This window comes from Streptomyces sp. NPDC058812 (genome assembly GCF_042744565.1).
Taxonomy (GTDB): Bacteria; Actinomycetota; Actinomycetes; order Streptomycetales; family Streptomycetaceae; genus Streptomyces; species Streptomyces thinghirensis.
This window is the reverse complement of sequence record NZ_JBHYOB010000024.1, coordinates 1-57,335: the sequence shown is the minus strand read 5'-3', so window position 1 is coordinate 57,335 and position 57,335 is coordinate 1. Positions and strand designations below refer to the sequence as shown.

At 71.0% G+C, this 57,335-nt stretch carries 48 protein-coding genes and 3 pseudogenes (1 of these 51 running past the window's edge); 22 read left to right on the top strand and 29 right to left on the bottom strand.

Annotation, left to right across the window (positions count from 1 at the left end; genetic code table 11):
• The 3 genes and pseudogenes from ACFW48_RS34140 to ACFW48_RS34130 form a co-directional block, all read left to right on the top strand.
• Positions 1–306: the 3' portion of an SRPBCC domain-containing protein gene (locus ACFW48_RS34140; protein WP_386321839.1), read on the top strand. The gene continues 192 nt to the left of window position 1, outside the view; only the last 306 of its 498 coding nucleotides appear in the window; its start codon lies off the left edge, out of view; its stop codon occupies positions 304–306.
• A complete protein-coding gene (locus ACFW48_RS34135) occupies positions 303–638 on the top strand; it encodes an ArsR/SmtB family transcription factor (protein ID WP_386321838.1) in 336 nt (111 codons plus the stop codon). The genes ACFW48_RS34140 and ACFW48_RS34135 overlap by 4 nt, the downstream gene beginning before the upstream one ends.
• A 30-nt stretch (positions 639–668) precedes the next feature.
• Positions 669–983: pseudogene (locus ACFW48_RS34130) on the top strand (DUF899 family protein); the annotation flags it as partial.
• On the opposite strand, the gene ACFW48_RS34125 reads toward ACFW48_RS34130, so the two are convergent.
• The 3 genes from ACFW48_RS34125 to ACFW48_RS34115 all read right to left on the bottom strand — a co-directional run bounded on the left by ACFW48_RS34125 (position 922) and on the right by ACFW48_RS34115 (position 3,265).
• The gene (locus ACFW48_RS34125; protein ID WP_386321836.1) at positions 922–1,254 is read right to left on the bottom strand and encodes a putative quinol monooxygenase; all 333 of its coding nucleotides are present in this window, start codon (positions 1,252–1,254) and stop codon (positions 922–924) included. The pseudogene ACFW48_RS34130 and the gene ACFW48_RS34125 overlap by 62 nt on opposite strands.
• A gap of 133 nt (positions 1,255–1,387) precedes the next feature.
• Positions 1,388–2,191: a VOC family protein gene (locus ACFW48_RS34120; RefSeq protein WP_386321834.1), complete on the bottom strand. Its 804-nt coding sequence runs from the start codon at positions 2,189–2,191 to the stop codon at positions 1,388–1,390.
• 108 nt (positions 2,192–2,299) lie between these two features.
• Positions 2,300–3,265 (bottom strand): DUF3500 domain-containing protein, encoded by a 966-nt coding sequence (locus ACFW48_RS34115; protein ID WP_386321832.1) that lies wholly within the window; start codon positions 3,263–3,265, stop codon positions 2,300–2,302.
• Between the two features lie 407 nt (positions 3,266–3,672).
• Here ACFW48_RS34115 and ACFW48_RS34110 point away from each other — a divergent pair, with 407 nt between their 5' ends.
• A complete protein-coding gene (locus ACFW48_RS34110; protein ID WP_386321830.1) occupies positions 3,673–6,333 on the top strand; it encodes a hypothetical protein in 2,661 nt (886 codons plus the stop codon).
• A 4-nt stretch (positions 6,334–6,337) separates the two neighbouring features.
• On the opposite strand, the gene ACFW48_RS34105 is transcribed toward ACFW48_RS34110, so the two are convergent.
• Positions 6,338–7,705, bottom strand: coding sequence for an APC family permease (locus tag ACFW48_RS34105; protein ID WP_386321828.1), 1,368 nt, complete (start codon positions 7,703–7,705; stop codon positions 6,338–6,340).
• A 109-nt stretch (positions 7,706–7,814) separates the two neighbouring features.
• Complete coding sequence (locus ACFW48_RS34100; protein ID WP_386321826.1) at positions 7,815–8,678, bottom strand: endonuclease/exonuclease/phosphatase family protein; 864 nt, start codon at positions 8,676–8,678, stop codon at positions 7,815–7,817.
• A gap of 80 nt (positions 8,679–8,758) precedes the next feature.
• Between ACFW48_RS34100 and ACFW48_RS34095 the strand changes: the two genes are divergently transcribed.
• Positions 8,759–9,637: an aldo/keto reductase gene (locus ACFW48_RS34095; protein ID WP_386321824.1), complete on the top strand. Its 879-nt coding sequence runs from the start codon at positions 8,759–8,761 to the stop codon at positions 9,635–9,637.
• A gap of 26 nt (positions 9,638–9,663) precedes the next feature.
• Here ACFW48_RS34095 and ACFW48_RS34090 read toward each other — a convergent pair whose 3' ends face one another.
• From ACFW48_RS34090 to aztB, 6 genes are all read right to left on the bottom strand, one after another.
• A complete protein-coding gene (locus tag ACFW48_RS34090) occupies positions 9,664–10,275 on the bottom strand; it encodes a DUF998 domain-containing protein (protein WP_386321822.1) in 612 nt (203 codons plus the stop codon).
• Positions 10,276–10,602: 327 nt separating this feature from the next.
• The gene (locus tag ACFW48_RS34085) at positions 10,603–11,127 is read right to left on the bottom strand and encodes a GtrA family protein (protein ID WP_386321820.1); all 525 of its coding nucleotides are present in this window, start codon (positions 11,125–11,127) and stop codon (positions 10,603–10,605) included.
• 319 nt (positions 11,128–11,446) lie between these two features.
• Positions 11,447–12,652, bottom strand: a complete 1,206-nt coding sequence (gene aztD / locus ACFW48_RS34080) for a zinc metallochaperone AztD (protein WP_386321818.1) — start codon at positions 12,650–12,652, stop codon at positions 11,447–11,449.
• A gap of 85 nt (positions 12,653–12,737) precedes the next feature.
• On the bottom strand, positions 12,738–13,697 hold the full coding sequence (gene aztC, locus ACFW48_RS34075; protein WP_386321816.1) for a zinc ABC transporter substrate-binding protein AztC: 960 nt from the start codon (positions 13,695–13,697) through the stop codon (positions 12,738–12,740).
• The gene (locus ACFW48_RS34070; RefSeq protein WP_386321814.1) at positions 13,694–14,944 is read right to left on the bottom strand and encodes a hypothetical protein; all 1,251 of its coding nucleotides are present in this window, start codon (positions 14,942–14,944) and stop codon (positions 13,694–13,696) included. Before ACFW48_RS34070 ends, aztC begins: the two co-directional genes overlap by 4 nt.
• Before the next feature lie 7 nt (positions 14,945–14,951).
• Positions 14,952–15,821, bottom strand: coding sequence for a zinc ABC transporter permease AztB (gene aztB, locus ACFW48_RS34065; protein ID WP_386321812.1), 870 nt, complete (start codon positions 15,819–15,821; stop codon positions 14,952–14,954).
• A 14-nt stretch (positions 15,822–15,835) separates the two neighbouring features.
• Here aztB and aztA point away from each other — a divergent pair, with 14 nt between their 5' ends.
• The gene (gene aztA, locus ACFW48_RS34060; protein WP_386321810.1) at positions 15,836–16,618 is read left to right on the top strand and encodes a zinc ABC transporter ATP-binding protein AztA; all 783 of its coding nucleotides are present in this window, start codon (positions 15,836–15,838) and stop codon (positions 16,616–16,618) included.
• An 83-nt stretch (positions 16,619–16,701) separates the two neighbouring features.
• Positions 16,702–16,872 carry a 50S ribosomal protein L32 gene (rpmF, locus tag ACFW48_RS34055; RefSeq protein ID WP_320783408.1) on the top strand — a complete coding sequence of 57 codons (171 nt, stop codon included), beginning with the start codon at positions 16,702–16,704 and terminating at the stop codon, positions 16,870–16,872.
• Positions 16,873–16,962: 90 nt separating this feature from the next.
• Here the strand turns inward: rpmF and ACFW48_RS34050 are convergent, their stop codons facing one another.
• The 4 genes from ACFW48_RS34050 to ACFW48_RS34035 form a co-directional block, all read right to left on the bottom strand.
• Positions 16,963–17,445: a hypothetical protein gene (locus tag ACFW48_RS34050; RefSeq protein ID WP_386321808.1), complete on the bottom strand. Its 483-nt coding sequence runs from the start codon at positions 17,443–17,445 to the stop codon at positions 16,963–16,965.
• A gap of 68 nt (positions 17,446–17,513) precedes the next feature.
• Complete coding sequence (locus ACFW48_RS34045; RefSeq protein WP_386321807.1) at positions 17,514–18,626, bottom strand: ABC transporter substrate-binding protein; 1,113 nt, start codon at positions 18,624–18,626, stop codon at positions 17,514–17,516.
• Between the two features lie 86 nt (positions 18,627–18,712).
• Positions 18,713–18,865, bottom strand: coding sequence for an SDR family NAD(P)-dependent oxidoreductase (locus ACFW48_RS34040; RefSeq protein ID WP_386321805.1), 153 nt, complete (start codon positions 18,863–18,865; stop codon positions 18,713–18,715).
• Positions 18,820–18,948 (bottom strand): hypothetical protein, encoded by a 129-nt coding sequence (locus ACFW48_RS34035; RefSeq protein WP_386321918.1) that lies wholly within the window; start codon positions 18,946–18,948, stop codon positions 18,820–18,822. Before ACFW48_RS34035 ends, ACFW48_RS34040 begins: the two co-directional genes overlap by 46 nt.
• Positions 18,949–19,045: 97 nt before the next feature.
• Between ACFW48_RS34035 and ACFW48_RS34030 the strand changes: the two genes are divergently transcribed.
• Entirely contained in the window at positions 19,046–19,639 is a 594-nt protein-coding gene (locus ACFW48_RS34030; RefSeq protein ID WP_386321803.1) for a VOC family protein, read from the top strand.
• Positions 19,640–20,002: 363 nt separating this feature from the next.
• Here ACFW48_RS34030 and ACFW48_RS34025 read toward each other — a convergent pair whose 3' ends face one another.
• From ACFW48_RS34025 to rhaI, 6 genes are all read right to left on the bottom strand, one after another.
• On the bottom strand, positions 20,003–20,644 hold the full coding sequence (locus ACFW48_RS34025) for a lactate utilization protein C (RefSeq protein WP_386321801.1): 642 nt from the start codon (positions 20,642–20,644) through the stop codon (positions 20,003–20,005).
• A complete protein-coding gene (locus ACFW48_RS34020; protein ID WP_386321799.1) occupies positions 20,641–22,065 on the bottom strand; it encodes a LutB/LldF family L-lactate oxidation iron-sulfur protein in 1,425 nt (474 codons plus the stop codon). The genes ACFW48_RS34025 and ACFW48_RS34020 overlap by 4 nt, the downstream gene beginning before the upstream one ends.
• On the bottom strand, positions 22,062–22,817 hold the full coding sequence (locus ACFW48_RS34015; RefSeq protein WP_386321797.1) for a (Fe-S)-binding protein: 756 nt from the start codon (positions 22,815–22,817) through the stop codon (positions 22,062–22,064). Before ACFW48_RS34015 ends, ACFW48_RS34020 begins: the two co-directional genes overlap by 4 nt.
• Positions 22,817–24,316, bottom strand: a complete 1,500-nt coding sequence (locus tag ACFW48_RS34010) for a rhamnulokinase family protein (protein WP_386321795.1) — start codon at positions 24,314–24,316, stop codon at positions 22,817–22,819. Before ACFW48_RS34010 ends, ACFW48_RS34015 begins: the two co-directional genes overlap by 1 nt.
• A 315-nt stretch (positions 24,317–24,631) precedes the next feature.
• Positions 24,632–26,677 (bottom strand): bifunctional aldolase/short-chain dehydrogenase, encoded by a 2,046-nt coding sequence (locus ACFW48_RS34005; protein ID WP_386321793.1) that lies wholly within the window; start codon positions 26,675–26,677, stop codon positions 24,632–24,634.
• An 82-nt stretch (positions 26,678–26,759) separates the two neighbouring features.
• A complete protein-coding gene (rhaI, locus tag ACFW48_RS34000) occupies positions 26,760–27,926 on the bottom strand; it encodes an L-rhamnose isomerase (RefSeq protein ID WP_386321791.1) in 1,167 nt (388 codons plus the stop codon).
• A gap of 281 nt (positions 27,927–28,207) precedes the next feature.
• On the opposite strand from rhaI, the gene ACFW48_RS33995 reads away from it, so the two are divergent.
• The 7 genes from ACFW48_RS33995 (at position 28,208) to ACFW48_RS33965 (ending at position 37,716) form a co-directional block, all read left to right on the top strand.
• On the top strand, positions 28,208–29,737 hold the full coding sequence (locus tag ACFW48_RS33995) for a sugar ABC transporter ATP-binding protein (RefSeq protein ID WP_386321789.1): 1,530 nt from the start codon (positions 28,208–28,210) through the stop codon (positions 29,735–29,737).
• The gene (locus tag ACFW48_RS33990) at positions 29,734–30,789 is read left to right on the top strand and encodes an ABC transporter permease (protein WP_386321787.1); all 1,056 of its coding nucleotides are present in this window, start codon (positions 29,734–29,736) and stop codon (positions 30,787–30,789) included. Before ACFW48_RS33995 ends, ACFW48_RS33990 begins: the two co-directional genes overlap by 4 nt.
• The gene (locus ACFW48_RS33985; RefSeq protein WP_386321785.1) at positions 30,782–31,813 is read left to right on the top strand and encodes an ABC transporter permease; all 1,032 of its coding nucleotides are present in this window, start codon (positions 30,782–30,784) and stop codon (positions 31,811–31,813) included. The genes ACFW48_RS33990 and ACFW48_RS33985 overlap by 8 nt, the downstream gene beginning before the upstream one ends.
• A 57-nt stretch (positions 31,814–31,870) precedes the next feature.
• Positions 31,871–32,956, top strand: a complete 1,086-nt coding sequence (rhaS, locus tag ACFW48_RS33980) for a rhamnose ABC transporter substrate-binding protein (RefSeq protein WP_386321783.1) — start codon at positions 31,871–31,873, stop codon at positions 32,954–32,956.
• A 62-nt stretch (positions 32,957–33,018) separates the two neighbouring features.
• The gene (locus ACFW48_RS33975; protein ID WP_386321782.1) at positions 33,019–33,339 is read left to right on the top strand and encodes an L-rhamnose mutarotase; all 321 of its coding nucleotides are present in this window, start codon (positions 33,019–33,021) and stop codon (positions 33,337–33,339) included.
• Between the two features lie 78 nt (positions 33,340–33,417).
• Positions 33,418–34,446 (top strand): LacI family DNA-binding transcriptional regulator, encoded by a 1,029-nt coding sequence (locus tag ACFW48_RS33970; RefSeq protein WP_386321781.1) that lies wholly within the window; start codon positions 33,418–33,420, stop codon positions 34,444–34,446.
• A gap of 276 nt (positions 34,447–34,722) precedes the next feature.
• Positions 34,723–37,716: a family 16 glycoside hydrolase gene (locus tag ACFW48_RS33965; RefSeq protein ID WP_386321779.1), complete on the top strand. Its 2,994-nt coding sequence runs from the start codon at positions 34,723–34,725 to the stop codon at positions 37,714–37,716.
• 58 nt (positions 37,717–37,774) lie between these two features.
• Here the strand turns inward: ACFW48_RS33965 and ACFW48_RS33960 are convergent, their stop codons facing one another.
• Together ACFW48_RS33960 and ACFW48_RS33955 are read right to left on the bottom strand one after the other, a co-directional pair.
• Positions 37,775–40,525 carry a SpoIIE family protein phosphatase gene (locus ACFW48_RS33960; RefSeq protein ID WP_386321777.1) on the bottom strand — a complete coding sequence of 917 codons (2,751 nt, stop codon included), beginning with the start codon at positions 40,523–40,525 and terminating at the stop codon, positions 37,775–37,777.
• Between the two features lie 8 nt (positions 40,526–40,533).
• The gene (locus ACFW48_RS33955; protein ID WP_386321775.1) at positions 40,534–40,926 is read right to left on the bottom strand and encodes a DUF2809 domain-containing protein; all 393 of its coding nucleotides are present in this window, start codon (positions 40,924–40,926) and stop codon (positions 40,534–40,536) included.
• Positions 40,927–40,997: 71 nt separating this feature from the next.
• On the opposite strand from ACFW48_RS33955, the pseudogene ACFW48_RS33950 reads away from it, so the two are divergent.
• Positions 40,998–41,684, top strand: a pseudogene (locus ACFW48_RS33950) (transposase); the annotation flags it as partial.
• 42 nt (positions 41,685–41,726) lie between these two features.
• Here ACFW48_RS33950 and ACFW48_RS33945 read toward each other — a convergent pair.
• The 3 genes and pseudogenes from ACFW48_RS33945 to ACFW48_RS33935 form a co-directional block, all read right to left on the bottom strand.
• Entirely contained in the window at positions 41,727–42,539 is an 813-nt protein-coding gene (locus tag ACFW48_RS33945) for a MerR family transcriptional regulator (protein WP_386321916.1), read from the bottom strand.
• 656 nt (positions 42,540–43,195) lie between these two features.
• Positions 43,196–43,315, bottom strand: a pseudogene (locus ACFW48_RS33940) (DUF1330 domain-containing protein); the annotation flags it as partial.
• Between the two features lie 15 nt (positions 43,316–43,330).
• Complete coding sequence (locus ACFW48_RS33935; protein WP_386321773.1) at positions 43,331–43,648, bottom strand: hypothetical protein; 318 nt, start codon at positions 43,646–43,648, stop codon at positions 43,331–43,333.
• Between the two features lie 379 nt (positions 43,649–44,027).
• Between ACFW48_RS33935 and ACFW48_RS33930 the strand changes: the two genes are divergently transcribed.
• Entirely contained in the window at positions 44,028–44,795 is a 768-nt protein-coding gene (locus ACFW48_RS33930; RefSeq protein ID WP_386321771.1) for a dienelactone hydrolase family protein, read from the top strand.
• 672 nt (positions 44,796–45,467) lie between these two features.
• Here ACFW48_RS33930 and ACFW48_RS33925 read toward each other — a convergent pair.
• Both ACFW48_RS33925 and ACFW48_RS33920 read right to left on the bottom strand, forming a co-directional pair.
• Entirely contained in the window at positions 45,468–46,760 is a 1,293-nt protein-coding gene (locus ACFW48_RS33925) for a hypothetical protein (protein WP_386321769.1), read from the bottom strand.
• On the bottom strand, positions 46,754–46,933 hold the full coding sequence (locus ACFW48_RS33920; RefSeq protein ID WP_386321768.1) for a hypothetical protein: 180 nt from the start codon (positions 46,931–46,933) through the stop codon (positions 46,754–46,756). The genes ACFW48_RS33925 and ACFW48_RS33920 overlap by 7 nt, the downstream gene beginning before the upstream one ends.
• A 301-nt stretch (positions 46,934–47,234) precedes the next feature.
• On the opposite strand from ACFW48_RS33920, the gene ACFW48_RS33915 reads away from it, so the two are divergent.
• Together ACFW48_RS33915 and ACFW48_RS33910 are read left to right on the top strand one after the other, a co-directional pair.
• On the top strand, positions 47,235–48,125 hold the full coding sequence (locus ACFW48_RS33915) for an SDR family oxidoreductase (RefSeq protein ID WP_386321766.1): 891 nt from the start codon (positions 47,235–47,237) through the stop codon (positions 48,123–48,125).
• Positions 48,126–48,291: 166 nt separating this feature from the next.
• The gene (locus ACFW48_RS33910) at positions 48,292–49,209 is read left to right on the top strand and encodes an NAD-dependent protein deacetylase (RefSeq protein WP_386321764.1); all 918 of its coding nucleotides are present in this window, start codon (positions 48,292–48,294) and stop codon (positions 49,207–49,209) included.
• A gap of 22 nt (positions 49,210–49,231) precedes the next feature.
• Here ACFW48_RS33910 and ACFW48_RS33905 read toward each other — a convergent pair whose 3' ends face one another.
• Positions 49,232–52,207, bottom strand: coding sequence for an ATP-binding protein (locus ACFW48_RS33905; protein ID WP_386321762.1), 2,976 nt, complete (start codon positions 52,205–52,207; stop codon positions 49,232–49,234).
• A gap of 438 nt (positions 52,208–52,645) precedes the next feature.
• Between ACFW48_RS33905 and ACFW48_RS33900 the strand changes: the two genes are divergently transcribed.
• From ACFW48_RS33900 to ACFW48_RS33890, 3 genes are all read left to right on the top strand, one after another.
• Entirely contained in the window at positions 52,646–54,241 is a 1,596-nt protein-coding gene (locus ACFW48_RS33900; protein WP_386321760.1) for a S8 family peptidase, read from the top strand.
• A 249-nt stretch (positions 54,242–54,490) separates the two neighbouring features.
• Positions 54,491–57,109 (top strand): class III lanthionine synthetase LanKC, encoded by a 2,619-nt coding sequence (lanKC, locus tag ACFW48_RS33895; RefSeq protein WP_386321914.1) that lies wholly within the window; start codon positions 54,491–54,493, stop codon positions 57,107–57,109.
• Between the two features lie 34 nt (positions 57,110–57,143).
• Positions 57,144–57,272 (top strand): SapB/AmfS family lanthipeptide, encoded by a 129-nt coding sequence (locus ACFW48_RS33890; protein WP_121750866.1) that lies wholly within the window; start codon positions 57,144–57,146, stop codon positions 57,270–57,272.
• Positions 57,273–57,335: the final 63 nt, after the last annotated feature.

Genomic DNA, 57,335 nt, shown 5'->3' with positions numbered 1-57,335 from the left:
TCGATGGGCGAGTTCCGGTTCCGGACGGTGGAGCTGGACAAGCCGCGCTACGCGGCCTTCCGCTGGATCGGGACGCCGTCCCGGGACGAGTCGACGCCCTCGACCCTGGTCGAGTTCTGGATCGACGAGCGGGACGGCGGCGGAGTGACCCTGCGCGTCGTGGAGAGCGGGTTCTCCGGCCTCGCCGACGATCCGGCGGCGTGGCTGAAGGAGCGCGAGGGCAACGACAAGGGCTGGCTCACCGAGCTGGCGGCCGCGAAGGCGTTCGTCGAGAAGAGCGCGCCGGCCCCGACGGGGCACTCGTGACCACCCCCGCCCTTCCCGTCGTGTGTGCCGCGCTCGGCGACCCGACGCGCTGGGAGATCCTCACCCGGCTCGGTGAGGGCCCCATGTCGGCGTCCGCGCTGGCCAGGGTCCTGCCGGTGAGCCGACAGGCGATCGGCAAGCACCTGGAGGTGCTGCGCGAGGTCGGGTTGGTCGAGTCCGAGCAGCGCGGGCGCGAGGTCGTCCACGTCGCCGCCGGGGCCCGACTCGGCGCACTGGCCCACGAACTCGACCGGATAGGCCGCTCCTGGGAGACCCGCCTGTCGCGGATCAAGGAACTGGCGGAGCGCCCCCACCCGGACGTCACGGGCTGACGGATCGCGACTCGACGCACCTCGTGTGCTAGGGACGGCGACCGCGTCTTCGAGACGTACTGGACGGCCCTGCGCGGCGTGGAGGCGATGGACCACAGCTACGCGCTCATGGACCTCACCGTGTACGGACGCCAGGAGTCGTGGGAGGACTCGCCGGACGGCCCATGTCCCAGTGGTCGCGCCTCGCGGCCGGCCGCTCCGACGCTCTCGGCCCCCACCCCAGACGCTCGGCGACGACGCGGGGCCCGGTGGTCGGCGATCACGGCGAAGCCGCGAGAAGGTCTTATTCGTCTCCCGGGACCGCCATCTCCCCGAGCAGGGACCAGTCCTCCTGCGGGACCGTGACGTTGACGATCCGGGGCGTCTCCACCAGGTGGGGCGGCAACGTCTTCCGGGCTTCGGCGAAGTGGCCGGAACCGACGTGCGCGGCACCGGCCTCTTCGTCGCGGAACGCTTCGAGCAGCACGTACTCGGTCGGGTCGTCGACGCTGCGGGACCAGTCGAACCACAGGCACCCGGGTTCGCCGCGGGTTGCCTCGGTGAAGGCGCGGGTGATGTCGGGCCAGGCGTCGGCGTGCTCGGGCCGGACGCGGAACCTGGCGGTGATGAAGATCATGAGTGGCCTCTCGGACGTTCGGTGAATGGCCGTTCCGACGGTCAGAGGAGGGCGATCGCCCGCCCGTCCTCGGACGCGCCGGACCTACGTGAGCCACCGCCGGGCCGGCGCACCGTCCCGGCTAGTGGTTCGGTCATCCTTGGGCCGGGGCGAGCACCACGAAGTCCGCGTTCGACGGATCCACGCATACGGCCAGCCGGCCGACGCCCTCCGCGTCCTCGGGGCCCATTTGCACCCTGCCGCCGTTCTCGGTGACCGCGGCGACCGCTGCGTCGCAGTCGGTGACGGCGAAGACCGGGTGCCAGTACGGTCGGCCGTTCGCCAGGGCGAGATCCTGTTCGCGGACCTCCATGACGCCGCCGTGCATACGCTCCTCGGGAAGGCCGGCCGGAGTGATGAGAGAGTACGTGCCCCCACCGCCCGGCAGCTCCATGTCACCGAACTGCCAGCCGAAGACACCGCCGTAGAACTCCTTGGCCGCCGCTGCGTCGCTCGTGTACAGCTCGGTCCAGGACAGTGAGCCGGGCTGGTCCACCAGTTCGACGCCCTTGTCCTTCCCCGGCTGCCATACGGCGAACTGGCCACCCGAAGGGTCGCTGTACTGGGCCATCCGGCCCCAGTCGTCGAGGTCCATCGGCGCCACCCGCACCGTACCGCCCGCGCTTCGCACGGTCTGCGTCGTGGCGTCCGCGTCGGTGACGCAGTAGTAGATCATCCAGGCGGAGCGCGCGCCCTCTTCGGTGAGCTTGCCGAGCCCGGCGACGATCTTGCCGTCCTTGCGGAACATGCCCCCTTCCATGTCCCCTTCCATGCCCTCTCCCATGGACTCGTAGTCCCAGCCGAACACGGCGCCGTAGAAGGCCGCGGCACCGCGGACGTCGGGGGTGCCGAGGTCGAGCCAGCAGGGGGAGCCGGGGACGAAGTCGTTGGTGATCACGGCGATTCCCTTTCGCAGATCCTGTGTGGACTCAGCGTGACACCCCGCACTGACACACGCCCGTCGTGCTGGTCCGGTCCGCACGGGCTCCAACGACGTGTACTCCCATTACCTGTGCTGCTCCGTGTAGTGCGCGCGCAGCAGGTCGGCGCCCCAGTCGTGGCGGACATGCCGCCAGACCGAGTGGGCGTGATTGCCGTCGTCCTGGGTGTTGTCGTATTCGATGAGCAGGTCCGGGGCGCGTACGCAGTAATAGTGCCGGTCCCCGGGTGCGCGGCCACCGGCCCAGGCGAACGAGAGGGCGTCCAGTCCACGCGCCACCATGTCGGACCAGCACTCCTGCGCGTACTCCGCGGGCGCGCGGTCGAGGTAGCGGCGCACCAGGTGTTCGAGCAGCCGCTGCTGGCCGGGCGTCATGTCGCCGTACGGCAGGCCGGCCGGCAGCAGGTCCGGATCGACGAACGGGTCGGCGCGGGTCAGGATGTCGTCCGGCGGCGCAGCGGCGAAGACCGCCCTCGCCGCTCGGCCGACGTCCAGGTCCGTGACCAGGCCCCGGGCCAGATCCTCCTCCGGCCCCAGCAGCCGGCGTCCGGCCTGCGGACCGTCCGTGATTCGCGCCGGCTCCGCACCGATGAAGTGCGGCGTCACCCGAATCCCGGCCGCCGTGATCAGTACGTGTACGGCGAGGTGGTGGCCGTTCATCCGCCAGCCCCAAGGACCGTCACCGTCCGGGTCGCCCAGCAGTCGCACCCAGTAGCGGTCGGCCCCCGTGACGCCGACCATGGCGCGGCGGTGCCGCTCCACCTCGATCGCCCCGCGCGCCAGCTCCGCGCCCGGTGCACTGTGCGCCGCGGCCAGCAGCGCACCGACGGCCTCGCGCTGCCGGCCGCCGAGACCCTCGGTGGGCAGACCGGGGCGCGGGCCCGGGAGATAGGTCCACTCCCGCAGTTCGGGCGCGTCCAGCCTGGCGGGCCCCGCCCGCAGCTCGCTCACCTGCTCCGGCTCCAGCACGGACAGCAGCGCACACACCGCCTCCCGCATCCGCGCCGCCGCCTCCGACCGATGCCCGTCCACCGTTTCCCCTCCGCCTCGGCGCCCGACGCGGCGCGTCCTCGGGGCGCTGTCATCCCTTGTGACACATGGTGCGCCACCCCGCAGCGAGGGGACACCGTATCCCCGGGTTCACCGGACCCGGCCGCCTGCCGGACGTGCGCTCCGGCCCACATCGGCGGACAGGCGGAAATCCTCCCCCGACCGGAGGGCCGCCGCCACACGTGCACCTTGCACGTTCTGGCGCAAATCGCGCATCGGACGTGACGGACGCGGGTAGCCTGCCAGATATGCCAGAGACGGGGGCCCCTTTCACCGGCGCGAGCGAACTGCTGTCCACAATCAGGGAGTTGGCTCAGCGACCCCGGTTTCTGGCCAGGACCTCGGACGACGAAGTTCGAGGCGAACGGCCACTACCGCTGGTCTGTCTCGTGCGCGACCAAGGTCCGGACGATTTCCTCGCCGCACTCAATGAGCGGCTGGAGGCGTCCGACCACCGGTCCTCGGTACCCCACGCCTATATCGACGCCCACTCGGTGGACGACTCGGTGACGGACCGCTGGCAAGACGTCCAGGATCGGTCGCTTCCGCTGATCCCGTTGCTTGACGAGCTGAGGACCAAACTCGCCGGCGACCGCTTCGGCCCCGGGCGCCCCTTCCGCTTCGACTACTACCGGCTGGCCGACTGGCTGACCGGACAGCGGCTGTCGCCCACACCGGGACGCCACGAGCAACAATTGGCCGACCTGCTGCGCCATTGGAGTGGCCGGGCGCACCGGTCGGACCCTGGCGCTCTCACCACCTCCACGGCCGCCGCCCCCTCAGCCTTCAGCCTCATCGGGTCCACCCTGTATGTACTCGTGGAGGCCGGCCGCCGTATGGGGCTGCGCTGGCTGGGGCGGCGCAGCCCCGGCCTGGGGCGGGAGGCACGCTGGTTCATGCGGCGACAGCCATTCATGGTGCCCCGCCACTCGACCAGCTTCCGCGGGTTCGCCGAGCGGCTCACGGAACGCGGCCGGGAAGCGGAGAACCCCGAGCAGATCAAGAAGTTGCTGGTGCACGCGTTCCTGGAAGATCTGCGCCGGGCATACCGCCGTCGACGCTGGGTCGTCTTCCCCAAGCGCTCCGGATGGCGCCGTACGACCTACACGACCGTCCTGCTCGACAACCTCACCGACGACAATGGCGGTTGGGACCTGCTGCGGCTCATCAGCGAGGTCCGCAACGAGACCGGAGAACTCGACCCCCTCCTCGTCGTCGCGGCCACCGACGAACGCCCGGCCGCGCTCGCGGCAGGGGACTCCGGTGTCCTTCGGAGCCCCCAGGATGCCCCTGCCGCGCTGACGGCGTGGCTGGCCAACCTGCCCAGCAAACGGCAACGCCTGGTGGAGAACGCCCGTTACCTGTGGATCGCGCTGCCGCCCGCGCAAGTGAGCCGGCCAGACCGCCGGGAAGCCTGGGTCGGATCAGGGGACTTCCGTCCGCCCTCGCCTCCCTTGCTCTCCCGACGGGGCGTCGGCGAAACCCTGCTGGCGCTCGCCATGGTCCTGGTACTGCTTCCAGTGACCCGGAACGTCATCGACTCGTGGGCCGCCGAGTGCGTCTACTTCCGCTCCGGCTTCCACGACGGCGTATCGGTCAAGACTGTCGAGATCGGCCCGGACGACCGCCAGTGCATCGGCTACAGCGACGACGCCGTGCAGATATTCGGCACCAACAAGCGTCTGCGCAAGGCCCAGCAGGCCATCTTCGCGCAGAACGAGGCGGCGAAGAAGCTGCACCGCCAGCAGCCCGGTCGCCCCTATCTCAGCATCGTGCACTTCGTAGGGCTGACCCACCGAGAGGCCGCACCCGACACCGATCACGCCGCCGCGGAGGAACTCGAAGGGCTCCTCCTGCGCCAGCGGGCACAGAACGTCAAGTCCAAGACGCAGCCGTTACTGCGCGTCATCGTGGCGAACGGCGGAGACGGTATGCGCAAGGCGCCCGAGGTGGCGCGGGAGATGCTCCGACCGCTGTTCGACGAGGATCCTTCGGTGGTTGCCGTGGTCGGGCTGGACCGCACGGTCACGGAAACCGAGCAGGCGATCACCGAGATCGGCCTCGCCGGCGTTCCGGCCATCGGCACCACTCTGACCGGTTCGGGGCTGGGCGACAGATCGCCGCTGTACTTCCAGATGGTCCCGGACAACACGGTGCAAGCTCAGCTGATCGCCGGCTACGCGCAGCTACTCGAGGTGCAGAAGGTCACTCTGTACCATCCTGAAAGAACGGACAGTTACATCGACACTCTGGCCAAGGCAGCCGACGCGGAGCTGGGCGAGCGGAACGTGCCTGTGGCAGAGGCGACATGGGACGAATCAGCCGGCGAGGTGGCTTCCCTGTGCGCGGACGACGTCGACCGGAGCGATGAGATCGTCTACTACATAGGACGCGAGGACGACTTCGGGGACTTCATCCGATCCGCGACCAACGGCTGTACCAGCCAGCGGAAGCTGCCCCTCGTCGTCGCCGCCGACGCGGTCTCCCGGTTCGTCGCACAGGGGGAGAACCGCAAGCAGAGTGCGCTGGCGAACCGGTCGATGTCGTACGTCGGGATGGGCAGCCTCGTCACGCTGGCGGGTGCGTCATGCTCCCAGGAGGGGCGTCCCGCGCCCCTGATGGGAATCGGAACCCCCTTGGACGCGTTCTGCGCGGGCTACGGAAAACTCCGCACGGAACTCGGGAAGGCGCTGCCTGAGAAGGAGTCACCGCAGACGCCGTGGCCGGCGGAACGAACCGGCACGGCGTACGACGTGGCGGGACTGCTCGTCGAGGCCACTTCCACACTGCACCAGCAGCTGGACACAGAGAGGAAGGGAGTGGCGCCGCACCGGGCGGCGATCGCCCAGGAGCTGCGGGAGAACACCTACCAGGGTGCGACCGGGAAGATCGACTTTCGAGCCTCACGCATCGGCAACGAGCGCAATCTCGCGATCCTGCGGATCTCCAATATCCACGACATGAGCTCCGCACCCACCTGCCTGTACATGAAGGGCGACCTGTTCGACGCGCAGCAGCTGCGCGCCCCGGACACCGGTTGTCCCAAGTAGCGGTTCACGCCTCGCCGCGTGCCTTCATCACCGTCCTGTTCAGCACCCACAGCCCGATGCCGATGACCAGCAGCACGCCCGCCCGGATGTAGACGTGCGCGGGCCGGTCGGACAGAGGGCTGGCCAGAATGAGGGAGGTGACCGCGCCCAGCACCGGCAGAGCGGTCGGCGTACGGAAGTGCTTGTGCTCGACTCGGTCGCGGCGCAGGACCAGTACGGCGACGTTGACGACGGCGAAGACGCACAGGAGCAGGAAGGCCGTGGTGTCGCCGAGGCCCGCGATCTCCCCGGTGGAGACCAGTCCGATGGCGAGTACGGAGACGAAGACGATGCCGACGACCGGCGTACGTCGCCGGGGAAGAACGCGGCCCAGGGCGCGCGGCAGGATGCGTTCGTTGGCCATGCCGTAGCAGAGCCGGGAGGCCATCATGATGTTGATCAGTGCCGAGTTCGTGACCGCGAACAGGGCGATCAGCGCGAACAGCTTTGGCGGAAAGTCCAGCCCGCCTGCCTTGACGACTTCCAGCAGCGGGCCGCTGGAGCCTTCCAGCACGCGGTAGTCGACGAGCAGCGAGGAGACCAGGGCGACGAGGACGTAGATGGTCCCGGTGACGGCGACGCCGATGAAGATGGCGCGCGGAAACGTACGCACCGGATCCTGGGTCTCCTCCGCCATGTTGACGGAGTCCTCGAAGCCCACGAAGGCGAAGAAGCCGAGGGCCGTCGCCCCGAGCACGCTGGTGATCAGTGCGTAGCCGGTGCCGCCGGCCTGGAACTCGCCGAGTCGGGAGGGTTCACCGTCACCGGTGAGGACCGCCCAGGCACCGACGGCGAGGATGACGAACAGACCGGTCAGTTCGACCAGGGTGAGAACCACATTGGTCTTCACCGACTCGGACACGCCGCGCAGATTGAGGGCCGCGAGGGCGAGGATGAACAGGATCGCGATGAGAGTGGGCGGGAAGAAGTCCGTGAACTCGCCGAGGTAGTCGCCACTGAAGGCGCGCGCTGCCGCGCTCGCCGAGGACAGACCCGAGCACATGACCATGAAGGCGACGATGAAGGTGAGGAACGGTACCTGGAACGCCTTCTGGGTGTACAGCGCGGCCCCGGCCGCCTTCGGATACTTGCCGACGAGTTCGACGTACGAGGCCGCTGTCAGGATCGCCACGACGAACCCGATGACGAACGGCAGCCACAGCGCCCCGCCGACCTTGCCCGCGACCTGACCGGTGGTCGCGTAGATGCCGGTACCGAGGATGTCGCCGATCACGAACAGGATCAGCAGTTTCGGCCCGATGGCCCGCCGCAAGGGAGTGTCGTCGCCCGCTCCCTCCGGCGAAGCAGTGGCGTCTCGTCCGCCTGTGGACACGGAGACTCCCCCCTGAAGCGCCTGGTACTGAACAACGTCTCCCTGCCCGGAGGCCGGTGGATCATGCCCGGGCATACTGCGATCGGCAGCACGCCGATGGGACTGGCACTCAGGTCGGGTCCACGTCGGTGTGCAGCAGGTGGTGGTCCGAGTACGGAGTGGGTCGCACGCGGTGTTCGAGCGGGGTGAGGCCTCGCAGGAAGACGTAGTCGAACTTGCTGTGCCAGTCGGTGGTCGGCTTGCAGGAGCCGGCGGGCGAGGGACGGCACTGGGGGTCTGTATCCGCGGCCAGGGCCCACATCCGGGCGAGTTCGGGAGCGTCCGGCACGGCGTTGAGGTCGCCGAGAACGACCGCGCGGTCGTGCCGAGCGACCTCAGCGGCGAGTACGCCGGCCTGGTCTGCTCGGACTGCTTCCTGACGCCGCTGGGCGAGGTGCGTGTTGAAGACCCGGACGGGGTGGCCGCCCACCAGGGTGGTGACCGCCATGTACCCACGGTCTTCGGAACCACCGTCGGGGTATTCCACGTGGACGCGGTCGGTCATCGGTGCTGCCGAGAGTACCGCCTGGCCGAAGCCCCCCGGATTCCACGGCACTCCCCCGCAGCGGCCCCGGTGTTGAAGGACCATCCCGTACTCGACGTGGTAGACCAGCCCGTAAAGGCTCTCCAGATAATCCCGGATCCTCTCGACATCACGCACGCACGCTTCCTGCAGGCCGATGACCTGGGGCGCGTATGTCGCGATCTCCGCCGCCCGGTCGACGTTGCTCACCTCGCAGGGGTTGCAGATGTTCCACGTCATGACCCGGTTCGGTACGACATCCCCGACGGCATCGACCGGCAGTGACCTCACGAAGAGGGAACCGCCCGGTGCACTGGGGCCGACGAGCAGCAGGCAGACCACGGCCATGGCGCCTGCGAGCAACCACGTGCCCCTTCCGAGCACCATCGCCTCCTGAGTGTCGATCCACATGGCATCTGACGCCTCCACACACAAGGTTATGGGACGGGGGCGATGCGGACGACTTCGTCGATCATGGCCGGCCAACTGCGATGCTAGCTTTGCCTCTTGACCCCGGGGGAGGACAACACGTGACATCGACTACGTTCCGTATCGGCGGGGACCTGGAAGTACGGCGACTCGGGTTCGGGGCCATGCACTTGCCAACGGAGCCGGGCTCAGCCCGCGAGAACTCTCTCGCGGTGGCCCGAAGGGCCGTTGAGCTGGGCGTCACTCTGATCGACACCGCCTTTATGTATGGCGGGGGTGCCAACGAGGAACTGCTGGTTGAGGCCCTGCACCCCTACCCGGATGGGCTGCTGATCACCACCAAGGTCGGCCTTGTCCGATCGGGCCCTTCAGGCGAGTGGAAGCTCGATGGGCAGCCGGCTGTTCTGCGCGATCAGGTCGAACGGGCGTTGCGCCGGCTGCGCGTCGAGCGGATCGAGCTGCTCCAGCTGCACCGGATCGACCCGGAGACGCCGCTCGCCGATCAGCTTGGCACGCTGCGGGACCTGCGAGCCGAGGGCAAGATCGGCCGGATCGGGCTGTCCGAGGTCACCGTGGACGAACTCGACCAGGCACGGCAGATCGTCGATGTCGCGAGCGTACAGAACCGCTACAACGTGCTCGACCGCGAGCATGAACCGGTACTCGCCGCCTGTGAGTCCGCGGGGATCGCGTTCCTGCCGTGGCGTCCTGTCGCCTGGGGAGATTCCGGAGCGAGGGCCGAGGTCGCCGCTGTGGCGGACGAACTCGGCGTCACTCCCACGCAGGTCGCGCTCGCCTGGCTCCTCGGCCACTCGCCCGTCATCCTCCCGATCCCGGGCACGGCCCGGGTGAGCCACCTGGAGGAGAACCTCGCCGCGGAACGTACCCAGCTGGCGTCCGCCCACCGCGATCGCCTCAACCGGCTGTCCGACCTGGCGTAGGCCCTGAGCGCCCGGCACCGGACCTCCTATCCAGGGCCGGCAGTCCGCTCGGCCGGTACCTCGGACCGGTGAGGGCAGGAGGCGGCGACCACGAAGGGCCACACCGACTGGACAAACGTCACGACGCGTTCCGCGACGCCGGCGTTACCGTGTCGGTGCATCTCGATCAGGAACCATGCTCCACCGGCGGCCATCAGGACGGTCACCACGATCGAGGGCGCAAGCCTCAGAGCCCAGGGAGCGGCTGCGCCACCCTTGGCTGCCAGCACCGGCCACACTGCCAGGAGTGTGAATCCGACGGCCACCACCGCTCCGTGACGCAGTGAGCCCCCGCTGGTCGGCGCCGGAAGCAGTGCCACCGCCAGCGCCGCGAGACCGCCGCCGCCCAACGCCACGCGTCCGGCGGTGGCAGCTGTCCGCAGTCCCCAAGCGGTCAGCAGGTGGCAGGCGCCCAAAGCCAGGAACGCCGCCGTCATCACCCAGAATCCGGAAGCCCCGTAGGCCCCCAGGGCGCTGATCGTTTCAGTGACGGGGTCGTAGGCAGGCCCTTCGAACAGTGCCGCGCCCGTCCAGCCTCCGATCAGCAGGACGGGCGCACACCCTGACGAGAGCAGGACCCATCTGGGGGCAAGTCGCATTAGGTCACCATAAAACGACACGGGAGTGAACCGCTGGCCGGTCAGTCGGCAGGCGGATCAGTGGGTGGCGGCGACAGATTCAGCGAGTTCCTTCTGAGCGTCGAGCACGGTGAGACGTTCGGTGAGTGCCGTGCGGACTGCCCTCGGTTTCTGCCCACGACCGCGTATCCGGCGTTGCTGACGACGACGTCCATCCGCCCGGACGCGGGTGCCCTGCCGATCACCCGGTCGACGTCGGCCGGACGAGTGAGGTCGAGGATCTCGACGGACAGCCGGTCGCCGTGTTCTCCGGCCGCGGCATGCGCGGTACGCCGCCCAACGGAGCGGTCAGGCGGCGTGGCAGAGCACCGCGGGGGCGGCCGGGGCGGAGTCGCGGGCCACGGTCGCGTGCACGGGGCGGGCGGTGGGGACGGTGGCCGCGACCCGCGAGCGATTCCGTGCGAAGACGACGAGGCGCAGCACCGCGAACCGCGCGACACCGGCGAGTGCGGAGGCGGACAGGTAGGCGACCTGCTCGAGCACCGCACCGGGCGCCGCCACCAGCTGATGCAGGGCGAACATCGCCGCGCAGGTCACCGCGTACGCGGCCGCCGCGGACCCGGCCGACTGCGCATGCTGGCGCCAGGTCGCGTGCCCGCCCGCGCCGAAGGTGAAGCGGGCGTGCAGCTCGGTCGCGAGCAGGGTGGAGCCCGCGGTGATCAGGGCGTTGGCCAGCATCCAGGGGATCCAGAGGGCGATGACCGCCACGGCGAAACTGGAGGCGATCCCCACTCCGCCGCCGCAGACCACGAAACGGGCGAAAGAAGTGAAGGCCCCGGGTGCCGCCCGCTGCCGACTCTGCGCTGTCTCCATGACCCGCCCCCCTGCCGGCTCACCGACGAGACGCGCACTTCCCGATCCGTGCGACCGTCGCCCCGTTGTTTCCTACGTCAGAAACGCTACGTTGCGTTCATGGCGTAGGCAACCAACTTTTTGCGCTTAAGCGTTATCCTCGCAGGCAGAGGCCGTTAAATCGTTGCAATGTCCTAAACTTAACGCAACGAACTTTGTTGCCATTCGTTGCAATGACCGAACCCCTCGCAGACTCGCCGTGGAACTCGTGCCCGCCCGGCGGTGTGCCGGCCCGCCCACCCAGGCACGTGCCTCGTGTTGCGCCTGGGTGGGCCGGACGTCAGTGGCCGGCGGCAACGCCGGACAGTTCGTTCGTACTCTTCGGCAGCGTCACCGACGTGATCTTCTCGCCGGCCTCGATGTCGACGGCGTGCAGCTTCCGCTTACCCGGTTCGGAGACGTACGCGGTGTGGTCGCGGACGAAGAGGGTGGGCCGGGCCTGCTGCCAGTCCAGCGGCTCCTGCCACTTGTCCACTACGGGGATCTTCTTCTCGACCTTGCCCGTCTCCGGGTCGATGACGTGAAGCGTGCCGTTGGTGCCGAGGACGAGTGCCTCGCCGTGGGGCCCCCGGCCGAGCGAGCGGAACGAGTAGCTGGTGCCCAGGTCGACCAGGCGCAGCTTCGCGGATCCGGTGTCGATGAGGGAGATGCGGGTCGGTCGCTCCAGTTCGGCGTCCGGATCGGTCTTGTAGTCGCCCAGGATGATCGGCGACGCGTCGCTGCCGGCCTGGTTGCCGATACGGCCGTACTCGTCGGGGGCGTCGACCTTGGTGAACTCGCCGTCCTTGTAGATCAGGACGCCGTCCTCGCAGCCGACGGCGACGGCCTCGCCCTGGGCGGCGGCTTCGCCGTGGACGCCGGGGCAGTTCTCGTTGCGCCTGATCTCCTTGTTGTCCTTGTCCAGGACAAGTGCGCCGGTGCGCTTCTCCTCGGTGCCGAGGGTGCTGAGGAGTTCGCCGTCGCTCAGTTCGATCGCGACACCGTGGTGCGGTTCGGCGGAGGTGTAGGCGCGGCCTTCGGGCTTGGTGCCCTTGCTCAGGTCGGCGGGATCGAAGACGTTGACCTCACCGGTGCCGTCGGTGAACAGGACCGTCCTGCCCGCGTGCCGCACGACGTGCCCGGGCTTGGCACCCTCGTAGGTGATGTCGGTGAGGGTCTGCTCGGCGGCGTCGAGGACCCGGAAGCCGGCGTCGGTGGAGACGATGACGTGGGAATCGTCGCCTGCCGGGTTGACGCGGTTGAATCCGGGCAGCTCGATCGTCCTGGCCGGCTTGAGACTCTCACCGTCCAGGATGTACAGGCCGCCGTCGAAGGTCGCGACCAGCGGGTTCTTGACCGCCGTGGCGGACTTGGCACTTGGCGAGTCCTTCCCCGTCTTCGCGTCGGACGAGGCATCGCCCCCTCCCCCGCACGCGGTCAGAACCGTGGAGACGGCGAGGGCGAGGGCGGTTCCGGTGAGGGCTCTGTTGCGTATCGACTTGCTCACTGTGTGTGTTCCTTTCCGGCCGCACGAGGGCGGCGCCGGTGTGTCTGTCGGTGGCGGCCGGTCGTGCCGGCGCGGTGGTGCGGGTTCAGTCCCCGGCGAGGCCGTCGGTCATCGCGGCGGTGTTGGCGCGCATCATCTGCAGGTAGGTGCCGGCACCCTTGCCCTTCTCGGTCAGCGACTCGGAGTAGAGCTCCACGACGCGGACCCCGCCGCCCAGTTCCGTGCGCAGGACCTCGGCCAGTCGCTTGGGCTGGGAGGAGTCGGCGAACACCGTCCGGACTCCGGCCTCCCGCATGGCCTCGGTGAGCGAGCGCAGGTCGGAGGAGCTTGGCGAGGCCAAGGTGGTGCCGCTGGGGATCACCGCGCCGATCACCCGGAAGCCGAAGCGTTCCGCGAGGTAGCCGAAGACGTGGTGGTTGGTGACCAACGCCCGCTGCTCCTCGGGTATGCGGTCGAAGGACTCCTCCATCCAGGTGGTGAGGTCGGCCAGCTGCTCGTCGTAGCGGGCGGCGTTGTCCCGGACCGCCTTCTCGTCCACGCCGTCGACGTGCTCGACGACCTGCTCGGCGATCAGGGCCGCGGCCTTGCGTACGCGGTCCGGGTCGGTCCAGAAGTGCGGGTCGGGCTGCCCTGCCTCCTCCTCGGGGCCCCCGTCGGCGTGGAGCCGGAAGGTGAGAGGGTCCACTGCCTTGCCGACCTCGAAGGCGGCCACCCCGGACTCGCGGGCGGCGTCCACGTGCCGCAGTACGTTCTCCTCCAGGCCCAGGCCGTTGTGGACGACGAGGTCGGCGCGCTCCAGTTCGGCGGCCTGCACGGCCGACAGCCCGAAGGAGTGCGGGTCGGCGTTCGGTTTCATCAGCACGACGGTCTCGGCTTCGTCGCCGACGATCTCCTGGGTGATGTCACCGAGGATGTTGGTCGTCACCACGACCGTGGGCCGGTCGTCGCCGCCGGTACAGGCGGTGGCCGTGGCCGCGAAGAGGAGGGTGACCAGGGTCAGCAGCAGGCGACGCAGCCGCAGAACGGTTCGCTTCGGTGTCGTCATCGTCCGGTCTCCACCATCAGGACCGGCTTCATGTCGAGGCCGAGGGTGCGAGCGACGCGCAGGTTGTCGTTGTAGTCGATCTCGTGGACGCGGCTGCCCGCGGGGTCGTTGAGGTAGGCCCGGCCGCGGTCGACCTCGATGGCAGGGGCTGCGGTGTCGCCGGCGCGGGCCTCGGGGACGTCGGTCAGCAGGCGCTCGGTCCGGGACACCTGCTTGCCGGTGGTGGGGTCGTAGCCGTGCAGGGCTCCGTCGCCCTGGAGGACGAGCAGCGGTGAGCCCTCCCCCGCGGTGTTGACGGAGACGACGGGGCCGGTCTTCACCCGCGTCCAGGTGCGCTCGGTGACGTCCAGCACCCACACCGCACGGTCCCCGGCCGGCGCCGTGAGGGTGTCGCTCCCCGCGCGGTGGCTGAAGTGCAACGCCCGTTCTCCCGCGGGGACATCGGCACCGTACGGAATCCTTTCGGCCGCGAAGCCGCCGTCGTCGTCACGGATCAGCAGTGCTCCGTCCGCGCATCCGAACACCACCCCGCGCCGGGTGACGGCATCGCCCCGGGGGTCCTCGCACTCCGCGTCCGGCGAGGCGACGCGCTTGCCCTCGCGGTCGTACACCACGACCTTCGTGGAGCCGTCCTCGTCGTCCGTGAGCGTGAGGAGGTGCTCCGCATACGGCACGACAGCGCTTGCGGGTTCCCCGGGCAGCCGGCGGGGGCTGCCCACCTCGCCCTTCTCCAGTTCGGCCCGGTGGTAGATCGCGGCCCGGCCGTCCTCGCCGGTCACGGCGGTCACGGCGGCGTCGCTGCGGACGCGCGCACCGGTGCCCGCGGGCAAGCGGCCCGCGTCGCGTATCGCGGCGCGGTAGTAGTGCACGTGGTCGCCGTGGTCCACCATCCAGGCGCCTCCGTCGAGGACACGCGTACCGCGTGCGGTATGGAGGTAACCGAACCGGCCGTCCGTGGTGAGGTTCGAGGTACCACTGGTCGGGGACACCTCGTGGACCTTTCCGGTGATCAGGTCGAGTACGCGGGTGTCACCGGTCTCCGGGTCGTTGAGCAGCAGCCGGGACTGTTGCTCGGCCGCCTCCTGCGCTCCCTCGACGTAGCCGTGCGCCGTGGCGGAGGCCGGGGAACTCCCCTTGTCGGCGGACGCGCTGTCGTCCTGCCCGGCACAGCTCGTGGCCAGCAGCGCGAGGGACACGAACACGGTCGCTCTCCAGGAAGTGACGTTCTGTCGGACGAACAAGGACATCGCCTCATCAGGTCTTTCTCAGTCGGTTTGCCGCCGGGTGGAGGCCGGCCGGGCGGGCGCGGCGGCGGTCGCGGATGCCGGATGCCAGGTGGGAGAGGAAGAACAGGCCCACCGCGAGGGCTGAGACCGTCGCGCCGGCCGCGGTGCTCAGGTGCCAGGACAACAGCAGGCCACCGAACGTGGCGGACATGCCGAGCAGCGCCGCGAGCACCATCACGCCCCGCACACCGCGCGCCCACGGCAGCGCGGCCGCCGGCGGAGCGATGAGAAGCCCCAGGACCAGCAGCGTCCCCACGATGTGGAACGAGGCGACGATGGCCAGCGCCAGCAATCCCAGCAGCACGGCGTGTGCCAGGCGCGGACGCAGACCGAGCGTCTGGGCCTTGCGCGGATCGAACGCCAGGGCGAGGAAGGCCCGGTGACCGAGGACCGAGACGCCCAGCGCCAGCAGCAGAGCCCCTCCCAGCAGCGCCAGGTCGTGCTCTCGGACGGCGAGGACGTCACCGAAGAGGAACCCGGTCAGGTCCACCGTGAACGACTGCGACCGGGACACGATGATGACGCCGAGCGACAGCATTCCCACGAACAGCAGACCGATCCCGGTGTCCTCGGACAGCCGGGGTCTGCGGCCGAGGACGGTGACACCGGCCGTCATGACGGCCGCGCTCAGCAACGCCCCCACCAGAAGGTTTCCTCCCAAAAGCGCGGCGAGCGCGACGCCGGGGAGCAGCCCGTGGGACATGGCGTCACCGAGGAAGGCCATGCCTCTGAGCACCACCCAGGTCCCCGCCAGGGCGCAGATCGCCGACACCAGGACCCCGCCCCACAAGGCCCGTTGCACGAAGGTCACCTCAAAAGGACCTGTCAACCACTCCATGGGAGCACACTACAATGACAATCATGTTCAACAAACTCCCCTCACCCCCCGCCGTCGACGACTCGACGTTTCGCATCCGGTTCACGGAGCTGTCCGCGGGCTATTCGGGCCGCCCCGTGCTCCATCAACTCAGCGCGGACATAAGGCCATTGACGACCACCGCACTCGTCGGCCCGAACGGCAGCGGCAAGTCCACCCTGCTCGGCGTGCTGGCCGGCGTGATCCGGCCCACAGGGGGCGAACTCCACCACGCCGGCGGCCGGCCACCGGCCTTCGTCCCGCAGCGCGGCGCCGTCGGCGACGCACTGCCTTTGACGGTCCGGCAGACCGTGGAGATGGGACGCTGGGGCGAACGCGGTCCCTGGCGCCGACTCACCCGCCGGGACCGAGCCGCGGTGGACTCGGCCCTGGAACGCCTGGACATTGCCGACCTCGCGTCACGCCAACTCGGGGAGCTGTCCGGCGGACAGCGGCAGCGCGCCCTGATCGCCCAAGGGCTCGCCCAGGAGTCGGACCTGCTGCTACTGGACGAGCCGACCACGGCACTCGACCCCGAGGCCAGGGAGCGCATAGCGGCGCTGCTGACGGAGCTGGTGGACGACGGCGTGACCGTCGTCCATGCGACACACGACCTGGACGCCGCCCGCTCGGCCGACGCCTGCCTCCTGCTGAGCGAGGGGCGCCTGGTGGACCAGGGGCGACCCGAGCGCCTCCTCACCCCCTCGACGCTCGCCCGGATCTGGCAACCGGCCCGATGGCCTCGACTGCCGCAGGCCGAGGACACGTGTCGCACATGAAAATCGTTGTCGTATGCTGGCCCCTGCCGGTCGGCGGCACACATGGTGTCGTACGACGGTCCTGACCGAGAGGGAACAACCACATGGCCGTGCCCAAGCGCAAGATGTCCCGCAGCAACACCCGTCACCGCCGCGCCCAGTGGAAGGCGAGCACACCGAACCTGGTGCCCGTCACGGTCGACGGTGTGACCTACCGAGTGCCGCAACACCTCGTGCCCGCCTACCGACGCGGCCTGCTGCGTCCGGAGGGCTGACCCCGACGCCCTCGCGGCGGCTGCCCGTCTGCGCCAAGGCTCGTCGGGTCCAGTGGCTGTCCGGTGCGGGGGCGACGGGGTCCGTGGGATTCATCGCCGGTAGGCGGTGGCGGCGGCGACGAGGCCGGAGGTGGCCGTGGAGTGGCCGTGGTCGAGCATGTGGACGGGCGTCATCGTCATGATCGCGACCATGACGAGCTGAGTCAGTACCATCACCAGGGCACCCAGGACGACCGCCCCGGGCGCTTTCCCGGCGGTTTGCCCCTGGGTTGTCGGCGGGCCGGCCGTGTTGTTCTCCCGTGCCGCTGCGCCGGTGCGGGCCAGGAGCAGCGGGCCGGGGCGCAGCCAGAGGACGGGGGCGGCCAGGGCGGACCCGGCGGTGGACAGGGCACTGGGCAGCCCGGCGAGGGTGGTGGAGCCGAGCAGGTCCTGGGCGAGCAGGGCACCGGCGGCGAGGCCGGCACCGCTGAGGACCTGAGAGGCGACCAGGACGCGCGGGATACGGCGCCGCGCCGGGGCGGGATCGGGTATGCCGGAGTCGGCAGTCGTGTGGGCGGGGACGGGAGTGGTCACGAGGGCGCTCTCACGGGTCGGTGCGGGTGGCCCAGCCGCTCCGGCTCTCGGCACGGACCTCCGCGCTCTCAGCCGCCGCGAAGGATCCGAAAGCGGCCGGGTTCCGCCGGGTCCCGGTCGACGACTTGGACTGGTGCCCAAGCCCATTGCCATACGCTGATGCCCGGCGTACGGGAGAACCGGATCTGCCCGCGGGTGCCTTCCACCGCGACGCTCGGCCAGGATCCGGCGGTGCGCGCCCGTTCCAGGCCGTGAGCACGCAGCACATCGGCGAGGACGGCGACCGTGTCGTACCCCTCGAAGGCGACGAAGGAGGGCGCTTCGCCCAGCCGCTCGCGGAGGGCCGTCTCCACTCGTGCGCCGAGTGGGCCGAGGTGCTCGGGCAGGTAGCGCAGGAACGGGACCGCGACGCTGTCGTCGCCCAGCAACGCCGCCCATTCGGCGAACTCCGGTTGTCCGGCCGGAGCACCGATCATGATCCCGGCGAGGCGCTGGTCGCGGCGGACGGACTTGACGATCGGCACTGCCGGCTCCGGGTGGCCGACCAGAAGAACGAGGGCCGTCGCGCGCTCGGCGACGAGTTCGTCGCACACGGCCGTGGGGTCGAGTGCGCGCATGTCGAGTTCGACGACGGTGCCGCCGCGTGGTGCGAGGCAGTCCCGCAGAACGCGGGCGCCGGACGCCCAGTAGACACTCGGCTCGGCTGCTACGGCGATTCGGCTGTGGCCCGCGTCGAGGAGGAAGTCCGCGTAGACCCGCCAGCCGTGGGACTGCGCCGGGGCGAGGCGCGCGACCCATTCCGTCGGCTGGTCGGTGAGCGCGTCGAGAACCGCTGACGAGCAGAGGAACGGCAAGCCGAGGGCGTCGGCCCTGGCGGCGGCGGCGCGGGCCACGACGCTGTGATACTCCCCCGCCAGGGCAGCCACGCCCAGGCCGGCCAATTCGTCGACGGCCGCCGCGGCCCTCCCAGGATCGGCCGCGGTGTCCCGGACCAGCAGTTCGAGTGGTCTTCCGACGATGCCGCCGGCGTCATTGACTTCGCGAACGGCCAACTCGAGTCCGGCGAGCAGGTGTCGGCCTGCCTCGGCCCAGCCGGGGCGGGACAGCGGAACGAGAGCGCCGATCAGGACGGGGGATCGATCGGTCCGCTCCGCCGCAGGTGACGATGGTGGCGCATTCACGTGGTGGCGTCTCCCGTGTGAGGGTTGGGTTGCGGCTTTGACCATCCCGGACATTGCATCCGCCGCCATCACCGAAAGGCAACCGACTATTTGTTCGCTGAGCCGCCGTCGGCCATGACAGGGTTCATCGCGAGGTCCCAGTCGTCGTCCGTCTGCTCCTCGAACGGCTTCTGCCGCGACACACTCGCGTTGTTCACCAGCACGTCGAGGGAACCGGAGCGCTCGACGGCGGTGGCCACCGCGGTGTCGGCGACTGTCCGGCCTCGTCCTGAAGGTCGACGACCACGACCCGGGCTCCGCGGGCGACGAAGACCTTCGTGATGGCACCGCCGATACCCGAAGCGCCACCGGTGACGACGGCCGACTAGCGACAGCGGACAATGAGCAGGCGAAGGGTTCGACGGCTTGGGGGTAACGGGATGCTGACCGGGATCGTGATCGACGCGCTGGACGTCGCGCGCATGGACCGCTTCTGGCTGGACGCGACGCGGGGCCGGACGGGCGGTCTGCGACTGCGGTTCGTGCCGACCGCGAAGCCGAAGGCGGCGCACAAGAACCGACTCCACCTCGACCTGGCCGGGGGGCCGGACTGGCGGGCCGAGGTGGCGCGCCTGCTCACACTCGGTGCGACGCGGGCCGACATCGGCCAGGGGGACGTTCCCTGGGACGTACTCGCCGATCCGGAGGGCAACGAGTTCTGCGTGCTGCGTCCCGGCCATCCCGGCGTGCTCGCCGACTCCGGACTCGTCGCGATCTGCCTCGACGTCGCCGAGGAGAACCGCTGCGCGCAGGTGGCCTTCTGGCAGTCCGAGGCCGACTGGCACGCGGTCGAGTCCCACAAGTGGGGCGTCCGGCTGCGCCGGGGGCCCACCAGCACGGTCTCGCTGGTGATGGGTCCGCCCGCGGCGCCGAAGGCGGGGCGGAACAGGCTGCGTCTGGAGGTCACCCATGGCGTCCGGGAACCCGGCGAGTTCCTCGACGCCGGCGGGAACGAGTTCCATGTCTCGCGTTGACCCCTGACTGTCCGGGCGCCAAAGCACGCTCCCGCATGCCGTAGCCGCAGGCAGGAGTGCTGATCGATCGGGAGCGGCACCCAGGGCCTGTCTGACAATTCGCGTCGTCGCCCGAAGGGCGGCCTCGCGGCGTCAGGTGCGTGCTCTGGGGGTCCCCCCGGCCGGAGGCTGGGGGAGTGCCGGGCGTAGAGCCTCGTACTGGATGTACTTGGCTCTGCGCCCGGTGCGGCGAGAGTGCGTGCATGGCGTCGCGAGGCAGACGGGAATTGTCAGACAGGCCCTGGACGCGCGTGGGACAGGAGAGCGTCCCGCGAGGCAGCGGGCTGCCCCTGGGCCGGTCCGTCCGCCCCGTCGACCGCGAGGTCAGTCCAGCACCAGGACGACCTCCAGGGTCCGAGGCCCGTGGACGCCTTCCACCCGGTCGAGTTCGATGTCGCTCGTCGCGGACGGGCCGGAGATCCACGTGGTCGGGCGGGTCGGGTCGAGACGCGGCAGGGCCTGCGGGAGCGAGGCGACCACCTGACCGGGTACGTGGACGACGCAGATGTGCAGGTCGGGGATGAGGGTGAGAGCACGTCGGCCCTGCCCCGGGCCGGCGTCGAGTACGACGGTGCCGGTCTCCGCGACGGCGAGGGCGCAGCCGGTGACCACGGCGTCGGCGGAGTCGAGCTCGGCCGGGGTCAGCGGGACGTCGTCGTGTCGTTGCCGGGCCTCCGAGTCGGCCAGCCAGGCGCCGGGCAGGCCCGGCGGTACGACGACGGAACGTGCGCCGTGGTCGGCGAGGAGCCGGCCGATGAGTGACGGAAGTCCCTGCCGGGTGCCGCGGTGTACGCCGGCCCGGTAGTCGGCGAGGTTCCCGTGGAGGAGGTCGAGCACCGTGGCGGGGTCGTCCGGTGTGTGGCTCACGAGATAGTCGCGCATGACCTCGGGGGCCTCGGGCGCTTCGGCGAGGGCCCTGCGCACCCTGCCGAGGACACGGTCGCGGGAGGAGGACGGAGACGTCATGCGTGGTTCTTCTTCCACCAGTCACGGAAAGGTTCGGCGGGCATGTCCGGCAGGTCGCGGCTGTTGGTCCACTCACGCGCACCGGGAACGGGAAGCCGTTTGGGATGCAGCTTCCGTGTCCTGGAGGCGAGTCGTTCACCGGCGTTGAGGGCGGCCGGGTGGTCGAGCAGCCAGGTCGCCGTCCGCATCGCGACCCCCTCCAGGCGGTGCCCTTTGCCGCCCTGGTCGGCGACCTTCTCCCGCAGGTGGACCAGGACTTCGGGGATGTCGATGGCGACCGGGCACACCTCGTAACAGGCGCCGCACAGGGACGACGCGTACGGCAGTGACGCGTCGAGTTCCGTGGCGGTGCCCCGCAGTTGGGGGGTGAGGATGGCGCCGATGGGGCCGGGGTAGGCGGAGCCGTAGGCGTGGCCGCCGGCCCGTTCGTAGACCGGGCAGACGTTCAGGCACGCCGAGCAGCGGATGCAGCGCAGTGCCTGGCGGCCGACCTCGTCGGCGAGGGTGTCGGTGCGGCCGTTGTCCAGCAGAACCAGGTGGAAGGCGCGGGGGCCGTCGCCGTCGGTCGTGCCGGTCCACATAGTGGTGTAGGGATTCATCCGCTCGGCGGTGGACGAGCGGGGCAGGAGCTGGAGGAAGACCTCGAGGTCGCGCCAGGTGGGGATCACCTTCTCGATGCCGACCACGGAGATCAGTGTCTCGGGCAGGGTCAGGCACATCCGGCCGTTGCCCTCGGATTCCACGACCACGAGCGTGCCGGTCTCGGCGACCACGAAGTTGGCGCCGGAGATGCCGACCTTGGCGCGCAGGAACTTCTCCCGCAGGTGGAGCCGGGCCGCCTCGGCGAGTTCGGCGGGCGTGTCGGTGAGGCCCTCGGGTGCCGGACGGCCCCACTCGCCCATCTCGGAGCGGAAGATGTCCCGGATCTCGCCGCGGTTGCGGTGGATCGCCGGGACCAGGATGTGCGAGGGCCGGTCCTTGCCCAACTGCACGATCAGCTCGGCGAGGTCGGTCTCGTAGGCGCGGATGCCCTCCGCCTCCAGCGCCTCGTTGAGACCGATCTCCTGCGTCGCCATCGACTTGACCTTGACGACCTCCGTCTCTCCGGTCGCCTTCACCAGGTCCGCGACGATCCGGTTGGCCTCCTCGGCGTCGGCGGCCCAGTGCACGGTCCCGCCGGCCGCCGTGACCGCCTCCTCCACCCGCACCAGGTACCGGTCCAGATGGCGCAGCGTGTGGTCCTTGATCCGCTTCCCGGCCTCGCGCAATTGCGCCCAGTCGTCCAGCTCCGCGACCGCCGCCGCCCGCTTGGCGCGGATGGTGTGCGTCGCGTGCCGCAGGTTGCCGCGCAGTGTCGTGTCCCGTACGGCGTCCCGTGCCGCCTCGGGGAAGGACGGCATGCCCAGATACGTCCCACTCATCGCAACGGCTCCTCTTCCGTGCTCGCGAGAATCTCCGCGAGGTGCATTGCCCGCTGCGGTGCGTCCTGGCGGCGCAGCATGCCGCCGATGTGCATGAGGCACGAGTTGTCGGCGCCGCACAGCACGTCGGCGCCTGTGGACAGGGCGTTGCGGATCTTGTCGTCGCCCATCGCCTCGGACACGTCGGCGTTCTTCACGGCGAACGTTCCGCCGAAGCCGCAGCACTCCTCGGCGCCCGGCAGTTCGACGAGTTCCAGTCCCTTGACCGCCTCCAGCAGCCGGCGGGGCCGGTCGCGCAGGCCGAGCATGCGCAGCCCGTGGCACGAGGGGTGGTAGGTGACCGTGTGGGGGAAGTAGGCGCCCACGTCCGTCACCCCGAGCACGTCCACGAGGAACTCGGTCAGCTCGTGGACGTGCGGCACGAGGGACGCGGCGGCGTCGGCCAGTTCCCCGCCCCGGCCCTCGGCCACCGCCTTGGCGCCGATGCGGGGGTAGTTGTCGCGGACCATGGCGACGCAGGAGCCGGAGGGGGTGACGACGTGGTCGTAGCCCTCGAAGGCCCGGGCCATGCGGCGCACCAGTGGTTCGGTCGCGCGCCGGTAGCCGGTGTTGTACTGGGGCTGGCCGCAGCAGGTCTGGGCGGCGGGGAAGTCCACCACGACCCCGAGGCGCTCGAGCACCTTGACGGTGGCGATCGCCGTGGACGGGTAGAGGGCGTCGTTGACGCAGGTGGCGAAGAGGGCTACGCGCATCAGGGCTCCGTTCGGGCAGGGGTGAGCCTGGCGGCTGCCGCGTCCCAGGCCGCGCTGTCGCCGCGTGGGGTGTAGCGCCGGAGATGTTGGGTCGAGGCGACGAGTCGGCGCATAGCCGCCAGGTCGGCCACCAGCCCCGCGGCTCGGGCCTGGACGAGGATGTTGCCGAGGGCGGTGGCTTCGGTGGGCCCGGCGATGACGGGCAGTCCGGTGGCGTCGGCGGTGAGTTGGCAGAGCAGGTCGTTGCGGGAGCCGCCGCCGACGAGGTGGATGTGGGTGATGTCGCGGCCGGCGAGTTCGGCCGCCTGCCGCAGGGTGCGGCGGTGGGCCAGCGCCAGGCTCTCCAGGATGCAGCGGACGACGGCACCCCGGCTGCCGGGGACCGGCTGGTCCGTACGGCGGCAGTACTCACGGATCCGTTCCGGCATGTCGCCCGGGGCGAGGAAACCGGGGTCGTCCGGGTCGATGATCGCGCCGAACGCCTTGGACCGGGCGGCCTCGGCGAGGAGTACGGGGATGTGTGTGGGCGAACCCTGCGCTTCCCAGGTCCGGCGGCACTCCTCGAGCAGCCACATGCCCATGATGTTGCGGAGGTAGCGGACGGTGCCGTCCACGCCCAGTTCGTTGGTGAAGTTCGCGGCCCGGGAGGCCTCGGTCAGCACCGGGGCGTCCAGTTCGAGGCCGGCCAGGGACCAGGTACCGCACGAGATGTAGGCGAAGTGCGGTTCGCTGGCCGGAACGGCGGCGACCGCGGAGGCGGTGTCGTGCGAGGCGACGGTGACGACCGGGGTGCTCGCGTCGAGACCGGTGTGGGCGGCGACGTGCGGCAGGAGGGTGCCGGCCGGGTCGCCGGGGCGGCGCAGGGGCGGCAGCAGAGCCGGGTCGATGGAGAGCCGGTCGAGGAGTTCTCCGGACCAGGCGCCCGAGCGGGCGTCGAAGAGACCCGTGGTGGAGGCGTTGGTCGCCTCCGCCCCGATGGTTCCGGTCAGCCAGTGGACCAGCAGGTCGGGGATCAGCAGCAGGGTGCGGGCAGCCTCCAACTGGCTGCTGCCCGCCGCCGAGGCGAGCTGGAAGACGGTGTTGAACGGCAGGTGCTGAAGCCCGGTGATCCGGTACAGCTCCTCGGGTCCGACGCGCGGCCGGACGCGCTGGGCGGCGTCGTCGGTGCGGCTGTCCCGGTAGTGGTACGGGGCGCCGAGGAGTACGCCGTCGGCGTCGAGGAGCCCGTAGTCGACCGCCCACGTGTCCACGCCGATGGAGGCGACCGAACCGGCCCGGGCGGCCTCCCTGAGTCCGTCGACGGTTCCCTGGAACAGCGCGAGCAGGTTCCAGTGCAGTCCGTCGGGCAGGCGTACGGGCGTGTTGGGGAACCGGTGGGCCTCGGTCAGATCGAGGTTGTCCGGCCCTACCCGGCCGAGGATCACCCGTCCGCTGGTGGCCCCGAGGTCGACCGCGGCGAACGCCGAGGGGAATGCCGAGGAGGCCGGGGTGGTGGTCACGTGGTGTTACCTCCGCTGTGCGCGGCGAGGAGTGGTGAGACGTTGAGGGGTGGGCGCTGAGATGGGGTGTTGGGGGTGGGCGTTGAGGGGTGGGCGTTGAGGGGGGGCGTTGAGGGGGGGCAGCAGAACGGGCACGGAAGCGCGGCCGCCGGGGGCGGCTCCGGCCGGCGGGGGCGGCTCCGGCCGGCGGGGGCGGCTCCGGCCGGCGGGGGCGGCTCGCGCGAGGGCGCGCGCCGCTGCGGCTTCGGGCCGCCGCCCGTGATCCGCCCTGATGCCGCCGCGGGCATCGCACCGGCATCAGGGCGGGCTTGTGGGTCAGCGCAGGAAGGCCGCGGCGACACCCGCGTCCACCGGGATGTGCAGGCCGGTGGTGTGGGTGAGGTCGCCGCCGGTGAGGGCGAAGACCGCGTTCGCCACGTGCTCGGGCAGCACCTCGCGCTTGAGCAGCGTGCGCTGGGCGTAGAACTCGCCCAGCTTCTCCTCCGCCACGCCGTACACGGCGGCCCGCTTGGCGCCCCAGCCGCCGGCGAAGATGCCGGAGCCGCGCACGACTCCGTCGGGGTTGACGCCGTTGACGCGGATGCCGTGCTCGCCGAGCTCGGCCGCCAGCAGCCGCACCTGGTGGGCCTGGTCGGCCTTGGTCGCCCCGTAGGCGATGTTGTTGGGGCCCGCGAAGACACCGTTCTTGGAGGCGATGTACACGATGTCGCCGCCGAGCTTCTGCGCGGTCATCACCCGGGCGGCCTCGCGGGAGACCAGGAATGAGCCGCGGGCCATGATGTCGTGCTGGAGGTCCCAGTCCCCGGCCGTCGTCTCCAGCAGCGGCTTGGAGATGGAGATGCCGGCGTTGTTGACGACCAGGTCGACGCCTCCGAAGGCGAGTACGGCCTCGGCGAACGCGGCGGCGATCTGCTCCTCGCTGGTGACGTCCACGGTCACGGCCACGGCACGGTCCGGCCCGCCCAGTTCCTCGGCGACGGCCGCCGCCCCCGTGGCGTCGAGGTCGGCGACGACGACACAGGCGCCCTCGGCGGCGAGCCGGTGGGCGATGGCCTTGCCGATGCCGGAGCCGGCGCCCGTGACGAGCGCGACCCTGGTCGCCAGCGGCTTGGGCGCGGGCATCCGGCGCAGCTTGGCCTCCTCCAGGTCCCAGTACTCGATACGGAACTTCTCGGACTCCTCGATGGGACTGTAGGAGGAGACGGCCTCGGCGCCGCGCATCACGTTGATCGCGTTGACGTAGAACTCACCGGCGACGCGGGCGGTCTGCTTGTCCTTGCCGAAGGAGAACATGCCGACTCCGGGCACCAGGACGATCGCGGGGTCGGCGCCGCGCATGGCCGGTGAGCCGGGGACGGCGTGCCGTTCGTAGTAGGCCCGGTACTCGGCGCGGTACTCGGTGTGCAGCTCCGTCAGCCGGGCGATCGCCTGCTCCAGCGGCGCTCCGGCAGGCAGGTCCAGGACCAGTGGTCGGACCTTGGTGCGCAGGAAGTGGTCGGGGCACGACGTGCCCAGGGCCGCGAGACGCGGGTGCTCGGTGCGGGAGAGGAAGTCCAGCACCGCCTCGGAGTCCGTGAAGTGGCCGACCTGCGGCAGGTCGGCGGAGGCGATCGCGCGGACGTGCGGGGCGAGCGCGGCGGCACGGGCGCGCCGCTCCGCGTCGGGCAGCGGCTCGTAGCCGTTCCTCACCGGGCCGAACGGTTCGGGGCGGCCCTTGTCGGCGAGGAACGCCTCGGCGGTGCGGATGATGTGCAGCGAGTTGGACTCGCACTCCTCGGAGGTGGCGCCCCACGCGGTGACGCCGTGGCCGCCGAGGACGCAGCCGATGGCCTCCGGGTTGGCCTCCTTGATCGCGGCGATGTCCAGGCCGAGCTGGAATCCGGGCCGCCGCCACGGCACCCACACGACCTTGTCGCCGAAGCACTCGGCGGTCAACTTCTCGCCGTCGGCCGCGCAGGCCAGCGCGATACCCGAGTCGGGGTGCAGGTGGTCCACGTGGGCCGCGTCGACCAGACCGTGCATGGCGGTGTCGATGGACGGCGCGGCGCCGCCCTTGCCGTGCAGGCAGTAGTCGAACGCGGCGACCATCTCGTCCTCGCGCTCCACGCCCGGGTAGACACCCTTCAGGGCGTGCAGCCGGTCCAGGCGCAGCGCGGCCAGTCCCTCGGCCTTCAGCGTGCCCAGGTCGCCGCCGGAGCCCTTGACCCACAGCAGCTCCAGCTCGCCACCGGTGACGGGGTCGGTGGCGGTGCCCTTGGCGGAGGTGTTCCCGCCCGCGTAGTTGGTGTTGCGCGGGTCCGAGCCCAGCCGGTGCGAGCGCGCCAGGAGCCCTGCGACTTCGGGATGAATGGCGGAGGCCATGATGATCTTTCCTTCGGGATGAGTTGACGACGGAGGATGCCCAGGGGCGGGCCCCGGGGCGCGCGGCGCCCCGCAGCGGCGGTTACGCGCCCCAGCCGGCCTGTTCGCCGCCCACGCGGTCGGCGACGATCCGCTCCTGCCAGCCGCTGGCGCGGTAGGCGGCGATCGGGTCGGGGTTCAGGCCCTTCTCCTCGCGGATCTCCGCCAGCAGCGGCCGGACGTCGGTGTTGTACGCGTCCATCAGGACGGCGTTGGCCGCCAGGACGTCGCCCTCCGCCTGGGCCGCGGCCAGTGCCTCGTCATCGACCAGCAGTGCCTTGGCGGTGGCTTCCTGGACGTTCATCACCGAACGGATGATCGCCGGGATCTTCGCCTCGATGTTGTGGCACTGGTCGAGCATGAAGGCCACGCCGGCGGCGGGGTCGAGGCCGCCGTTCTTGATGACCTCGCGGAGGATCCGGAAGAGCTGGAAGGGATCGGCGGCGCCGACCATCAGGTCGTCGTCGGCGTAGAAGCGGGAGTTGAAGTCGAAGCCGCCGAGCTTCCCCTCGCGGAGCAGGACGGCGACGATGAACTCGATGTTGGTGCCGGGGGCGTGATGGCCGGTGTCCACGACGACCTGTGCCTTCTCACCGAGCTTCAGGCAGTGCGCGTAGGCCGTGCCCCAGTCGGGAACGTCGGTCGTGTAGAACGCGGGCTCGAAGAACTTGTACTCCAGGAGCATCCGCTGGTCCTCGCCCAGGCGCTCGTAGACGGCCCGGAGCGACTCGGCGAGCCGGTCCTGACGGGCCGTGATGTCGTCCTGGCCGGGGTAGTTGGTGCCGTCGGCGAACCACAGCTTCAGGTCGCGGGAGCCGGTGGCGTCCATGATGTCGACGCACTCCATGAGGTGCGCGAGCGCCTTGCGCCGCACCGCGGCGTCCGGATGGCAGACACTGCCGAGTTTGTAGTCGTCGTCCTGGAAGACGTTGGCGTTGATGGCGCCCAGTTCCAGGCCGCGGTCCTTCGCGTGCGCGGCCAGCGCCGCGTAGTCGTCCACCTTGTCCCAGGGGATGTGCAGCGCCACCCGGGGAGTGACGCCGGTGAACTCGTGCACCTTGGCCGCGTCGTCCAGCTTTTCACGCGGGGTCCGCGGCACGCCGGGCTGCGCGAACACCTTGAAACGCGTTCCGGAGTTGCCGTAGCCCCACGAAGGCGTCTCGACCCGCTGGTCGGCGAGTGCGGCTCTCACGGCAGTGATGTCAGGCATGTCCACCTCTGGATGCGCAAGTTGCCCCGTCGCGGAGCACTTGAATGACCTGTCGTGTGAATCGATTCAGGCTGCGCCGAAACTAACCCGTGACACACCCCCCGTCAAGGGTCCCGGCAGTGCTCGACCCAGCCACTCGCCGCCACCCTCACCACAGGCGCCGGGATTGCACGGACCCGGACCCTTGACGCCCCGGACGGGCCGAAGCTAGCTTCCCGGCAATCCCGTTTGAAACATTTCACAGCGGGGTTCCCGCTCGGCACCCGTACTGGAGAGAACTCATGACTCATCCCGAACCGGAGACCACTCCGGTGCTCGCCCTGGAGGGAGTGAGTAAATCCTTCGGCGCCGTCCGAGCCCTGCGTGACGTCTCGCTGCGGCTGTACGCGGGCGAGGCCCACGCCCTGGCGGGCGAGAACGGCGCCGGCAAGTCCACCCTGATCAAATCTCTCGCAGGCGTGCACCGTCCGGACACCGGAACGGTCCTCCTCGACGGCGAGCCGGTGGACTTCCACAGCCCGGCGGACGCCCGCGACGCGGGGATCGCCGTCATCTACCAGGAGCCGACGCTCTTCCCCGACCTGTCCGTCGCGGAGAACATCTTCATCGGACGACAGCCCCGGCGCTCCCTGGGCAGGGTGAACCACCGCACGGTCAAGGCGGCCGCGGCCGAACTCTTCGCCCGCCTCGGTGTCGCCCTCGACCCCGACCAGCCGGCCCGCGGCCTCTCCATCGCCGACCAGCAGTTGGTGGAGATCGCCAAGGCACTGTCCTTCGACGCCCGCGTCCTGATCATGGACGAGCCGACGGCGGCGCTCACCGGCAGCGAGGTGGCCCGGCTGTTCGGCGTGGTCGAGACACTGCGCGAGCAGGGATCGGCGGTGCTGTTCATCTCGCACCGCCTGGAGGAGATCTTCGAGCTGTGCCAGCGGGTCACCACCCTTCGGGATGGCGCCTGGATCGCCAGTGAACCCCTCTCCGACCTCGACGAGGACGGCCTGGTGCGCCGCATGGTCGGCCGCGATCTGGAGGAGCTCTATCCCAAGCAGCAGACCCGGATCGGCGAGGTCGCCCTCAGCGTGCGCCGGCTGACGCGCGAAGGCGTTTTCACCGATGTCTCCTTCGACGTCCGGCGCGGAGAGATCCTCGGTCTCGCCGGTCTGGTCGGGGCGGGTCGCAGTGAAGTGGCCCGCGCGGTCTTCGGCGTCGACCGGTTCGACGGCGGTGAGGTCGAGGTGCTCGGCCGGAGGCTCCCGCCGGGGGCTCCGAGCCTGGCCATGGCCGCCGGACTCGCCCTGGTGCCCGAGGACCGCCGCGCCCAGGGCCTGGTGATGGACATGTCCATCGAGCGGAACATCGGGCTCACCGGCTTCGCGGCCACCTCCCGGGCCGGGCTGATGAACCGGCGGGCCGAGCGCAGCCGCGCCGTGGACTGGGCGACGAGGCTCCAGGTGAAGTACGCGCGCCTGGCCGACGTCGTGGGGACGCTCTCGGGCGGCAACCAGCAGAAGGTCGTACTGGCCAAATGGCTCGCCACGGCTCCCCAGGTGCTGATCGTGGACGAGCCGACCCGCGGTATCGACGTGGGGACGAAGGCGGAGGTGCACCGTCTGCTGTCCTCGCTCGCCGCCGACGGGGTGGCGGTGCTGATGATCTCGTCCGATCTGCCGGAGATCCTCGGGATGGCCGACCGGGTCCTGGTGATGCACGAGGGCCGGCTGACCGCGGAGATCCCCCGGGCGGAAGCGACCGAGGAGACCGTGATGGCAGCCGCGACCGGCCGCACCGACCGAGGGAGGAAGGCGGCATGACCACGACCGTCGAGCCGGTGCGGCAGGAGGTCCCACCGGAGTCCTTCGCCGCGCGGCGGCTCATGGACAAGATGTTCAAGGCCCGCGAACTGGCCGTGATCGCCGTGCTGGTGGTGATGCTCGGCGCGACCCAGCTGTCCAACCCCGAGTTCCTCTCACAGCAGGGCATCAGGGACCTGATGCTGAACGCGACCATCCTCGTGCTGGTCGCGATCGGCCAGGCGATGGTGGTGATCACCCGCAACGTCGACCTGTCGGTCGGCTCCGTGCTGGGCATCTCCGCCTTCGCCGCGGGGCTCTGCCTCAAGGACGGCGGCCACCCGCTCGTCGCCGTCCTGCTGGCCGTGGCGGTCGGCGCACTCTTCGGCGTGGTCAACGGCGCACTGGTGAGTCTGGGCAAGGTGCCGGCACTGGTGGTGACCCTGGGCACCCTCTACATCATCCGCGGCATCGACTCGATCTGGGTCGGCTCCCGCCAGATCACGGCGAGCGCCCTGCCCGACGGCTTCGTCGACTTCGGCAGCGACGGCATCTGGGTGGTGCCCTACCTCGCACTGCTCACGCTGGCCGTCCTGGTCGTCGTGGCCTACTACCTCCGCAACTACCGCAGCGGACGGGACATGTACGCCCTGGGGTCCAACCCGGAGGCCGCCCGGCTCGCCGGTGTCCCGATCCGGGCCCGCATCATGACGGCCTACGTGGTCTGCGGGGCGCTCGCCGGACTCGCCGGCGCCCTGTACCTCGCCAGGTTCGGCAACGTCGACTCCAACACCGGCAACGGGTACGAACTCATCGTGGTGAGCGCCGTCGTCGTCGGCGGCGTCGCCTTCACCGGCGGATCGGGCACCGTGTACGGCGCCGCGCTCGGCGCCGTACTGCTGACCTCCATCAACGGTGTGCTCCCGGCCCTCGGCGTGAGTTCGGTCTGGGTCACCGCCATCAACGGCTTCCTGCTGCTGCTCGCCATCGCCGTCGACCGGATTCTGGCGCTCAGAGTCTCCGGAGCCCTGCGCAAGAAGGCCGCACAGTCGAGGAGTGCCCGTCATGCCTGACACCACCGTCAAGTCTCCCGTGCTGTCCCGTCTCGGCGGTGCGGTGCGCTGGGACACCTCGGTCGGCGTTCTGCTGGTCGTCCTGCTGATCTGTTCGTTCTCCTTCGTGGAGAACTTCGGCAACGCCCTGAACGTGTCGTTCCTCATCGGCAACACCCTGCCCATCGCCCTGATCGCGCTGCCGATGGCGATGCTCGTGGTCTCCGGCGAGGTGGACCTCTCGGTGGCCTCCACCGCCGGCCTCTCCAGCGCCGTGATGGGCGCGCTGTGGAACGCCGGCATGGCGATCGAGACGATCATCCCGATCTGCGTTCTGCTCGGCGTGGTGTGCGGCCTGGTCAACGGCCTGCTGGTCACCCGGCTCGGACTGCCCTCGCTGGCCGTCACCATCGGCACGCTCGGCGCCTACCGGGGCATCGCGCAGATCGTGCTCGGCTCCGACTCCGTGACCGACTTCCCCGTTCAGTACCTGGACTTCGGGGCCGGCCGGTTCGGGGACACGTTCCTCCCGTACGCCGTCGTCCCCTTCATCATCCTGCTGGCGATCGCCGTCGTCGTGCTGCACGCCACGCGCTTGGGCCGGTCGCTGTTCGCCATCGGCGCCTCCGAGGAGGCCGCCCGCTTCGCCGGTGTCCGGGTCAAGCGGCTCAAGCTGGCCATGTTCGTGTCCACGGGCGTGATCTCCGCTCTCACCGGTGTCTTCTGGACGCTGCACTACGCCAGCGCCCGCTACGACAACGCCACCGGACTGGAGCTGTCCGTGATCGCCGCGGTGCTGCTCGGCGGCATCGACTTCGACGGCGGCAAGGGCACGCTGGGCGGCGCCGTCGCCGGTGTGTTCCTGCTCGGCACGATGCAGAACGTCATGAGTCTGCTGAACGTCTCCGCCCAGTCCCAGACCGTGGCGACCGGAGTCCTCCTGGTGGTCTCCGTTCTCGCCCCGCGGATCGGCCGCCAGATCTCCCAGGCACGGGCCAGGGGGAGAACGGCCGCTTCCCCACCGCTGACGGCCCCTTCCCCGTAGTCCCTCGCCACTGGCTCCTCTCCGGCCCTCCCTCCCGCACAGGCAAAGGAACTTCCCATGCTCGGCACCACCGCCAGATCACGCCGCCTGACCCTCGCACTCGCCACGGCCACCGCCCTCGCGCTCGGCGCCACCGCCTGCGGCGGCACCACCAAGGACGACGCGGCCAAGGACAACGGCAGCGCGGCCGTCGGCAAGGCCGACCCCGACGCGGAGACCAAGAAGGGCCTCACCGTCGCCTTCCTGCCCAAGCAGGTCAACAACCCCTACTTCACCACCGCCGACAAGGGCGGCGAGAAGGCGCTGCGGGAACTGGGCTCCACCTACAAGGAGGTCGGCACCAGCAGCGGCACCGACACCGCCGGCCAGGTCAGCTACGTCAACACCCTGACCCAGCAGCAGGTCGACGCCATGGCCGTCTCCGCACAGGACCCCGGCGCCCTGTGCACCGCCCTCAAGCAGGCCATGCGCAACGGCGTCAGTGTCGTCACCTACGACTCGGACACCAACAAGGACTGCCGCCAGGTGTTCGTCTCCCCGGCCTCCGCCGAGGACCTCGGGCGCACCCAGGTCGAGCTGCTGGCCAAGCAGATCGGCGGCAAGGGCGAGATCGCGATCCTGTCCGCGGCGCAGACCGCGACGAACCAGAACACCTGGATCGACGTCATGAAGGAGGAGCTGAAGAAGCCCGCCTACAAGGACATCAAGCTCGTCAAGACCGCCTACGGGGACGACGACGCCCAGAAGTCGTTCCAGCAGACCCAGGGCCTGCTGCAGGAATACCCGAACCTGAAGGGCATCATCTCCCCCACCACCGTCGGCATCAAGGCGGCCGCCCAGTACCTGTCCGGCTCCAAGTACAAGGGCAAGGTCAAGCTCACGGGCCTCGGCACCCCGAACGACATGCGCGCCTACGTCAAGAACGGCACCGTCGAGGAGTTCGAGCTGTGGGAGCCGGCCAAGCTCGGCGCACTCGCCGCCCGGGCCGCGGTCGCCCTCGAGTCCGGTCAGATCACCGGCAAGAAAGGCGAGACCTTCGCCGCGGGTGACCTCGGCACGATGACCATCGGTGCGGACGGTGTCGTCTCCCCGGGTGAGCCGACCGTCTTCAACAAGGCCAACATCGACGAGTACGACTTCTGATCCGTACGACACTCGTGGGGCCCCGGCCTCGCCGGGGCCCCACTCGGCAACAGGGTGATCCGATGCAACGCGTCTGTTTTCTTCTCAAGGTCCGCTCCGAGATGGTCGCCGAATACCGCGAGCGCCATCAGGACGTGTGGGCCGACATGCTCGCCGCGCTCCGTGCAGCCGGCTGGCGCAACTACTCCCTCTTCCTGCGGGAGGACGGCCTGCTCGTCGGCTATCTCGAGACCGACGACTTCGAGGCGGCCCGCGCGGCCATGGACGCGACCGAGGTGAACACGCGCTGGCAGGCCGAGATGGCGGGGTTCTTCGAAGCACTGGACGGACAGGCACCCGATGCCGCCATGCGTCCCCTCACCGAGGTCTTCCACCTGGCGTGAACCGACGTCCCGGCTTCGTAGGATGAACGCTTCCCCCGACCGGCTCGATGGGCGGGGGCAGAGCAGCAGGAGACGCACATGACGCACTCCACGCCGACGGTCGGCATCAAGGACGTGGCGCGGGAGGCCGGCGTCTCCGTGGGCACGGTCTCCAACGTGCTCAACCAGCCCGGCCGGGTCTCGCGGCGGACGCGCCACCACGTGGAGCAGGTGATCGCGCGGCTGGGTTACGTGCGCAGTGAGTCCGCCCGGCAACTGCGGGCGGGCCGCAGCCGTGTCATGGCGCTGCTCGTCCTCGACATGGGCAATCCGTTCTTCGTCGACCTGGCCCAGGGAGCCGAGCGCACGGCCCGGGACGCGGGGCTCGCCGTCACCCTGTGCAACAGCGCGCAGAGTGTGCAGAAGGAGGCGGAGTACCTCGACCTCTTCGCCGAGCAGCGGGTCCGCGGGGTGCTGGTCACCCCCGCCGACCCGAGTGGCGGCAGTCTGGGCGACTTCCGCCGGCACGGTATTCCCTACGTCCTGGTGGACCGGGTGGCCGGCGACGCGGAGGGCTGCTCCGTCTCGGTCGACGACGTCACCGGCGGTGCTCTGGCGCTCCGTCACCTCACCGGCGCCGGGCACAGTTCCATCGCCTACGTCAGCGGACCGCCCCATCTGAGGCAGGTGCGGGACCGCCGGACCGGGGCGCTGCAAGCCGTGGCCCAGGCCGGCCTGCCCCCCACGGCGCTGCGGGAGATCCCCACCGAACGCCTCGACGTGGCCGGCGGACGTGACGCGGGTGCCAGACTGCTCGGTCTGGCCGAGCGGCCTACCGCCGTCTTCTGCGCCAACGACCTGCTGGCCCTCGGCGTGCTCCAGTTCATGTACACGGCCGGGGTCAAGGTCCCCGACGACCTGGCCATCGTCGGGTACGACGACATCGAGTTCGCCGCCGCGGCGACCGTACCGCTGACCTCCGTCCGCCAGCCCGCGCGCGCCATGGGCGCCCTGGCCGCCGACCTGCTTCTCCAGGAAGCCGGCGACCAGGCGGACGAGCACCGTCACCAGCACGTGGTGCTCCAGCCCGAGCTGGTCGTCCGCGGTTCGAGCCTGCCCAGGCGCTGAGAGCCCGACGCGCGGCCAATATGTTCCTGGCAGGGGAAACCTGGCCCGGGATCCGCGTTCTTCACCCGTGCACGAGCATAGTTTGTACTCACTGATGACAAACTTGTAGACGCGGCGGGCAAAGGGCTCCTATGGTGGCCGACGCCCAGTCGAATCCAGGCATCTCGCGCACGCCACGCGTCACTTCGGGTCGGCACGACGCCGACCGCACCACCTCGTCGTCCCGTACCACCGTCATGGGCGGCCCCGCCACGGGGCGGCCCCCGGGGAGGATGCATGAGTTCACGGTCCCGCTCCAGAACCCGCGGACGGCTGGCCGGTCTGGTCGCCGTCTCGTTCCTGTTCGGCTGCTTCACTTCCGCGCCCGCCGGCGCCGCCGACACGGCCGACGACCTGCCGCCGCAGGAACCGGGCGTCACACTGCGCGTCTTCGACATCGGACAGCCGATGAACGAGATCTGCGTGCTCAAGCCCGGCCAGACCCCGAACGTCGACAAACTGATGCCCGTCATCGACTTCTCCACGACCGAGGACTTCGGCATCGGCGACAACTTCGTCTCGCAGGTGATCGCGAACATCGAGGCCCCCGAGGACGGGGCCTACACCTTCCGGCTGACCAGCGACGACGGCTCGCGCCTGACCATCGGCGACCGGACGGTCATCGATCACGACGGCCTCCACGCGGCCGAGCCCAAGGAGGGCACGGCGACCATGACGGCCGGTCACCACGCCCTGCGCGTCGATCACTTCGACCGCACGAACGACCAGCGGGTGACGCTGGAGTGGAAGCCGCCCGGCGCGGCGGACTTCTCCCTCGTGCCGAACTCCGCCCTGAGCACCGACGCCGACGTCGTACGGGTCACGGCCCCCGGCCGCAAGCAGTGCGAGAGCGGCACCGACACCCCCGGCGACGGGCTGCCCCTGGACGGCGTGCACCCCGACTACACGCTGACGGACCTGCGGCCCGACGGCTTCGAGCCCCAGGTCACCGGCATGGACTGGCTTCCGGACGGCCGGATGGCCATCACCACGTGGGGCGGCACCGACAAGACCGAGGGCGAGGTGTACCTCCTCGACAACGTCACCGGCGCGACCGGCCCCGACAAGGTGACGGCGAAGAAGGTCGCGAGCGGTCTCAAGGAGCCCATGGGCATCAAGGCGCTCGACGGAGCCCTCTACGTGTCGCAGAAGCACGAACTCACCGAACTCCGCGACACCGACGGCGACGACGTCACCGACGAGCGGCGCACCGTGGCGACCTGGCCGTACGGCGGTAACTTCCACGAGTTCGCCTTCGGCCTGCTCTACCGCGACGGGCACTTCTACCTCAACCTCTCCGTCGCGATCGACTACGGGGGCGCGACGACGGACCCGCAGCCGGCGCCGAACCGGGGCACCACGATCAAGGTGAACCGGAAGACCGGCAAGGTGACCTACCTCGCCGGGGGCCTGCGCACCCCGAACGGCATCGGCTGGGGTCCCGGCGGCGACCTCTTCGTCGCCGACAACCAGGGCGGCTGGCTCCCGGCCTCGAAGCTGGTCCGCGTCAAGCCCGACCGCTTCTTCAACCACTACACCAACCCGGCCGGCCCGTTCGACGACCAGCCGGTGACCGAACCGGTGCTGTGGCTGCCGCAGAACGAGATCGCCAACTCCCCCAGCACCCCGATCCTGTTGAAGAAGGGCCCGTACGCCGGCCAGCTGCTGTTCGGCGACGTGACCTACGGCGGTCTGCAGCGCGCCTTCCTGGAGAAGGTGAAGGGCAAGGACCAGGGCGCGGTCTTCCGCCACACGCAGGGCCTCGAGGCGGGCGTCAACCGCATCACCCAGGGGCCGGACGGCGCGATCTACGCGGGCGGACTGGGCGCCGGGGGCAACTGGGGCCAGGAGGGCAAGCTGACCCACGGTCTGCAGAAGCTCACCCCGAACGGCGGCAAGGCGTTCGACATCCGGGCCATGCGCGCCGAGCGGGGCGGTTTCGAGCTGGAGTACACCCAGCCGCTGTCCCAGGAGACGGCGGACAAGCTCGCCGAGAGCTACCGGGTCGAGCAGTGGCGCTACGTGCCGACCCCCGCGTACGGCGGTCCCAAGGTCGACGAGGAAACCCTCGCCGTGGCCTCCGCACGGCTGTCCCAGGACCGGAAGAAGGTCACGCTGCGGATCACGGGCCTCAAGCCCGACCGTGTGGTGCACGTCCGCTCACCGCGTCCCTTCAGCTCGGCCGAGGGTGAGACGCTGTGGAGCACCGAGGCGTGGTACACGCTCAACGCCATGCCGGGCGAGCAGCCCCCGACGACGTCGTACGAGGCTGAGGAGGCGGAGCGCTCCGGCGGGGCCGGCGTCAACACCGACCACACGGGCTACTCCGGCAGCGGCTTCGTGGACGGCTACGGCACCCAGGGCGCGGCCACCTCGTTCACCGTCGACGTGGACAAGAAGGGCACCTACGACGTGGCCCTGCGGTACGCGAACGGGCCGAACCCCTTCACCGGTACCAAAACGGTGAGCGTGTACGTGGACGGCCGGAAGGTGAAGCAGTCGAGCCTGCTCAGTACGGGCGGCTGGGACGACTGGTCCACACGGACCGAGTCGCTGAGGCTGCGCGAGGGCGCCAACACCATCACCTACCGGGTGGACGAGGGCGACACCGGACACGTCAATCTCGACATGATCAGTGTGCGTCCCGAGGGTGAGCGCATCGTCCTGTTCGACGGCGCCGACCGCGCGGCCTGGCAGCAGACGGACGGCCGCACCGCGCAGTGGCCGCTGACGGACGGCGGGATGGAGGTCTGCTGCGGCGACCTGCGGACGAAGCAGGCGTTCGGTGACTTCAGGCTGCACGCCGAGTTCTGGCTGCCCCAGCTGCCCCCGGACGTGACGGGCCAGAACCGGGCCAACAGCGGCATCTACCTTCAGGACCGCTACGAGATCCAGATCCTGGACTCGTTCGGTGACACCACGCCCGCGGACAACGAGGCCGCCGCGATCTACCAGCAGAAGGCCGCCGACGCCAACGCGGCCCGCCCGCCGGGCACCTGGCAGACGTACGACATCACCTTCCGCGCGGCGCGCTTCGACGACCAGGGCGCCAAGACGCAGGACGCGCGCGTCACGGTGGTGTGGAACGGCGTGACCGTCCACAAGGACGTGGCGCTCGGCGGCGCGACCGCCGGGGGCGCTCAGGAGGGGCCGACGGCGGGTGCGCTCCGCCTTCAGGACCACGGCAACAAGGTGCGGTACCGCGACATCTGGATCGAACCGTTGCCGTAGCGGCGCACGAGACGGTGGCCGGCCCGGACGTGCCCGGGCCGGCCACCGCCGGCCTCGCTCACGTCGGAGGTGCGAGCGACAGAGACGGACGCGGCAAAGGCGAAAGCGTCTGCTCCGACCAGATGACCTTTCCGGTCTCGGTGTAGCGGGTCCCCCAGCGGTCGGCCAGCTGGGCCACGAGGAACAGGCCGCGGCCGCCCTCGTCGGTCGTGGCCGCGTAGCGCAGGTGCGGTGCGGTGCTGCTGCCGTCGGAGACCTCACAGATCAGGGTCCGGTCGTGGAGCAGCCGGACCCGGACGGGATCGGTGCCGTAGCGCACCGCGTTGGTCAGCAGTTCGCTGAGGATCAGCTCCGTAACGAAGGCCTCCTCGTCCAGGCCCCACTCGGCGAGCCGGTCGGCGACCTCGCCGCGGATACGGGAGACGGCGGCCGGGTCCCGCTCCACGTCCCAGGCGGCCACCCTGGACGGATCGAACACGCGGGTGCCGGCCACCAGAAGGGCCACGTCGTCGTCGGACGGCCGGGACAGCAGCGTCGCCAGCACATCCGCGCACGTCTCCTCGGGTGTTCGCCCGGCCCGGGCGAGGCTCCGGCGCAACAGTTCCATGCCCTCGTCGATGTCCCGGCCCCGGGTCTCGACGAGACCGTCCGTGTACAGCACGAGCCGGCTGCCTGCGGGCAGGTCGAGATCGACCGCTTCGAACGGCAGGCCGCTGCCGACGCCGAGAGGCAGCCCGACGGGGCTGCCCGGGAAGCGCACGGACCCGTCGGGCAGCACCAGCGCGGGGCTGGGATGTCCCGCCCGGCTCAGGGAACACCGGCCCGCCACCGGGTCGTAGATCGCGTAGAGGCAGGTCACCCCGGCGATCTCGGCGCTGTCCGCACCGCCCTCCTGGTCGAGCCGGGAGACCAGCTCGTCCAGGCGCGCGAGGAGTTCGTCGGCCGGCAGGTCGAGAGCGGCGAAGTTGTGCACGGCGGTACGCAACCGTCCCATGGTGGCGGCGGCGTGCAGGCCGTGGCCCACGACGTCGCCGACCACCAGGGCGACACGGGCCCCCGGCAACGCGATGACGTCGAACCAGTCGCCGCCCACCCCGGCTTCGGCCGGCACGTACCGGTAGGCGATGTCGAGGGCGTTCTGCTCGGGCAGCCCGCTCGGCAGGAGGCTGCGCTGCAGGGTCACGGCCGTCTGGTGTTCGCGGGTGTAGCGACGGGCGTTGTCGACGCACACCGCGGCCCTGGCGGCCAGTTCCCGAGCGAACACCTCGTCGTCCGCGTCGAAGGGTGCCGGGTTCTCCGAACGCCAGAAGTTGACCAGGCCGAGGACCACGCCCCGTGCGTGCAGGGGGACGGCCAGGACGCTGTGGAAGCCGTACTCGATGATCCGCTCGGCGTGTGCCGGGTCCTGGTCGTACCAGGCGAGTACGGTCTCCACGTTCGCGTCGGGCAGGGAGTGCCGCTCGCCGTCGCCCAGGGAGCCGGGGCTGGTGGGCACGGTGCCGGTCACCCGCCCCGGGGGGTGCAGCGGGTGGTCGTCACGCAGGCCGGCGACGGCGGCACGTCGCACCTCCACGACTGTGCCGTCCGACTCACGCGGTTCGTCCCCCCGGAACACCGACTCGGCCAGGTCCACGGTGGCGAAGTCCGAGAACCGCGGAGTGGCCACCCGGGTCAGTTCCGCCGCGGTCGTGGTCACGTCGAGGGTGCTGCCGATCATCTTGCCGGCCTCGTAGAGGAGCAGGAGCCGCTCGCGCACCGCCTCGGCCCGGCCGATCACCGCGGCCAGTTCGGTGGTGTCCCGGAGGGTCGCGACGGTGCCCGGAGGTCCGCCGCGGTCGCCGGTGACCCGTACGTTGACCGCGAGCAGCCGCTCCCCCACCGGCACCACCTCGTCGGTGGTCGGTCGCCCGGACACCAGCAGTTCGGTGATCCGGGAACTCAGGCCGCACTCGGCGACCGGGCGCTCTTCGACGTCCGGCGGGAGTCCGAGCAGTCTGCGTGCCTCGTCGTTGGCGAGAACGAGCCTCCCCTTTCCGTCGACGATCAGCACTCCCTCCCGGACGGCGTGCAGTACCGCGTCGTGATGCACGTACATGCGCGTCATCTCGGCGGGACCGAGCCCGCGGGTCTGACGGGACAGACGCCGATTAACCAGGGCCGAGCCGCCGAGAGCGAAGACGAGCCCGCCGGCGGTGCCGCCGAGGATGACCGGGATGTGACGGCTGACGGACTCATTGATGTCACCGAGTGTGATCTCGACGCCGACGATACCGGCGACCGAACCGTCGCTCCGGAAGACGGGGACCGTGGAATCGACTGCCGGCCCGACGCTCGCGTCGAGTTCCGCCGTCAGGGGGATGCCCTGCACCACCTTCTCGTAGGGGCCCAGAACGCGCTTGCCGATGAGATCCGGATCAGGATGCGTGTAGCGGATCCCCTGGGTGTTCGCGACGACGACGAAGGCCACGTCGGCCGCTTCGCGGACCGCCTCGGCGCGGGGTTGCAGCACGGCCGTCGGGTCGGGGCTGTCCAGGGCCGCCGCGGTCCCGGGGGCGTTGGCGAAGGCCTGTGCGACCGACAGGGTCCTGCGCCGGGCTTCCTCGGTGCTGTCCCGCCGGACCTGCAGCACGAGGGAGATCACCGCGGCCACGGCCAGCAGCACCACCAGCACTGCTTGCAGCAGAAACACCTGTCCGGCGACGCTCCGTACCTTCGGTCCACGCTCGGCGAGGCCAGGCCGTGTCTTCGGTCCCCGGGACCTTGGGTACAGCCGGGACACACACTCCCGGAAGGGGCGATTCGCGGACATATACCTGATTATGGCCCTCGTTCGGCGGGCCCTACTCCACGACACCGCACGCGTGACCGGAGCAGGCTGCGCGGCGCGCCCCGCATCCGGCGTACGACGAGCCAGCCGGACGCCGCGCCGACCGCGTACCAGAAGAGGTCCGGGGCGTCGAATGTGGAACCGAGGACCCGGCGGGCAGCCGTGCTCTTCCGGGAGAGATCTGCCGGCAGGTCACTGAGCTGCGAGAACTCGACTCCCCGACTGACAGCCAGGGCGATTGTGGCGGCTCTCAGTGGCTTCACCCGCGGCGCCACCAGGACGACGAGAGCGGACGCCAGAAGCGTGTAAAGGGCGTCTCCCCCGTACTCGGCCACGTCTCCCGACGCCACGGCCCTGAGCCCCGTTCCGGCACCGACGATCACCGAGGTGGACCGTGGCCGCCAGAAGGATCCGTACCGGCTCGCGGAACGGGGAGCGTCGCCGCCGACGCCCCATGGCGTACGCGCGCAGACCTCGGGCACCATTCGTTCTGCACCGCCCATCGCCCGTCCGATCAGTGATCGCTGATGCGATGTGGGACTGGATCAAGCCGTTGATGACGGCTGACCCGGTCCGTGGGCGGCGGTGGGCCGACCATCGCCGCACGCTCTAGGCCATCGCGTGGAAGTACCGCACTTGTTCGCCCTGGCGGGACCTCCCTGACGAGCTCGGCTCGTACCAGACCGCTCCCAAGCGGTTGATCAGAGGTGCCGTCGACGGCACAGGGGCAGCTGGCCGCGGTGAGCCGACCGATCACGGGCTCGGACGCTTCCGCGGCGGGCTGAGCACCAAGGTCCATCTGGCCGCGGACGGCCGTGCACGACCCCTGGCCTTCGGCATCACCGCAGGACAAGCCGGTGACGCACCGGCCTTTGAGGCTGTCATGGCCCGCATCCGGGTGCCCCGAACAGGCCCGGGCAGGCCACGCACTCGCCCCACTGCAGTTCTGACGGACCGTGCCTACTCGTCCCGCGCTATCCGCGCTCACCTGCGACAGCGCGGGATCCGTGCCGTCATTCCGCAGCCGTCCGACCAGGTCGGGCACCGCCTGCGGCGGGGCCGCCGAGGCGGACGCCCGCCCGGCCTCGACGTGGAGGCGTACAAGCAGCGGAACGGCGTCGAACGCCGCATCCACCGCCTCAACATCCTCATCTGGTGCCGTACTGAGCGCGACGAGGGTGCTTCAGCGGCGGGCGACCGGCTCTTGCAACTCGGTCACCGCGTGGTCGCCGCAGTGCGGGCAGGAGAGAGTGACTTCCCGGGCGGGGCCCATCGACGTATAGCCATTGGTGTCGATCCAGCGGGCAAGCGCCTGAACGCTGGGAATGACCTGCTCTGCCGGCCCTTTGTGCACCAGTGTCGCGGCCTCCACCGCCGGTAGATCCACCACGGAGAAGTCGTGTCCCGGGGCCGGCTCAGAGTCGACGGGGATGGACGCATGCACGGTCACCGGCCCCTCGGGCTTCTCGTAGTAGGCGACGGCCGCACCGCTCGCCCGGAGCCCGGCGGCCTGCATCCGGCTCCACAACTCCTCGTAGAGCGAGGTGATCACCGGGGTGACGAGTTTCGGCTCGAAGCTCTCCACAACGGCCGTCAACTCCGCCACACGCATCGCCGGGATCCGTTTGATCACCACGTCGTCAGACGACATCCGTCCCTCACTCTCGATCATCCGAAGCCTCGCCTCGACCTGCGCCATCCGCGCCGCGTCGGCCGCCATGGCCGACTCCAGCTCGGCCCGGCGCAACCGCAGCATCCCGCGCAACTCACCCGCCTCCAGTTCGCCGTCGAGGATGGCCCGAACCTGATCCAGAGTGAGACCAAGCTCCTTGAGCGCGATCACACGGTTGAGCCGGGCCAGTTGGTCGGCTTCGTAGAACCGGTAGCCGGTGTGCGGGTCGACGTGGGCAGGGCGCAACAACCCCACGGCGTCATAGTGGCGCAGCATGCGCACCGATACGCCGCCGTACTTAGCGAATGCTCCAATGCTGAACATGACATCGGCCACTTCACTGGCTGACACAGTGTGAGGGTCAACCCCCATCTTCGCAGCACCGCGCACCAGGGTCTGGACGGACGTTGACCAAAGGGACACGGCCTAGCTGGTGACGCCCTTCACAGGAGCGGGCCGGTGGCGATATGTCGGTCGTCACGCCGGATCGCGGTGCGATCGCGCGGTCTGCGCCGGAGATCGCCGGGAGTTCGGCCATGGCTTGCCGGACGCAGTCGGCCAGCGTGGTAGGTCCGACTGTCTGATCCGCGGTGATCGCCTGATTCAGCGGTCCTGGCGGCGCGGGCAAGTCCGACGGTTCGGTCGTCTCGACGTCGAAGGTCGTCATCGCGGCTCCCCTCGCTGCTCAGCTCCCCTGGTAAGGGGATTAGCGGCGGTGCGGGCCTTTCTCCAGAGATCGGGAACCAGCACGCATATGCAACTTCGACGACTACCTCCTGCACGCTCCCATCACGCACTCCCGCCGACATCGAGGCCGACGTCCGTGCCGCCGTGCCGCCGGGAACCGTCGCCGGACTGGACATCACCGCCGATGCCACTGGCCTGACGCTGTTCGCGATGGTGCGGCGCGCTGACGAGCCGGGGTGATTCCCGCAGTCGGCTTCGTGTTCGTCGCCGCCGCGGCCTCGATCGTCAGTCGAGGCAGCACTCGCATGTGCGGCGACCGCCTGTTCGAAGCTGTCGAACTCGATCAGGACGGTGCGCTCGGCGATTCCGGCGTCGTGCGCGACGACCCGGCTGCCGCGGGCGAGCAGCCGCCCGGACGGCTTCGTTCCTCAGCTTCCGGTTCGACTCGACCGGCCCGGACCCGGCACACCCACCGGAGCTGTGATCGGATCGGTCTCGGGTGAGCGTCGGCGGGCGAGGACGAGGCTGGCCATCGTCGTGATCGCCATCGCGGCGGCGCCGACCAGCGCCGCGGTCGTGTAGGCGTCGTCGTTCGGGAAGAGGCGGCCCGTGACGGTGCCGGCGGCCAGGACCAGACCGCCGATGGCGCCGCCCAGGGAGTACCCGACGCCGCGAACGACGTAGTTGAAGCTCATGGCGCTCGACGTCTCGCTCTTGGGGGTGCCGGCCAGGATGACGCCGGGCATGGCGGCCGAGAAGCTGCCGACGCCGAAGCCCAGCAGGCCCAGTGGCCGCGAGCAGTTCAGCCAGGTTGGACCGGGCGGTGGCGAACAGGACGAACCCTCCGCCGACGATGGTGGCGCTGCCGGCCAGGAGCAGGGGGCCGTCGATCCGTTCGCGGACCCGCGGCGTGAGCTTGCCGGCGACGAACATACTTTATGCATCTCCCGATCAGAGTTCACGGCCGCCATCGGGTGCAACATGCCAGCCGCGTCGAGCGCGGCCGAGGGATCTTCTACGTTGGTGTCGAACCTCTGGATTGCTGGCAGAAGTCCACGCCCCCAGAATCTGCCAGCGGCAGAACACCGGCCGGACCGGGCTCGACGATCACTACGGTCCAGTCTCATGACGACGATTACGACGCGTACGGTCGAGTATCCGGCCGACGGTTTGACGATGGTCGGGCACCTCGCGCTCCCGGCCGGTGTCGACCGCCGGCCCGCGGTGCTGCTCGGACCAGAGGGCATGGGGCTCAGCGACGTCGAGCGCCGCCGGGCCGATGCTCTCGCCGAACTGGGATACATAGCGCTGGCCTTCGACCTTCACGGCGGGCGTTATTTGGGCGACCCCGGGGAGATGCTGGCCCGTTGCCTGCCGCTGCTCGCCGATCCCGACCGGATGCGGGGCATCGGCCATGCGGCGCTCGACGTGTTGCGCACCGAACCGCGGACCGACCCCGACCGGATCGCCGTCATCGGCTACGGCACCGGGGGCGCCGTCGGGCTGGAACTCGGGCGCGGCGGCGTCAGCCTCCGTGCGATCGGGACAGTCAACGCAACTACCACGGGCCGACCGGGCGAGGCGGCGCGCATTCGCTGCCCGGTGTGGGCCGGGGTCGGGTCGGAAGACCCGATCATGCCGCCCGCGCAACGGAACGCGTTCACCGCTGAGATGCAGGCCGCGGGCGTCGACTGGCGCCTCGCGGTCTACGGCGGCGCCTTGCACGCCTTTCACCATCCGCCGGTCGGCCACCCCGTGGTCCCCGGCGTCGGCTACCACCCACGGCACGCGCGGCGAGCCTGGCGCGACGTCCTCGACCTGCTCGCCGAGTGCCTGCCCGTGACGGAGGATCTGGGGCATGACCCAGGTAAGCATGCCGGCGCCGGGCACTGACCGTCCCCTCGCCTCAAGTCCGCACAGCAGGACCGCATTCGGGCGGATACTCGATCACGGAAACGCGTCCGCAGCTGCCGCAGTGAATGCCGGATGTACCGCGACAGAGCCCCTACGGTGATCACCGCGACCTGCGGCGGGCCATTCCGGCCGCCGGGGCGAGGTGTACGCATTTACTGCGGCAGTGCCAGGAGGGCGGGGCGGCGTGACGATCGAATCGGTGACCGATCTCGGGAGTGGGGGGCGCGCTTCGGTTGCCGCGCCCTCGGGTCGTACCTCTGTCCGCCCCGCCCGCGTCGTACACCGCGGCGGTCGAGCGCCACCTCACCGGCGCGGGCATCGCGAAGTCCTCCGCGCGGATCCACCGGATCTCGCTGACGACGTGCGGATGGACGCTCGCCGGCGAACCGGCGCCGACCGGATGCTGCCGGCCCGCTCCCGCCACGTCGCCGAACGCGACCCCGCTGCACGCCGCCGCACATAAATCCGAGCGGATCAGGGGTGGCGCCGGGCGCCGATCCCCTGGGAGACGGTGCTCAGCCTCCACCTGCCGCAGACCGGTCGGGCGCCCTGGCTTACGGCCCCTGGCGGCGCGAGGTACGCGGTGCCCTGCACCGTTCCGTACTCACCCACGTCCGCGCCACCGGCCGTCCGCCGAAGCCCTCCGCGGGCTCAGCAGGTGGGCACGCCCGGGAGCCAGGGATCGGCGACGTCGATGAAGATGTTGGAGACGTAACCGCCGTAGTCGGGCAGGTAGGACCACCCGTCGTTGCTGTAGCCGTCGTAGTTCACGAGCTGGCCGTGGACCTGGCACCTCACCCGCACGGTCGTGGGGCCGGGCAGGCTCGCCACACGGGTGGATGTGGTGGTCGCCTGCTGCCGGACGCTCACGTCGGTGCCCCGCGTCGGGAACGACGTGGTGTCGCCGCCGTCGGTCCACAGATAGGTGACGGTCACCCAGCCGTTGCCGTTGAGGCCGACGTTGTAGAAGGTCCCGTCGGCCAGGTCGATGCCGGCCGGATTGGCGACCTGTCGGCCGAACTCGTCCCGGCCCCCGTTGTAGCCGTCCTCGTAGGCCGCCTGCGCCTGGGGCAGGCCCCGTGGCAGGTCCTTCCACTGCTCGCGCTGCGCGGAGGGGTTCCAGTGGTCGTCGTGCGTGTTCCACGGGCCGACGTCCCACACCGGTGCCGTCTCGCAGCGGGCCGGCCCGCACACCTGCACCGAGTACTGGCCGCTGCCGTTGGGCGACAGGGCCCTGCGCGAGGGGAGCGCCACGAAGTGGTCGTTCTCGCGGATGACGTGGCCGTTGGCCGTGGTGTGCCCGACCAGCCCCTCGCGAGTGGCGTAGACCCGGGCCGAGAAGGCGGAGGCCGCCTTCGGCGTGGGTTCGACGGGGGTGCTTCCCCTGTCGTCCGCTGTCAGCGTCAGGGCTCTCACGACCGCTGTGGCCCCGCCCTCGGCGTTCCACAGGGTGAGCCGGGCCTGGACGTCGACGACGTCGCGCGGCAGTTCCACCGCGGTGCCGGTCACCGCCTGACGCCACTCGGTCCAGGTTCCGCCGGCCGTCCGGCCCCGCACGTCGACCTCGACGCTCGCCGCCTCGGGCACCGTCGCGTCGAGGTCCACGGTGACCCGGTTCACCGGCCGGTCCACGCGGTGCGCCTCCAGCACGGCGGAGGCGTAGCCCCCGTCCCGGCCCAGGGAGGCGGGGCTGACCGAGCCGTCCCGCACCCGCAGGGCGCCGGCGTCGTACTCGACGTTGACGTCGTCGGCGCCGGTCCGGGACAGGTCCGGGCGCCAGGAGTCCGAGGTGGACGCGGAGGCGGCACCGGCGGCCGGAGCCGTGGCCAGTGCCGCCCCGGCGAGGGCGAGGGCGAGCAGGCGGACCGTGCCGCTCAGTGCGCGCGGGGACCGCGTTCCGCGGCGCGCGGCGGAGCTCCCGCGCCGGGGGGAAGGGGTCAGCATGTGGGCACTCCAGGGAGCCAGGCGTCAGTGACGTCGATGAAGATGCCGGAGGTGTAACCGCCGTGGTCCGGCAGGTACGACCAGGCATCGTTGCTGTAGCCGTCGTACTCCACGAGTCCGCCGCGGACCTGGCAGGCCACGCGGACGGACGTCGGTCCGGGCAGGCTCGCCACCCGGGCGGAGTCCCGTCGTCGCCGCGGACCAGGCTCACGTGGTAGGCCCAGTCCCAGTGCGGGCCGGGGTCGGTGTGGTCGTTGCCGGGCACCTCGCTGCGTCCGACGATGTGTGCTCGGTCCCGGGGAATGCCGTACTTGTCGCTGTCGACCTCCCCTCCTCCCCGCTGCCCGGCGTCCCTCTCTGCTGACCTCGCGCGCGGTCGGCGGAAGTGCCGCTCGCAGGGTGGAGAGGCTTTTCGGACGGACCGGCCAGGGAACACGGTCGCTGACCGCCCACCGTGAGACACAGGAGGCCGACGTGGCGGACGACCAGCGTGATCAGCAGAATCCGACCGAGCAGTACCCCCGCCCCGACTTCGCCTCGCAGGACCAGCCGCACCCGGGCTGGACCGGGCCGATGGACCCGCCGCCCGACCACGGCGAGCAGTCCTACCGCGGGTCGGGCCGTCTGATGGGCCGCAGGACCGTCGTCACCGGCGGTGACTCCGGCATCGGCCGAGCGGTGGCTCTGGCTTTCGCACGCGAGGGTGCCGACGTGCTGTTCACCCACCTCGCCCAGGAACAGGACGAGGCACGGGAGACCTCCCGCCTGGTGGAGGACGCCGGGCGGAAGGCCGTCGCCGTCTCCTGCGACATCCGTGAGGAGGAGAACTGCCGGTCGTTGATCGACCGGGCCGTGGCGGAGTTCGGCGGTATCGACGTCCTGGTGAACAACGCGGCCTACCAGATGGCCCAGCCGGACGGCATCGAGGCGATCACGACGGAGCAGTTCGACCGGGTCGTGCGGACGAACCTCTACGGCATGTTCTGGCTGACGAAGTTCGCCCTGCCGCACATTCCCGAGGGCGGCAGCGTCATCAACACCACCTCGGTCCAGGCGTACAAGCCCAGCCCGCACCTGCTGGATTACGCGACGACCAAGGGCGCGATCGTGACCTTCACCCAGGGGCTGGCCCAAATGGTCGCGGAGCGCGGCATCCGGGTGAACGCGGTGGCCCCGGGGCCGGTGTGGACTCCGCTGATCCCGGCGACGCTGCCGGACACCGCCGAGTTCGGCAAACAGAGCCCCCTGGGCCGTCCCGCGCAACCGGCCGAGCTGGCACCGGCGTACGTCTATCTCGCCTCGCAGGAGGCCGGTTACGTCACGGCGGAGATCCTGAACGCGACCGGTGGCACGCCACTGCCGTGAACGTGGTCCGGCCCGTCCGAGGACGGGGGCGCTCCTCCGCTCGTACGCCGCGACAGGCGTCCCTCGGCCCCCGCGGTCCGCGGCGACCCCGAGTGCCGGCGGGGTGCCGCGGCCCACTGCCGCCGGCGGGCCGGACCGCGGGCAGCCCGTTCCGTACCCTGGCGGCATGCGCATGCGCCCCACTCTGAGCTGGACCCCTGCCGAGGACCTGCCGCCGGGCACCACCGATCCGGAGCCGGTCGCCGATGCGCTGGGCACCGGCGGCGTGCTGGTGCTCAGCGGGGCGGGCATCTCCACCGAGTCGGGCATCCCCGACTACCGGGGCGAGGGCGGGAGCCTCAACCGGCACGTCCCGATGACCTACCAGGACTTCACCGCCGATCCCCAGGCTCGACGCCGGTACTGGGCGCGCAGCCACCTCGGCTGGCGCACCTTCGGCCGCGCCCGCCCCAACGCCGGGCACCGGGCCGTCGCCGCGTTCGCACGGCACGGCCTGCTCAGAGGTGTGATCACCCAGAACGTCGACGGCCTGCACCAGGCAGCCGGCAGCGAGGGCGTCGTGGAACTCCACGGAAGCCTGGACCGGGTCGTCTGCCTGTCCTGCGGTGCCTTCAGTCCGCGCCGGGTACTCGCCCGGCGGCTCCAGGAGGCCAATCCGGGCTTCGAGCCGGTGGCCGCGGGGATCAACCCCGACGGTGACGCCGACCTCACCGACGAACAGGTCGGGGACTTCCGTGTGCTGCCCTGCACCATCTGCGGCGGCATCCTCAAACCGGACGTGGTGTTCTTCGGCGAAGCCGTTCCGCCGCGGCGGGTCAAGCACTGCCGCGAGCTGGTCCGCGACTCCACCTCACTGCTGGTACTGGGCTCCTCACTGACGGTGATGTCCGGACTCCGGTTCGTCCGCCAGGCGGCCCAGGACGGGAAGCCGGTACTGATCGTCAACCTCGACCCGACACGGGGCGACCGGCACGCCCTCACCCGGGTCGCGCTCCCGCTGGGAGCCGCCCTCACCACCGTGGCCGAACAGCTGGGCATCTCCCTCGACGGCCACGGCGGCCCAGGGGAAGTCATGACGGCCTGACCGGTGCCTCGGCCAGGCCCCGTCACCGCCCCGCGATGCCGTCCCCGTCGCCGGCCACGGCGATGTCCGTACGGGAGCTGACGTTGAGCTTGCGCATGATGCGCGCCACGTGGTGTTCCACGGTCCGGGTGGACAGCACCAGGCTCTCGGCGATGTCGCGGTTGGCTCGTCCCTGGACGACGAGCCGGGCCACCTCCTGTTCGCGCGGGGACAGTTGGTCGCCGTAGCCGAGACGTCCGCGACGGTGTGTGGTGACGATGTCGTGGCGGCGCAGCAGCCGATGACATCGGGCGACGTCCCAGCGCGCCCCCAGCTTCTGGTACTGCCCGATCACCCCGTGGATCGTGCGTACGGCTGCCTGTTGCCGCTCGGACGCGTCGTGTTCCGGCGCCTCCGGGCCGGGCAGGAGGCACCGTCCTCTGGCCTCGGCGGTCCGAGCCGCGTCGAAGGGGCGGCCGAGGCCGCGCCACTCCGCTTCCGCCTCGGCCAGCAGGAGGGCCGCTTGGTCGTGCCGCCGCTCCTCCTCGGCCAGCAGTGCCCGGCACACTGTCAGCGCCACGCGGGCGGCGGGCGCGTCACGGTCGGCGGTTCCCGCCTCGAAGTCCGCGACGATCCGGTGCGCCCGCTCGGCCTGGCCGCTGCCGCAGAGGGCTTCGACGGCCGTGGGGACGACCTCGGTGGCCCACACCCACCCGCCGGTCCGCTCCAGGTGTCGCAGGGCGCCTTCGACGGCGTCGCACGCCTGCCCGGGCCGGCCGGCCTCCAGGTGGACGCGGGCGATGGCGGCGGCGGACGCGGTGATGATGACGCCGGTGTCGTAGCGGGACGTACGGGCGGCCTCCGTGAGGTCGCGGCGGGCGCGGGGGACGTCGCCCAGCACGTGCAGGGCGGTCAGTCCGCGCACCAGCATCGCCTCCGCGGTCAGGTCGGGTATCTCCTGGTACAGCCGTGCGGTGTGGTCGGCGTCCTGGTGCAGGCGCTCCCAGCGGCCCTCGTGCCAGGCCAGCACCAGGCGCCCGGTCTGCGTGAGCCCCTCCAGGTACGGGCTGCTGGTGTCGGCGAGTCCGGCGGCCGCGCGGAAGAGGAACTCCCGCGCCTTCTCGGCGTGTCCCAGGGCCATCGAGGCGTGTGCCAGGTTGGTCCAGCCTCGGGCGTACTGCGCCGCCTCCATGACCGACGCGGCGGGGCCGCGCAGCGCGTCGGCCGCGGCCCACGCCCGGTGGTCCCCGAGCAGCATGAGCGCGGTGGCGCGGTTGGCGGCCATCGCCGCCCTGGCCACCGGGTCCGTGACCCGCCCGGCCACCGCCTCCGCCCGTTCCAGCCAGGCCACGTGCCGTCGCACCGGCCAGCCCTGGATGGACGGGATGGCGGCGACCAGCATCGCCCGTACCGCGGTCTGCGGGTCGGAGACCTCCAGGTCGGGGATGGCGCGGGCCACCTCGTCGAGGCTGTCGAGCGCGCCCCCGCTCTGGTTGCGCAGGACCACGGCGAGGTGGAGGCGCATCTCCCCGCTCAGCCGGGGCGGCGGCGCGTCCTCGTCCAGCACCCGCCGCACCGCGCTCACCACCTGCTCGCCGGCTCGGGCCAGTTGCGCTGTACGGGCCAGCTTCGCGGCGGTCCGGATACGGCCCCCGGCTCCCGGTTCCTCGGTGACCGCCTGGGTGTAGAGGGTGGTCGCGGCGGTGTAGTCGCCCTCGGCCGCAGCCCGGTCCGCGGCCGCGACAAGGCAGCGCAGGCCCTCCTTCGTCCGGCCCGCCGCCCGGTACAGCCGGGCCAGTTCCGCGAGCGGCGGCGGTGCGCCGCGGCGCTGCAGGGCCCGTGCGGCCCGCAGGCTCAGCCACGCCAGTCTCGGCCCGGGCATGTCGTCCAGCACGGCTTGACGCTCCAGCGGGTGCCGGAACCCCGGGCGCGGTCCGTCGGCGCGGAGCACCGACCGCCGTACCGCCTGGGCGACGGCACGCTCGGTCCGCCCGGGCTCCAGGTCGGCCACCTCGGCCAGGGTGTCCACGGTGACGGGCAGGTTCAGCACCGCCGCCGCCTCGACGACCCGTTGCGCGTCATCGGTGAGCGGCCCGCGCCGCTGCGCCAGATCGCGCCTCACCCGCGACGGCACCCCGGCGGCGAGCACGGCCCGCACGGTGCCCTCGGCCGGTGCGACGCCCTCGGCCGCTCCCGTGCTGCCGCCTCCGCACACGGCGCGCAACAGGGCCTCCGCCGCGGCCGGGAAGCCGCCCGTCCGCGCGTGCACCGCCTCCGCGGCCCCCGGCTCCGTCGCCCGCTCCCCCAGTCGGCGCCGGACGAACTCCCCCGTCTCCTCGGGCGTCCACGGCCGCACCTCGACCTCCTCGACGAGAACGTGGTCCGGTACGCGGATGCCGGGAACCGGCAACCCCGGAGCCCGGCGCTCGGTGAGGACCAGTCGTAGCCGGGGCGGCGGGTCTGCCAGCAGTCGGTGCAGCAGGTCCCGGGTCGCCGGGTCGGCCCAGTGGACGTCCTCCACGACCATGACCGCAGGGCCGTGGGCCGCCAGCAGGAAGCGGACCGCGCGCGGCAGCAGCCCGCGCCGTACCTCCGGATCGGCAGCCGCCTCGGGCGGCTCAGGGAGCCGGTCCGCCAACTCGGGCACCAGGGTGGCCACCACCCCGGTCAGCGGGGGCAGGGGCGGTTCCGCCCCGTCCGCGCGGTACGGCAGCCCGGCCAGGGCGTCGGCGATCGGGGTGAGGGCGGTGTCCTCCGACACGTCGGGGCAGACACCGCGCAGCTGCGCGCAGCCCCGGAGCCCGTCGTCGGCCAGCGCCTCGTCCACCAGCCGGGACGCGCCCGCACCGGCCTCGCCGCGCACGACCACGACACATGGTGGCCGGCGGAGCGCCGCACGGATCCGGGCCACCTCGGCGGCGCGCCCGACGAACCCGGCCGCGGCACCCCCCGCCGCGCAGGCCGTCCCTCGGGGACCGGCGCCGTCACCTGCCCCGAGATCGGGGACACGTCTCTCCACAGGTGCCTCCTCGGCGCCGCCCACCACGCTCGTGCGCAGGGTCTACCGGTCGGCGGACTCCGGTGCAATAGGTGTCCACCACCCAGGCATTGGAGACGCCGTCCACCCCGCCCGGTCCCGTGCGCGGGCCGACCGGTCGTCGCCGTTCTTTGGGTAGGGCTACGGATTGCCGGGGGGCGGCCGTGCGCCCGAAGCTCTGAGCGGTCGGCCGCCGCAACGGCCGGCCGTTCCATCAGACGCGGTGTCGCCCGGCGCCCCACTCCGCGCGGCACCCGCCCGACCCTGCCCCACCGCTCGTGGACCGCCCAGGACACCGCTGGCGTAATTGTCATGCGCTCGTCATACGCTCGCACTCCCCACGTACTGGGTGGCTCACGCCGCGACGGCTGCCGCCGTCCGGATCCGACCCGGTTCCGGACCGCTCTCAAGGGAGAAACCATGGAGTTCGACGCTCGCGCCGTCCGGCGCGTGCTCGCCGTCGGCGCCAGTGCCGCCCTGCTCTTCGGGGCCGCCACGACCGCCGGGGCCGCCCCCGTACCGCCCGGCGACGGCGAGGGACGCATCGTCGGCGCGGACCGTCCGGGCGCGGTCGACGGTTCCTACATCGTGACCTTCGAGGACTCGGTCGCCCGAGCCGACGTGCCGGCCTCCGCGAAGGCGCTGGCCAAGCGACACGCGGGCAGCCTGCGTTACACCTACACGGCCGCGCTGCGCGGCTTCTCGGTCAGAATGAGTGAGGCGGAGGCGAAGGAGCTGGCCGCCGATCCGTCCGTGGCCCGCGTGGAGGCCGACGGCGTCGCGTACGCGGTCGACACACAGACCGACCCGCCCTCGTGGGGGCTGGACCGCATCGACCAGCGCGACCGGCCGGTGGACTCGCGTTACACGTACTCCACCACGGCCTCGAACGTCACGGCGTACATCGTGGACACCGGTATCCGCATGACCCACCGCGACTTCGGCGGCCGGGCGGTCAGCGGCTACGACTTCATCGACAACGACCGCGACGCCTCCGACTGCCAGGGCCACGGCACTCATGTCGCCGGTACCGTCGGCGGCGCCTCGCACGGTGTCGCCAAGGGAGTCGAGCTGGTCGGTGTCCGGGTGCTGAACTGCCAGGGCACGTCCGGCAGCACCTGGGGGCCGGTCCTCGCGGGCATCGACTGGGTCACCAAGAACGCGGTCGAGCCCGCCGTGGCCAACATGAGCATCGGAGGCGGCCGGACCCAGTCCGTCAACGACGCGGTGGCCGCCTCCATAGCCTCCGGCGTCACCTGGGTGGTCGCCGCCGGCAACGACAACGCCGACTCCTGCCAGTACTCCCCCTCCTCGACACCGTCGGCGATCACGGTCGGGGCCACGTCCGCCAACGACGCCCGTTCGACCGGCTGGTCCAACGGCCAGGGCTCCAACTACGGCTCCTGCCTGGACCTCTTCGCTCCGGGCAACGCCATCGTGTCCACGTCCAACGCGGGCGACACCGCCTCCCAGTCGATGAGCGGTACGTCGATGGCCGCACCGCACGCGGCGGGCGCGGCCGCACTGCTGCTGTCGGCCAACCCGACGTGGTCCCCGGCCCAGGTGCGTGACCGGTTGGTCGCCGACGCCACGTCCGACCGGGTCGGCGACGCCCGGGCCAGCTCGCCCAACAAGCTGCTCCACACCGGGACCGGCACGCCGCCGCCCACCGGACCACTGTTCGAGAACACGGACGACCACGCCATCCGTGACAACGCCACCGTCGAGTCCCCCCTGCCGGTCACCGGCGTCGGCGGCAACGCCCCGGCCGACCTCTCCGTCAAGGTCGACATCCGGCACACCTTCCGCGGCGACCTGCGCGTGGAACTGGTCGCCCCCGACGGCACCACGTATCCGCTCAAGGACTACGACAGCAACGACAGCTCGGACAACGTGCGGGCCACCTACGCCGTGAACGCCTCCGCCGAGACGGCCGACGGCACGTGGAAGCTGCGCGTGAGCGACAACTGGGTCAACGACACGGGGTACCTCAACGCCTGGTCGCTCCAGTTCTGACCGCCGGCGCCCCGGTGTGACACGGGCTCCGGGCCGCCCCCTCCCCTGGGCGGCCCGGAGCCCGCCGCACGGCCGGGCCGGCCACGCGAAGGGACGTCCGCCCGGCGAACCCTGCCGCCTCCCCGAGCACCCGCCCGGCGAAGTTACCTGTGCGTTCCGCACGTCGGAGACGTGACAGCGGTGACTGTCGTGGACCCGACGCCGCGTGACAGCGTCATGCCCGGCACCGACCAGGTGAAGGGAGCAGGCGTGAACAAGGGCTACGCCGTGTACTGCGACGCGGACCCGCACTTCTACGACGCGCCGCACCGCACCGGCCCCGGCACCCGGGCGGCGGGCACCCGGTACGCGGCGGCCACCCTGCCCGTACCGGCGGGCTGGCAGCGCGGGGAAAGCGGCGACTGGCTCGCCCTGCGTCCGCTGGACGCCGAACTGCCGGCGCAGGGCTGGAAGATCCACGTCTCCGCCTGCCTGGACAACGCCGAGTCCGTCCTGGAGCGCGTACGGCACCACTGCGTCGAGCGTGGCATCGCCTTCAAGTTCGTGCCGAGCCGCTACCTGCTGCACCAGCGCAACGCCAAGTACGCGGACCGGGCGGGCAGCGGCAAGTTCGTCACCGTGTACCCGGCGGACGAGGCACAGTTCGAGCGCCTCGTGGGCGAGTTGGCCGCTCTGCTGGACGGCGAGCCCGGACCGCACATCCTGAGCGATCTCAGGATCGGGGACGGCCCGGTGCACGTGCGCTACGGCAGCTTCACCCGCCGCAACTGCTACGACGAGAGCGGGGAACTGCGGCCGGCCGTCGCGAACCCCGAGGGAGTACTCGTCCCCGACTTCCGCGGCCCGGTGTTCCGCGTGCCCGACTGGGTGAGCGTGCCCGCCTTCCTGCGGCCTCACGTCGACGCGCGGGCGACGGTGACCCTGGCCGACATCCCGTACACCGTCGAGTCGGCGCTCCACTTCTCCAACGGCGGTGGTGTCTACCGGGCACGGGACACCCGTACCGGCGAGGTGGTGGTCCTCAAGGAGGCCCGCCCGTACGCCGGCCTGGCGGCCGACGGTGCCGACGCGGTGACCCGGCTGCATCGCGAACGCCGGGCCCTGGAACAGCTGTCGGGGCTGTCCTGCACACCCGAGGTGCTGGACAGCTTCGCCGTCGGGGAGCACCACTTCCTGGTGCTGGAGTACCTCGACGGCAAGCCCCTCAACACCTTCTTCGCCCGGCGGCATCCGCTCATCGAGGCGGACCCCGACGAGCGACGGCTGACCGAGTACACCGAGTGGGCGCTCGATGTCCACGCCCAGGTCGAGCGGGCCGTCGAGGAGGTGCACGCGCGGGGCGTGGTCTTCAACGACCTGCACCTCTTCAACATCATGATCCGCGACGACGGGCGGGTGGCCCTGCTGGACTTCGAGGCCGCCCACCGCGTCGACGAGCCGGGTCGGCAGACGGTCGCCCACCCCGGTTTCGTGGCACCTGCCGGCCGGCGGGGCACCGCCGTGGACCGGTACGCGCTGGCCTGTCTGCGACTGGCCCTGTTCCTGCCGCTGACCAGTCTGCTCGCCCTGGACCGGCGCAAGGCGGAGCACCTCGCCGACGTGGTGGCGCGGCAGTTCCCCGTGGAGCGCGCCTTCCTCGACGCGGCGCTCGACGAGATCGCCGACTCTTCCGATCGGCGTCCGGCGGCACGACCCACCACCGAGCACTTCGTTCCCGTGGCACCGGGCGACTGGCCCCGCAGCCGGGACTCGATGACGGCGGCCATCCGCGCGTCGGCCACTCCGTCGCGCGAGGACCGCCTCTTCCCCGGCGACGTGGCTCAGTTCGGCACCGCCGGCGGGGGACTCTCGTTCGGCTACGGAGCGGCCGGCGTGCTGTACGCCCTGGCCGAGAGTGGGGCCGAGCGCGACGAGAGCGAGGAGCAGTGGCTGCTCGACCGGACCAAGGAACCGCCCTCGGGAATGCCGTTCGGCTTCCACGACGGGATCGCGGGAGTCGCCTGGGCCCTGGACCACCTCGGCCACCGGGCCCGGGCGCTGGATCTGACGCGGCTGCTCCTCGAGCAGCCCCTCGACGGTCTCGCCGCCGACCTCCACAGCGGGACGGCCGGAGTGGGCCTGGTACTGGACTCCCTGGCCGCCTCCACCGGCGACTCCGCCCTGCGCGACGCGGCCATGCGGTGTGCCGAGCTGAGCGCCCGGTGCATACCGGCCGACGCACCGGGCCGAGGGGCCGAACGCCGGAATCGAGCCGGTCTCCTGTACGGCGCCACGGGCAGCGCCCTGCTGTTCCTGCGCCTGTACGAACGCACGGGTGACACCGGACTGCTCGACCTCGCGGGCGCCGCACTGCGCCAGGACCTCGCGCGCTGCGTCCGCGGCGCGGGAGGCGCTCTCCAGGTGGACGAGGGCTGGCGCACGATGCCGTACCTCGGCGCGGGCAGCGTGGGCATCGGCATGGTGCTCGACGACTACCTGGCGCACCGCGCCGACGAGCGGTTCGAGCAGGCACGGGAGGAGATCGTGCGCGCGGCACAGGCCATGTTCTACGCCCAGCCGGGGCTCTACCGCGGCGTGGCCGGCATGGTGCTGTACCTCGGCCGTACGACGGCCACCGGGCCGGGCACCGGCCCCGAGGCCGTCCGGCGCCAGATCGACGCGCTGACCTGGCACGCCATGTCCTACCGCGGTCATCTCGCCTTCCCCGGCGAGCAGATGATGCGCCTGTCGATGGACCTCTCCACCGGGACGGCCGGATGCCTGCTGGCCGTCGCGTCCGTACACGGCGACCGGCACGCCGGTCTGCCGTTCCTCCCACCGCCGCGGCGAGTGCCGCGGCCCATGAGCCGACCCCATCAGGGGTCGTGAAGAAAGCACCCGTTTGTCTACGAAGGGAAGCGAAATGAACCTGTTCGAGCTGCAGTCGATGGAGACCCCCAAGGAAGAGGCCATGGGCGACGTGGAGACCGGCAGCCGCGCGAGCCTGCTGCTCTGCGGCGACAGCAGCCTCAGCGTCACGACGTGTAACTGACGTCCGAGTCGGCCCGCCGCGCAACGCGGCGGGCCGCGCTCCGCGGTACCGGCGCCCCGGCGC

Excerpts from the sequence above, each read along its gene's own strand:
- ACFW48_RS34125 (WP_386321836.1), bottom strand. The coding sequence starts at position 1,254 with ATGATCTTCATCACCGCCAGGTTCCGCGTCCGGCCCGAGCACGCCGAC.
- ACFW48_RS34100 (WP_386321826.1), bottom strand. The coding sequence starts at position 8,678 with ATGTGGATCGACACTCAGGAGGCGATGGTGCTCGGAAGGGGCACGTGG.
- ACFW48_RS34095 (WP_386321824.1), top strand. The coding sequence starts at position 8,759 with ATGCTAGCTTTGCCTCTTGACCCCGGGGGAGGACAACACGTGACATCG.
- ACFW48_RS34090 (WP_386321822.1), bottom strand. The coding sequence starts at position 10,275 with ATGCGACTTGCCCCCAGATGGGTCCTGCTCTCGTCAGGGTGTGCGCCC.
- ACFW48_RS34085 (WP_386321820.1), bottom strand. The coding sequence starts at position 11,127 with ATGGAGACAGCGCAGAGTCGGCAGCGGGCGGCACCCGGGGCCTTCACT.
- aztC (WP_386321816.1), bottom strand. The coding sequence starts at position 13,697 with ATGACGACACCGAAGCGAACCGTTCTGCGGCTGCGTCGCCTGCTGCTG.
- ACFW48_RS34070 (WP_386321814.1), bottom strand. The coding sequence starts at position 14,944 with ATGTCCTTGTTCGTCCGACAGAACGTCACTTCCTGGAGAGCGACCGTG.
- aztB (WP_386321812.1), bottom strand. The coding sequence starts at position 15,821 with ATGGAGTGGTTGACAGGTCCTTTTGAGGTGACCTTCGTGCAACGGGCC.
- aztA (WP_386321810.1), top strand. The coding sequence starts at position 15,836 with ATGACAATCATGTTCAACAAACTCCCCTCACCCCCCGCCGTCGACGAC.
- rpmF (WP_320783408.1), top strand. The coding sequence starts at position 16,702 with ATGGCCGTGCCCAAGCGCAAGATGTCCCGCAGCAACACCCGTCACCGC.
- ACFW48_RS34030 (WP_386321803.1), top strand. The coding sequence starts at position 19,046 with ATGCTGACCGGGATCGTGATCGACGCGCTGGACGTCGCGCGCATGGAC.
- ACFW48_RS34025 (WP_386321801.1), bottom strand. The coding sequence starts at position 20,644 with ATGACGTCTCCGTCCTCCTCCCGCGACCGTGTCCTCGGCAGGGTGCGC.
- ACFW48_RS34020 (WP_386321799.1), bottom strand. The coding sequence starts at position 22,065 with ATGAGTGGGACGTATCTGGGCATGCCGTCCTTCCCCGAGGCGGCACGG.
- ACFW48_RS34015 (WP_386321797.1), bottom strand. The coding sequence starts at position 22,817 with ATGCGCGTAGCCCTCTTCGCCACCTGCGTCAACGACGCCCTCTACCCG.
- ACFW48_RS34005 (WP_386321793.1), bottom strand. The coding sequence starts at position 26,677 with ATGGCCTCCGCCATTCATCCCGAAGTCGCAGGGCTCCTGGCGCGCTCG.
- rhaI (WP_386321791.1), bottom strand. The coding sequence starts at position 27,926 with ATGCCTGACATCACTGCCGTGAGAGCCGCACTCGCCGACCAGCGGGTC.
- ACFW48_RS33995 (WP_386321789.1), top strand. The coding sequence starts at position 28,208 with ATGACTCATCCCGAACCGGAGACCACTCCGGTGCTCGCCCTGGAGGGA.
- ACFW48_RS33990 (WP_386321787.1), top strand. The coding sequence starts at position 29,734 with ATGACCACGACCGTCGAGCCGGTGCGGCAGGAGGTCCCACCGGAGTCC.
- ACFW48_RS33985 (WP_386321785.1), top strand. The coding sequence starts at position 30,782 with ATGCCTGACACCACCGTCAAGTCTCCCGTGCTGTCCCGTCTCGGCGGT.
- rhaS (WP_386321783.1), top strand. The coding sequence starts at position 31,871 with ATGCTCGGCACCACCGCCAGATCACGCCGCCTGACCCTCGCACTCGCC.
- ACFW48_RS33975 (WP_386321782.1), top strand. The coding sequence starts at position 33,019 with ATGCAACGCGTCTGTTTTCTTCTCAAGGTCCGCTCCGAGATGGTCGCC.
- ACFW48_RS33970 (WP_386321781.1), top strand. The coding sequence starts at position 33,418 with ATGACGCACTCCACGCCGACGGTCGGCATCAAGGACGTGGCGCGGGAG.
- ACFW48_RS33965 (WP_386321779.1), top strand. The coding sequence starts at position 34,723 with ATGAGTTCACGGTCCCGCTCCAGAACCCGCGGACGGCTGGCCGGTCTG.
- ACFW48_RS33960 (WP_386321777.1), bottom strand. The coding sequence starts at position 40,525 with ATGTCCGCGAATCGCCCCTTCCGGGAGTGTGTGTCCCGGCTGTACCCA.
- ACFW48_RS33945 (WP_386321916.1), bottom strand. The coding sequence starts at position 42,539 with ATGTTCAGCATTGGAGCATTCGCTAAGTACGGCGGCGTATCGGTGCGC.
- ACFW48_RS33935 (WP_386321773.1), bottom strand. The coding sequence starts at position 43,648 with ATGCCCGGCGTCATCCTGGCCGGCACCCCCAAGAGCGAGACGTCGAGC.
- ACFW48_RS33930 (WP_386321771.1), top strand. The coding sequence starts at position 44,028 with ATGACGACGATTACGACGCGTACGGTCGAGTATCCGGCCGACGGTTTG.
- ACFW48_RS33925 (WP_386321769.1), bottom strand. The coding sequence starts at position 46,760 with ATGCTGACCCCTTCCCCCCGGCGCGGGAGCTCCGCCGCGCGCCGCGGA.
- ACFW48_RS33910 (WP_386321764.1), top strand. The coding sequence starts at position 48,292 with ATGCGCATGCGCCCCACTCTGAGCTGGACCCCTGCCGAGGACCTGCCG.
- ACFW48_RS33900 (WP_386321760.1), top strand. The coding sequence starts at position 52,646 with ATGGAGTTCGACGCTCGCGCCGTCCGGCGCGTGCTCGCCGTCGGCGCC.
- ACFW48_RS33890 (WP_121750866.1), top strand. The coding sequence starts at position 57,144 with ATGAACCTGTTCGAGCTGCAGTCGATGGAGACCCCCAAGGAAGAGGCC.